Raw genomic sequence first — 55,266 nt, forward strand, 5'->3', positions numbered from 1 at the left:
GGCGTCGAGGCCCGCGAGGCGGCAGCCCGGCGTGGACGCCCGCGAGGCGGCAGCCCGGCGTCGAGGCCCGCGAGGCGGCAGCCCGGCGTGGACGCCCACGAGGCGAGAACCCGGCGTGACGCCCACGAGGCGAGAACCCGGCGTCGACGCCCACGAGGCGAGAACCCGGCGTGGACGCCCACGAGGCGGGGTTTCGGGGGTGGCTGTCGGAGCCGTGTCGGGCCGTTGTGGGGTGGGGGCGGGTGGCTTGTGCGCTGTTGGTGTCGGGGGTCGAACCGCAGGTCGGCGGGGCTGTCGGGCGGGGCCGGTCGCGGTGCGGGCGGCGCCGTTCGGCGGGGGTGGCGGGTCGTGGGTGTGGAAGGGCACAGCCGAGGGGGTGGAGGCAGGCGCATACTGGGGGCAATGACAAAGCCTGCTGCACCGAAGCGTCACCTGCCCACCAGTCCCTTCAAGGCCCCGGTAGCGCCCGCTCCCAAGCATTTCGCCGTGGGCGACCAGGTCACCCACGACATGTACGGCCTCGGCCGGGTCATCGGCATCGAGGAAGGAATCGCGGCACTCGTGGATTTCGGCTCGGCGCAGATGCGGATCCTGAGCCCGTACGCCAAGATGACCAAGCTGTAGGACCGCCGTGCCCGCTCACGGCACGCCAGGCCCCGTCCGGGGCCTGTCACACAAGGAGACCTCTCATCGATTCGACGTCGCTGTTCTCCGCCCTGGAAGGGCAACCCCGCCGTAGCGCCGCGGCATCGCCGCCTCCGGCGACCAACCCCTTCCAGGCCCCGGACTTCGGGCAGGACGAGCCCTTCCCGCAGGAGCCCTTCCCGCAGGAACTCTTCCCCCACGAGCCCTTCCCGCACGAGGAGGTACCGGGACCCGTCCGGGGTGTGCGTGCTCCGCGCCGCCCCAAGGCGGCCTAGCACCCCCGAGCTCCAGGAAAACCGCTCCGTGCCGCCGAGCCACCGCTGCTAGCATCGCCCCGCCTCATGTCATGACCGGCTCAAGGGGAGGGCTTTCATGGTGCAGGTCGGGAAGAGACCCTGGGGATTCGGACTGCTCGCGGCGGCCGTCGGAGGGCTGCTGATCGGCGCGCTCGCGGCCGGTCCCGCACAGGCCGGGGAGGCGGCGCGGGAGGCCGGGCCGGGCGTGACGGCCCTCGCCGTCGAGCAGAGCGCGGTGGACGCCACCTCCGGCGATGCCACGGTCACGATCGACTGGACCGTCACGGACCCGGACCCGGCGGCCACCGACCTGTTCGGCGCCCTCACCGTTCAGCAGGTGGGCGCCGGCGGACGCCTCGTCGGGGCGCCGCAGACCCTGACGTTCTCGTTCCAGCCGCAATGGCCCTACCAGGCGAGCGCGGTCGGCGGCACGATGGCGTCCGCGGACTACAGCTACGCCTTCCCCGTACCGCGGTACGCGGCTCGGGCCACGGCACGCTGGGCCGTGGTGAAGGTCACGGCCAGGGACGACCGGGGCGCCACGTTCACCGCGGGGCGGCACCGGCTGGCCCGGTTCGACACGGCGTTCACCGCCACCCATCTCATCGACGCGACGGGACCGGCGTACGACGATCTCGGGACGGTGCTCGACCAGCCGGAGTATCTCTACAACGCCGACGCCTCCGTCACCGCGAAGTACCGGCTGCACATCACCGACGCCGAGTCCGGCTTCTTCCGGGGCGCGCTCGTGCTCGGCGGCCCGGGGGGCGCGACGGCGAGCGGGGCGATCCGGCTGACCCGGGACACCGACGGCACGCTGTGGTGCGGGGACTATCCCGGGTACGACAGCCACGACGTCTTCTGCACGGCGGAGGTGACCCTGCCGGCCGGCGCCCCCGCCGGGACGTGGTCCCTCTCGCGCGTCCGGCTGACGGACGCGTCGGGGAACGTCGCCGTGACCGACGGGCTGTCGCAGGACCCGGTGCACGTCACGCAGAACGCCACGGTGCAGGCGTCGGACTTCGCCGTCACCCCCGCCCAGTACAACAACTGGAACGGCACGGCGCCGCTGACGATCACGATGAGACCGTCCGGCTTCCGCGACGGCATCGCCTCCGTGACGGTGCTGCTGGACGGCTGCAGCGGATCGGTCACGGAGAACCCGGAGATCGCGGCCGACGGCACGATCTCGGTGCGGGCCACCGTGCCGCCGGTCTACACGAGGCGGTGCAGCGTCACGGGAATCGGCCTCACGGACGGCGCCGGCCGGTCGGCCGCGTACGGCGCGGCCTTCCACGGGCCCGCCCTGGACCTCGTGGCCACGCAGATCCCCGACACGACCGCCCCGGTGGCGAACTCGGCCTCGCTGGACCTCACGTCCGTGCCCGCGAGCACGTTGCCGCGCAACGCCGTTCTCACCCTCGATGTGACGTCGTTCGTGGGCGTCGACGGTTTCAGCCTCACGGTGTACGACGCGAGCGGCGCCCCTGTCGGCGGCAGTTCCGGTGGCGTCAGCAGTGTGACGAGCGGCCCGCTCAGGCTGCTCGTCCCCCTGCGCCAGGGCTTCGCCCCGGGCACGTACACGGTCGGCTTCACCCTCACGGACGTGGGCGGCCTGCACACCCAGTACGGCTACCCCAACGGCCACGGGCTGCCCGTACCCGGCGGGCCGCTCCTGATCACGGTCACCGACGGCTGACGGGCGTACGGCCCGGCCGCCCTCGGGCGGTCGGGCCGCGGTCCCTCGTCGGGCGGGGCGTCAGCGCAGGCGCAGGGCCTCACGGATGGTGGTGAAGAGGTCGGTCTGGTCGGTGACGCCGAGGACGCGGTAGGCCTGGGGGCCCTGGGCGGCGATACGGACCTGGGTGCCGGTGTGCTCCTGGGACCGGCCCGGGGTGTCGGTCGAGTAGTTGACCTTCAGCTGCCGGCCCTCGTCGGTGATCAGGGTCGAGGACAGGCCGGGCGGGGTGGCCTCCAGCGGGACGATCTGGCTGGTGTGGCCGTGGTCGGCGGTGGTGACGACCAGGGTGTCGGGGTGCTTCGCGGCGTAGGCGCGGGCGACCTCGACGGCCTTGTCGAAGGCGGCGGTCTCACCGATCTGGCCGCACGGGTCGGCCGCGTGGTCCTGCTTGTCGATCGACGCGCCCTCGATCTGGAGGAAGAAGCCCTTGCCGGAGTGCTTCTGCCCGGCCTCCAGGAGCTGGATCGCCTTCGTGGCCGAGTCCGCGAGGCTCGGGGTCGAGGCTGGGCGGTTGGGGTTCGACGTGACGCAGCGCTGGGGGTCCGTGCCGCCCACCGCGGCCGCCCTGCCGGTCCACTCGACCGGGACGTTGCCGTCGGCGAACAGGCCCAGCACCGGCTTGCCGGCCTTCGCGCTCTTCAGGCCCGCGCTGTCGGTGACGACCTGGTAGCCCAGCTTCCGGGCCTGCTGGGTGACGGTCAGGCCCTGGTACTTGCCGTCGGTGACCGTCTGGTCGAAGCGCTGCTTGCCGCCGCCGATGAGGACGTCGACCTTGTGGTCGACGGACTGCTCGGCGATCGAGCCGGGTCCGCCGGCCGCGATGGTGTCGGTGGGGCACTTGGCCATGTCGGCCGGGCCCTGGCAGGAGCGGTCGGTGACGTGGGAGGCGAGCGCGGCCGGGGTGGCGTCGGTGAGCTCGGAGGTCGTGACGCTGCCGGTGGCGTAGCCGTTCTTCTGCGCCAGCTCCAGGATGGTGCGCACGGCCTTGTCGGTGCCGGGGGTCTTGGAGATACGGCCGTTGACCGTCTTCACGCCCGTCGCCCAGCCGGTGGCGCTGGCCGCGGAGTCGGTGACGTAGTCCGGGGTGCCGTCGGCGTGCACCGCGTACGTGGTGTAGGCGCCGGTCAGCGGGAGCTTGTCCATGTTCAGGCGGCCGTTCGCACCGACCGCGTAGTCACGGGCGAGGGTGATCTCGGAGTCGCCCATGCCGTCGCCGATGAGCAGGATGACGTTCTTCGCCTTGCCGCCCTGGATCGCGTTCCCGGCCTGCTGGGCGGTGTCGAAGGCGCCGGCCGCGGTGGTGACCGCCGCGACCGCCGTGGTCGCGGCGACCAGGGCGGTCGCGAGGGTGAGGTGACGGCGGGTGGGTCTGGGCACGGGTACGACTCCTCGAGGCGTCCGGCGTCCCGCCGGTGGTGCGGGGCGCAGCGGGGCAAGACCACCGGGCGCGGGCAAAGGGCGGGGAGACGGATGGTCTTGGCGGTGTATCCGGAACGTTACGCACGGTGGCGGCCCCAGCCCTGGACGCGCCGGTCCGGGCATCACGGACGTGTCGGGGAACTCGCGCCGTTCGTAGCCGAGGCGGGGCCGTGAGTCGGCCCGGTCGGGGGACGGCCTACCGCAGCGCGGCTGCGGCGGCGTGGAGTTCGTCGAGGGTGTGGCGGGCGAGTTCGGTGAGTGTGCGGTGGTCGGCCGGGTCTGCCTGGCCGGCCGGGTCGGCCCAGCGGTCGAAGGCGTCATAGAAGGCGCGGACGCCGAGTTCGGCGGCGAGGCTCGCGGTCGGTTCCGTCACGCCGCGGTGGTGGAGGGCGTCCGACATCGCCCGGGCGAGTCCGGCGCGCTTGAGGGCGGCGCGCTCCTGCAGCTCGCTGTGGCCGGCGGTGACCGAGCGGACCCTGGCGCTGAACTCACGGCGGTCGTCCGTGAAGGTGGCGGTGATCGCGTCGAGGGCCGCGCCGACCGCCTGCAGGGGCGTGGCCGGGCCGGGGGCCTCGGTGATCGCGTCGGCGAGGAGCCGGGCGTGGGTGTCCTGGCCGGCGAAGAGCACCTCCCGTTTGTCGGGGAAGTGCCGGAAGAACGTGGTCTTGGTCAGACCGGCCCGATCGGCGATGCCGGTCACGGTGGTGGCGTCGTAGCCCTGTTCGGTGAACAGGTCGAGTGCGGCGCGCACCAGCCGTTCCCGCGCGTTCGGTTCCCATCGAGCCATGGGGACAGCCTAAGTGATGTGACTTGGTACCGTCACTCGGGGTAGGGTGACGGTACCAAGTCACATCACTTCGCTCCGGCAGCGGAGCGCCACGACTCAGGAGAAACGCTCATGCGGGTATGCGTCACCGGCGCCGGCGGGCACATCGGATCGGCCGTGGTCCCCGAACTGATCCGGGCCGGACACGAGGTCGTAGGACTGGCACGCTCCGACGCCTCGGCCGTCGCCGTCGGAGCCATGGGCGCCGAGGTGCGCCGCGGGGACATCACCGACCCGGCCGTGCTGCGCCCGGCCGTGGCCGACGCGGACGCGGTCATCCACCTCGCGTTCGACCACGCCTCCCTGTCCCCCCCGGGAGTTCGCCGCCGCGGCGGCCGCCGACCTGGCCGTGGTGCGCACCCTCGGTGACGCGCTGACCGGCACGGGCAGGACCCTGATAGGCGTCGGCCTCACCCCCACGGGCGACGCGCGGCGCGACGCGGCGATCGCCGCCAACCCCCGCTCGGCCGCCGCGCGCGCGATCGCCGGGTTCACCGAGCAGGACGTACGGGCCATGCTGGTCGCGGTCCCGCCGGTCACCCACAGCGCACGGGACCGCGGCGGCTTCCTCCCCCGGCTGATCGGGATCGCCCGCGCCTCGGGCGTGTCCGCCTACGTCGGCGACGGCGCGGGCCGCTGGGCCGCCGGCCACACCCTGGACGTGGCCCGCGTCTTCCGGCTGGCGCTGGAGAAGGCCCCCGCCGGGGCCCAGTTGTACGCCGCGGCCGAGGAGGGCGTCACCGTGCGCGAGATCGCCGAGACGATCGGCCGCCGACTGGACGTCCCCGCCGTGAGCATCCCCGCCGAGCAGGCCGCGGACCACTTCAAGGGCTTTCCGTTCGTCACGCTCGACCTCACGATGTCCGGCAAGGAGACCGGTCGGCTGCTGGGCTGGGAGCCGGTCCACCCCGGTCTGATCGCCGACCTGGAGGACGGCCACTACTTCACCGGCCGCTGACGCTCGTTCTCCTCCGTGCCCTCCCCCGCACTGTTCCGCGGGCTCAGCGGGCCGCCGCGTCGGGCTCGTCCGCCGCCGAGGGGTGGATGTACCGGCCGCGGTTGAACGGGGTGAACCAGGCTTCGAAGGGCACGGGGGCGACACCGAGCGGGGCGTCGGGGGCGGCCCGTTCGTCGTGGTCGTCGTGGTCGTCGCCGTAGAGGTACTCGTGGTCCATGTCCTCGTAGAGGTGGTCGGTGAGCGCGTCGAGGGCGGCCGACACGTCATCGTCGAGGAGGTCGTGCAGCTCCAGGACCATGGTCGTCTGGCTCAGGAGGAGTCTCAGGGCGAGCTCCTCGGCGACACAGCCGAGGCGCTGGAAGCTGCCGTCGGTGAAGCGGGTGGTCAGGGCGATGACCGTGACCAGGAAGCGGCGGGCGAAGTGGGCGTCGTACTGGAGGGCGTAGCGGTCGGGGAGGCGTTCGAGGTGCCACAGGGGGCCCTCGCACTCCGCGACGGTGGCGTCCTCCTGGGTCAGGACCTGGACGTCCTCGAAGAGTTCGTCCACCAGGACGTCGGTGGCGTGGACCAGGGCGCCGGCGGCGAGCCGGGCGGCCTCCGGCGGGACGGCGAGCCCGTCCTCGTCCTCCAGTACGCCGAATCTGGCCGGGGGCAGGGAGCGCAGTTCGTCGGCCAGCTCCAGCATCCGGGACCGTACGGTCGCGGATCTCCGCTCGGCGTCGGGGCCCGCGCCGGTGCCGTCGGCCGTCGGGGCCTCGGTGTGGCGGGCCTTGCGGGCGACGGGGTCGTCCGGGGGTGCGTCGGGGCCGTGGGCGGCCTCGAGGCTGGCCATGGCGAGGTCCTGGTGGAGTTCGACCTCGCAGCGCTCGATCTCCCAGTCGGCCAGCAGCTCGGTGCGCTCCAGGAGTTCGTCGACGAGGACCCGTACCGAGTCCTCGGCGAACTCCAGGGCCGGCGCGTCCACGACGACCTTCAGCAGGGCGCCGCCGGGGTGGACGGCCACGATGGTGTCGAGGATGTCCACCTCCAGTCCGTCGGGCCCTTCGACGGCCCGTACGGAACCGAATCCGTCCTCGATGAGCGCCACCGCGCCGGCGCGCTGAAGCGGGTCCATCTCCGGAGTGCCCTCCGGGATGCAGGTCTCCACGGTCACTACGTACGTCACACGTCCGAGCCTTACAGCAGGAACGGCGCTGCGCGAGAGTGCGGACGCATCCGCACAGTGAATTCGATCCGTCCGTGCTGTTGAACGCAAAACCGGCAGCTTGGCTACCCTGGACCTCATGCACCCATTACGGGCAATACATGCGATTTCGGGCACCGTCGTGCGGCGAGGCCGGGGCGGGGGCCGATGGGGCGGGTCGGCCTGGCCGTGACCGTCGCCGCCGCCCTGACCCTCGTCGGGGCGTGCGGCGGCGGAGGAAGCGGGGGCGGCGGGAACGGCAAGGACGGCGACCCCACCATCGGGCTGCTGCTCCCGGGCGGCGGGGCCTCCCGCTTCGGACAGTTCGACCGGCCCCTGATCGAGAAGAAGGCCAAGGAGCTGTGTCCGTCCTGCCCCGCGGTCCAGGTCGCCGCCACACCCGATCCGGCGGTCCAGCGGCAACAGCTCGAAGCCATGATCACCCGGGGGGTGGACGTGCTGATCGTGGCCGCCGTCGACCCCGAGCTGCTGCGGCCGTCGGTCGTGGCCGCGGAGCGGGCCGGCATCCCGGTGGTCGCCTACGACCGGCTGGCACAGGGTCCGATCTCCGGTTACGTCACCTTCGACGGCGCCGAGGTCGGCCGGCTCCAGGGCGAGGGACTGCTGAAGGCGATGGGCGCGACGGCGGACGGCGGGCAGATCGTCATGATGAACGGCGCCACGATCGACCCGAACGCCGAATGGTTCAAGCAGGGCGCCCTCTCCGTCCTCAAGGGCAAGGTGAAGATCGGAAAGTCGTACGACACCGTCGGCTGGCGCCCGGAGAACGCGTTCGTCAACATGCGCGGCGCCATCGCCGCCCTGGGCGCGGACCGGATCGACGGCGTCCTGGCCGCCAACGACAGTCTCGCCGGCGCCGTGATCTCCGCGCTCAACGCCACCGAGGTCAGGCCGCTGCCCCCGGTCACCGGGCAGGACGCCGATCTCGCGGCCGTACGGCGCATCGTCAAGGGCGACCAGTACATGACCGTGTACAAGCCGTACAAGTCCGCGGCCGACGCCGCCGTGGAGATGGCCGTGGCGCTGGGGCGCGACGAGCCGGTCGAGTCCATCGCCACCGCCACCGTGGACAACGCCGGCAGGAAGGACATCCCGGCGGTCCTGCTGCCGTCCGTGTCGGTGACCGTCGGCACCATCAAGGACACTCTGATAAAGGATGGTTTGTACACCATCGATCAGATCTGTACCCCCGAGCTCCGGGCCGCCTGCGCCAAGGCGGGTCTCACCGGATGAGCCCGGGGAGGCCCGGGTGAGGAGGTGAGCGGTGCCGGTTCAGCCCCTGCTGGCGTTGCGCGGCGTCTCCAAGCGGTTCGCGGCCGTCCAGGCGCTGGTGGACGTCGAGCTGGAGATCGGGGTCGGGGAGGTGGTCGCCCTGATGGGCGACAACGCCGCCGGGAAGTCCACCCTGGTCAAGGTGATCTCGGGGGCCGGTCCCGCCGACCGGGGCGTCATCGAGTGGCTGGGCAGCGCGACCGCGATCAGACGTCCCCAGGACGCCCGGCTCCTGGGGATCGCGACCGTCTACCAGGACCTCGCGATGTGCGACAACCTGGACGTCGTCGGCAATCTCTTCCTCGGCCGTGAGATCCACCGGCTCGGCATCCTCGACGAGGTGGAGATGGAGCGCCGCACGCGCGAGCTGCTGCACACCCTGTCCATCCGCATCCCCGACGTGCGGATTCCGGTCGCCGCGCTGTCGGGCGGCCAGCGGCAGGTCGTCGCGATCACCCGTTCGCTCCTCGGCGCGCCCAGGCTGCTCCTGCTCGACGAGCCCACCGCCTCCCTGGGCGTCGAGCAGACCGGCCAGCTCCTCGACCTCATAGAGGAACTGCGCGACCGGGGCCTCGGGGTCCTGCTGATCAGCCACAACATGGGGGACATCAAGGCCGTCGCCGACCGGGTCGCCGTCCTGCGCCTCGGCCGCAACAACGGCTTCTTCGATGTGGACACCGCCTCCCAGGAGCAGATCATCGCCTCCATCACCGGCGCGGCCGACAACGCCTCCGCCCACCGCCCGACCCGCCCCGAGGAGGCCTGGCCGTGAGGGAGCCCACCCCAGGAGGCGACGGCCCCCCGTCGCACGGCACCCCGCCGCACCCCGGCGGCGGCGCGCGCGGCCCGGCCCGGCGGTCCGGCCGGTACGCCGCCCACCTCACGGCGTACGCCCACTCGGTACGCCACCGGCTGCGCGAACGCGATCTCGGCCCCGCGCCCGTCCTGCTCGCCCTCGCGCTGACCTGGATCGTGTTCCAGGCGCTCAACCACAACTTCCTCTCGCCGCGCAATCTGTCCATCCTCAGCGTGGACATCGTCGGGACCGGCATGGTCGCCGTCGGTATCGTCTTCGTGCTGCTGATCGGCGAGATCGATCTGTCGGTGGGCTCACTCGCGGGCCTGGCCGGGGCCGTGTTCGCGGCGCTGAACGTGAACCTCGGGATGCCGGAGTGGCTCGCCGTGCTCGTCGCGCTGGCCTGCGGCGCCGCGGCCGGGGGGATCCAGGGGTTCTCCTTCGCCAGGATCGGCGTACCGGCGTTCGTCGTCACCCTCGCGGGCCTGCTGGCCTGGAACGGTCTGATGCTCTACCTGCTGGGCACGGAGACCTCCATCAGCTTCAGCGAAGAAGGGCTGGTCGCCCAGCTGACCAGCCGCTACTTCAGCGCCGCCGTCGTCGGCTACGGCCTGGCGGCGCTCGCCACGGCCGCGTACCTCGCCTTCTGCCTGCGCGACCGCCGACGCCGGGGCGCGGCCGGGATGCCGTACCGCCCGGTGGCCGACATCTGGATCCGTACGGCCCTGCTCGCGGCGGCCGCCTTCACCTCCGTCTCCGTGCTGAACCAGTTCGAGGGCGTGCCGCTGGCGCTGCTGGTCTTCCTCGCGGTGGTCGTCGTCTCGGACCTGTTCCTGCGCCGCACCCCGTACGGCCGGCAGATCCTCGCGCTCGGCGGCGGGGTGGAGGCGGCACGGCGGGCCGGGGTCGACGTGTCGCGGGTACGGATCGCGGTGTTCATGGTGTCGGGGACCCTGGCGGCGGTCGGCGGTCTGTTCGTCGCCTCGCGGCTGACCTCGGCGAGCCAGGTGCCGGGCTCCGGGATGCTGCTGATCAACGCCATCGCCGCCGCCGTGATCGGGGGCACCAGCCTGTTCGGCGGGCGGGGATCGACCTGGTCCGCGCTGCTGGGGGTGCTGATCATCCAGTCGATCGCCTCGGGCATGGCGCTGCTGGGGGTCGGCTCGCCGGTCCAGTTCATGATCACCGGTGGGGTGCTGTACACGGCGGTGGTGCTCGACTCGCTGACCCGCCGCTCGGCGGAGACCCATGGGAGAGCGTGAGGCCCACGGGAGCGCCCCCATGGATCTACACTTCTGTAGAAACACTGCACGCACGTGAAGGAGTGAACGCCACGATGGTGTTCAAACGACTGCTCGGCTCGCTCGGTGTGGGTGGACCCACGGTCGACACGGTCCTCGATCCCGCTCCGGTCCGGCCCGGCGGGACGCTCACCGGCCAGGTCCATCTCCAGGGCGGCACCGCCGACCACGACATCGAGCACCTCACCCTGGAGCTGGTGGCCCGGGTGGAGGCCGAGCACGGCGACGGCGAGAGCGAGGGGACCGTCGTCTTCGAGCGGGTCACGATCGGCGGCGGCTTCCGGCTCGGCGAGGGCGAGCACCGCAGCGTGCCGTTCGGGCTGACCCTGCCCTGGGAGACGCCCATCACCGAGCTGTACGGGCAGGCGCTCGGCATCGTCCTCGGGGTGCGCACCGAGCTGTCGGTGGCCGGCGCCCGGGACAAGGGCGACCTCGACCAGCTCACCGTCGCTCCCCTGGCGGCCCAGGAGCACATCCTGGAGGCGCTCGGCCAGCTCGGCTTCGGCTTCCGGTCGGCGGACCTGGAGTACGGCCGGATCGGCGGCACCGGTCAGCAGCTCCCCTTCTACCAGGAGATCGAGCTGACCCCGGCCCCGCAGTACGCCCATCGGATCAACGAGATCGAGCTGACCTTCCTCGCGCACCCCGGCGGCCTGGAGGTCGTCCTGGAGGCCGACAAGCGGGGCGGGTTCCTCGGCGAGGGCCAGGACGTGCTCACCCGCTTCTCCGTCGGGCATCACGACCTGCGGGACTGGAACACGGAAGTCGACGGCTGGATCCGGCAGTTGGCCGAGCACCGGGAGTCGTACCCCTCGTACGACTCCCACGACCCGCACGTCCACGGCGGGCACGACGGCCACGGCGAGGGGCACCGCCCCTCCGGTCCCGGCATCGGGACCGCCGTCGCGGCGGGCGCGGCCGGGCTCGCCGTCGGTGTGGTCGGCGGCCTGGTGGCGGCCGAGGTCATCGACGAGGTGGGCGACTTCTTCGAGGGGGACGAAGAGGGGGACGAGGAAGAGGACTGACCCGCTACAGGGTCTCGCGGTGGGCGAGCGCCGCCTCCAGCCGGTCGTTGCAGCGGGCGGCGGAGGCGGCGAGGGCGTCCGGCTGATCCTGGTGGGCCCGCAGAGCTGCGCTCATCAGGGTCATCAGCAGGCTCACGTCCGACTCGCACTCGAGCCGGACGGTCACCCAGTGCGAGCCGGGCACCAGCCGGATCGCGGTCGAACGCCGCAGGTCACGCTCGTAGTGGCGGATCGCCCGGCTCGTGAGGAGCAGGTCGACGCTGCGGTCGGAGTGGAAGTGGGCGATCTCTCCGCGGGCCGAGCCGAGCGCCCGGCCGGTACCGCAACTGGACCGGATCTCCGTGAGATCCGGCCAACTCACCAGCTGTGCCAGGGCATGCCAGGCCGTCGTCATACGCCCATCATGGGGCGATCACCGCGCGGACACCAGAGTTTGAGGGAGACGTAACCGGGGCGTAGCGCGGGTCGCGCCCCCGGTGTCAGCCCGGTCCGCGCCCCCGGTGTCAGCTCGGTCCGCGCCTCACCTGCCAGGCGCACAGGGCCGCCAGGGCGAGGGCGAGCCCCAGGTACAGGCCCGTCTCGGCCCACTGGAGGGGCCAGAAGTGGCCCGCGGGCTGGTAGGTGATGCGCTGGTCGTAGTGGAGGCGGGCCAGCGTGCCCAGGCAGTCCTCGGCGGGGGTCGGCGGTCCGCACGAGGTGACGGACGAGGGCAGGGCGGCCACCGGGTGCCCGGACGCGTCCAGGGTCTGCTGGGCGGTGATCCACGCGCCCGGCTTGTCGAGGGCGAGGCTCAGCCCGTCCTCGCCGAGGGTCACCAGGTCCCCGCCGTCGATCGGCACGGTCACCTGCTCGGGGGCGGCCAGGTGCGGGCGGATCCAGAAGGGCACGGCGAGTTGGACGCCGGCGTACACCCCGAGGGTCGCCGCCATGGCCGGCAGGGTGCGGCGGAGCAGCACGCCGAGGGTCGCGCCGAGGACGAACGCGAAGGCGGCGGAGCCGACCGGGACGATCCCGCGGGCGGCGAAGACGAGGGGGTACAGCCGGGGGAAGAACGGATCGACGCCCTCGCTGCCGCCCGTCGCCGCGGCCCGGTCGATCGGACCGGACCACCAGGTCACCGCCAGGGAGCCGAGCCCGGCGACGGCCACGGCGGCCAGGGCGGTGAGGGAGAGCCGGGTGAGCAGCCAGCGGGTGCGGGTGACGGACTGGTTCCAGGCCAGGCGGTGGGTGCCGGTCTCCAGTTCGCGGGCGATCAGCGGGGCGCCCCAGAACATGCCGATCAGGGCGGGCAGGACGAGGACGAGGACCAGTCCGCCGTAGTACAGCCCCTGCTCGGTGGTGGACGTCCGGGCGGCGAGGCCCGCCGGGTCCCCGAGACCGGCCAGCCGGGGGCCGGTGGCCGCGAGGACGGCGGCCAGTACGGCGAGACAGGCGCCCCAGGCCGTGGCCTGCGCCCTCAGTTGACGCCAGGTCAGCCAGGTCATCGCAGCACCTCCAGGGCGGGGCGGGCGTCCCGGACCCGTTCGGCGGGCCGGGCCATGTGGGCGAGGACGATGTCCTCCAGGCCGAGCGGGGCGGCCGTCCAGCCGGGGTCGTGGATCGCGCCGTCGGTGCGGACGACGAGGGTGGTCTGGCGTTCGGTGTGGCTGGCGGAGACCACCTGGACGTGCGCGGGGAGCGTGTCCGGGTCGCGGCGCGGGCCGGTGAGCCGGCGGTGCGCGGCGAGCAGTTCGTCGAGGTCACCGGCCACCTGCACCCGGGAGTCGACCAGGACGATGACGTGGTCGCAGCAGCGCTCCACGTCCTGGACCAGGTGGGAGGAGAGCAGGACGGTCATCTCCTGCTCGGCGACCGCCTCCATCAGGTCCTGCATGAACTCCCGTCTGGCCAGGGGGTCCAGGGCGGCGACCGGCTCGTCGAGGACGAGGAGTTCGGGCCGTTTGGCGATGCCGAGGGTGAGCGCGAGCTGGGCGCGCTGGCCGCCGGAGAGCCGGCCCGCCCTCTGACCGGGGTCGAGACCGAGACGCCGTATGCGCTCCTGGGCGAGCCGGTCGTCCCAGCCGGGGTTGAGCCGGGCGCCGAGCCGCAGATGGTCGGCGACGGTCAGGCCCGCGTACACCGGGGCGTCCTGGGCGACGAAACCGACCTTGGCGAGCTGTGCGGGGTTCTCGGCGGGCCGGCCGCCGCACACCTCCACGGTGCCCTCGGTCGGCGCGAGCATGCCGGTGGCCAGGTTCAACAGGGTGGACTTGCCCGCCCCGTTGGGGCCGACCAGTCCGACGACGCGGCCCGCGGGCACGTCCAGGTCGCAGTCGCGCAGCGCCCAGCGGCGGCGGTATCTGCGGCCGAGTCCCCGGGCCCGTAAGACGGATACGGCGGTCATGCGACGTCCTCCCCCGCTGCGTTGCGGAACGTGCTCATGAACAGGGCCTCGATGGACTCCTCGTCGAGTCCGGCCAGGCGGGCCTTGGTCAGCCAGCGGCGCAAGTCCTGGCGGAGCGGGCCGTGCGCGGCGAGCGAGGCGCCGGCCAGGGTGCGGGTGACGAACGTGCCCACGCCCGGCCGGGCGGCCACCAGCCCCTCGTGCTCCAGCTCCCGGTACGCCTTCAGCACGGTGTTGGGGTTCACCGCCATCTGCCGGGCCACTTCCTTGACCGTCGGCAGCCGGTCGCCCTCCGTCAGCAGGCCCAGCCGCAGGGCGTGCCGCACCTGCTGGACGAGCTGCTGGTAGGGCGAGAGACCGGACTGGCCGTCGAGGTGGAACTCGATCATTCAGTTCCTCCATTTATCTAGTTGGCTAGTACTTTAGCCTCCTGGTGTGGTCCGCGGTCAACTGAACGCCCGAAGACCGGCCTTCGTACCTCTGGGGGACCGGTCCGATCCCCCAGTCGCGTACGGAGTCCCGATGCACCGTCCCGTCCGTCGTCTCCTCGGAGTTCCGGTGTGCGCGCTCACCGCGGCGCTGCTGCTGGCCGGATGCGGCGGCGGATCCGGGGACGGGGACGAGGAGCGCACGGCCGCCTCGAAGAGCGCGGCGCCGAGCGCCCGCCCGATGACGCTGGAGGCGCTCGGCAAGGCCGTCGGCTGCACGACGGCGCCGAAGGAGGCCGGGAAGACCCTCGACTTCCGGCAGGGCGTCTGCAAGTCGGCGGATGCCGAGTTCGTGCTGCTGACCTTCGACACCGCCGAGGGCCAGCGCGGCTGGCTCGACACGGCGATGATCTACGGCGGGGTCTATCTCGTCGGCAACCGCTGGGTGCTCTCGGCCGATCCGCGCTCGGAGATGGAGAAGCTCCGCGGGGAACTCGGCGGCAAGATCGAGGAGTCGCCGTACGGCGCGAGCCCTTCGGCCTCCTGAAGCCGCCCGCTCGGTCAACTCTGTCATCGGCGTCCCTCGAGATGCCCGAATGAATCAGTTTGAGTGAATAACTGGCAAATGCCGTAGGCCGGTTGCGCCCGCCCCTACTGTCCATCCAGTCGCCGCCATCACCGAACAGAGGAGGCCGACTGTGGTGCAAGTACGGGTCAACGAAGGTGTGCTGTGGGTGGAGGGAGAGGCCTATCCGCTGCGCAACATCTCCCATGTCGGCCAGCGGGTGCTGGAGGTCGACCGCCGCGCCGCCTGGAAGCGGTTCATCCAGCGCTCCGTCATCTGCTTCTTCGTCGGCGGAATCATCGGGGCCGGTGCGGGCACCCCCGGTCTGATCATCTGGCTCGCCGTGCAGGCCCTCCTGGTCTGGCAGCTCGTCAAGGTCCTCAACAGGCCCACCCTGTACGGCCTCGTCCTCAACACCTCCGGCACCCAGCGCGACGCCGTGTGGTCCACGGACCGGAGCGAGATCACGCACCTGGTCGGCGAGATCACCAAGGCGATCGGCCACCCGGACGTCGCGCAGATCACCTACAACGTGCAGCACGCCGTGCACGGTGACGTCATCAACCAGTACGGCGACCACAACGTCGGCAAGAACCAGCACAGCGGTTCCGGGAACATCGTGGGGTCGCGATGAGCGGCGACCACATCCAGCAGTGGGGCTCCGGCAACCTCGGCAAGGCCGTCCACAGCGGCTCGGGCGACATCGTGACCGGCAGCACGTACACGACCGCCGGCCCGGACGCCCACGCGGCCGCCCTCGACACCCTCCTCACCGAACTCCGGGCCCTGCGCCACCATCTGGACGCCGGCCGCCGCGCGGAGGTCGACGCGGCCGTCCGGGAGATCGGCGCCAACCCTTCCGGCGAGGGCCTGCGCGGGGTCCTGGAGAGGATCGCCGGCATCGCCGCCGTCCTCGGCGCCGTGGGCACCCCGGTCGTCACCGCCGTCATGGCCCTGATGGGCAGCTCGTGAGGCGACCGGTCAGTTGTTGTACGACTCGTCGTACGGGTCCCGGGGCTCCGGAGTCGGCTCGGCCGTCGTGATCTTCAAATAGGGGATGGGGCCGTTGTTGACGGGGTCCCGGGACTGGCGGGGGATGTAGGTGCCGGTGACGGTGAGCCAGGTGTCGGGCTGGAGGACCGGGGGGATCGCGCCGGTCAGGGCGACCTTGACGGGCTGGGCGTCCGCGGCGCAGCAGTTGAGGGCCATACGGACCAGGTAGGGGGTGCCGTCGTGGTCCAGGGCGATGAATCCGGTGAGCTCGACGCGACGGCCTTCGAGGGTGCGGCCGTGGTCGTAGACCGCGCGGCCCGCGTAGTCGACGAGACCGAGGGGCAGCGGGTCGGTGGCCGGGAGGGCCGGGTAGGCGAGGGGTTCCTGCAGGGCCGTACCGGCGCGGGTCGCGCTGTAGGAGCCCAGGGCCGGCGGGGCGACCAGGATCAGGGCGAGGAGGGGGAGGATCAGCAGCCAGGAGATACGGGGTTCGGGGTGGCCGTGCCCGCGGTCGTGGTCCTGTTCCTGCTTCCCCCTGCGCCACTCGTACCACGCCGTGGCCAGCGCCGCGACGATCAGGACCGCGCCGGACGCCAGCAGCAGCGGCTGCAACCCCGCCTTGACGTAGCGGAGGTAGAGGTCGGTGGTGCCGGCGTGCAGGAGGGCCGCGCCGAGGAGGAACAGGACGGCGGCCTGGGACTGTCGGTTCACAGCAGGACCGCTCCCGTCAGTACGGCCGAGGCGATGGCCAGGACGAAGGTCATGGGGGCGAAGCGGAGGGCGAAACCTCGGCCGAAGGTGCCCGCCTGCATCGCGAACAGCTTGAGGTCGATCATCGGGCCGACGACCAGGAACGCGAGCCGGGCCGTCAGGGAGAACTGGGTGAGGGACGCGGCCACGAAGGCGTCCGCCTCCGAGCAGATGGACAGGATCACCGCGAGCAGCGCGAGGGCCAGGACCGCGACGACCGGGTTGCCGGCCGCCGTACGCAGCCAGCTCTCCGGCGCGACCGCCTTCAGCGTCGCCGCCGCCATCGCGCCCACCACCAGGAAGCCGCCCGCGTGCATCACGTCGTGCCGCACCGAGTCCCAGAACGCGGCGCCCTTCGTCTGCCCCTCGTGATGCGCGTGCGCCGGGGGCCGCATCCAGTCCGTACGGCCCACCCGCTGCCACAGCCAGCCCATCGCACACGCCACCAGCAGACTCGCGGCGAACCGGGCCAGGACCATCTCGGGGTTCCGGGGAAAGGCCACGGCCGTGGCCGTGAGCACGATCGGGTTGATGGCGGGTGCGGAGAGCAGGAAGGCGAGGGCCGCCGCCGGGGTCACGCCCCGGCGCACCAGCGCCCCCGCGACCGGCACCGAGGCGCACTCGCAGCCCGGCAGCACCGCCCCCGCCATCCCGGCGACCGGCACGGCCAGCGCGGGACGGGAGGGCAGCGCGCGGGCGAAGAAGGACGGCGGGACGTACACCGCGATCGCCGCCGACAGCAGCACGCCCAGCACCAGGAACGGCAGCGCCTGGATCACCACCGCCACGAACACCGTCGTCCAGCTCTGCATCACCGGCGCGGACAGGGCCCGCCGGATCGGACTCTGCAGCAGCACGAGGAGCAGCAGGAGCAGGGTGAGGGCGAGGGAGGAGGTCAGCCGCCGGGGCTCCTCGGCCGGCGCGGCGGACGGCTCCGGGCGCGTGTCCTCCTCGCGCGGGGCCGCTTTGGTGATGGCCACGGGTCGGGCACCTCCGGGTTCCGGTTCCGGCTTATCCCTTGTCCCCCCATTCATACGGCAGGTGCGCACCGCCCGTTCACCGGCCCCGTGGAACCTCCCGTCCCGGTACGGCAGTCTTCTCCCCCGTGGGCAGTCATGCGGGGAGCGTCCCGAATCAGGGCAGGGCGACCGGTGACACCGGCGCGCACATGGTGGTGTGCGGCGACGACGGGCTCGCGCACCGGCTCGCCGCCGAACTGCGGGGTGTCTACGAGGAGCAGGTCACGCTCGTCGTGCCGCCCGCCGAACGCTCGGTGCGGCCGCCGGTCGTCGGACGCGCCCGCGCGGTGTCCGCGGCGCTGCTCGACCGGGTGGTGAGCGCGGCCGTCAGCCGGGCCGCGGGCAACGGCACCACCCCCGCCACCGGCGAACCCTCGAACGGACAGCGCACGTTGGAGGCCGTCGAGCCCACCGAGGCCGTACTCGCCGAGGCGGGCGTGGAACGGGCCGCCGCGCTGGCGCTCGTGTACGAGGACGACGAGACCAACATCCGCGCCGCCCTCACCGCCCGCCGCCTCCACCCCCACCTGCGGCTGGTCCTGCGCCTGTACAACCGCCGGCTGGGCCTGCACATCGAGGAACTCCTCGACCAGGCCGCCGCGCTGGCCGCCGGTGACGGTCCGGCGGCCGGGAGCGACGCCTCGACCACCGTGCTGTCCGACGCCGACACCGCCGCGCCCGCGCTGGCCGCGTCCGCCGTCGCCGGCACCACCAAGGTCGTCCAGACGGACAAGCTGATGCTGCGCGCCGTCGAGCGCCTGCCGGGTGAGCCCGCCGGCGGCCGTCCCACCCTCGCGCTGCTGTCCGCGAACGCCTCCGATCCCGCCTTCGCGGACGGTTCGGAGAGCAGCGGGGAGCAGGGGCCGCTGCTGCTGCCGGACGCGCAGGCCGTGCGGGAGGCGGCCGGTCGGCGCGGCTCGGTGGAGCTGGAACAGGTGGCGTACTCGACCCGCCCCGCCCCCCAGACGAGCCGGGGTCTCGGGGCGATGGCCCCGATCGCCGTCCTCTTCTCCCGACGGCTGCGGCTGTCGCTGGCCGGCCTGGTGGGGTGTGTGTTCGCGCTGGCGGTGGCGTTGTGGGTGGTGACCGGGATCCATCCGCTGGGCGCGCTGTATCTGACCCTGCTGGACCTGTTCGCGATCAACGACCCGGCGATCGGGGCGAGTACGGCCCGTCAGGTGCTGCAACTGCTGTCCGGGCTGATGGGGTTGCTGCTGCTGCCGGTGCTGCTGGCGGCGGTGCTGGAGGCACTCGGGACGTTCCGCGGGGCGGGGTCGCTGCGCCGGCCGCCGCGCGGGATGGGCGGCCATGTCGTGCTGCTCGGGCTGGGCAAGATCGGCACCCGGGTGCTGGTCCGGCTGCGGGAGCTGAACATCCCCGTGGTGTGCGTGGAGGCGGGGCCCGAGGCCCGCGGGCTCGCGGTGGCGCGGCGGCTCCGGGTGCCGGTGGTGCTGGGGGACGTCACCCAGGAGGGGGTGCTGGAGGCGGCGAAGATCCACCGGGCGCACGCACTGCTCGCGGTGACCAGCTCCGACACGACGAACCTGGAGGCCTCGCTGTACGCCCGGACGCTCCGGCCCGATCTGCGCGTGGTGCTGCGGCTGTACGACGACGACTTCGCGACCGCCGTGTACCGCACCCTGCGGGCCGCGCATCCGCAGGCGCTGACCCGGAGCCGGAGCGTGTCGCATCTGTCGGCGCCGTCGTTCGCCGGGGCGATGCTGGGGCGGCAGATCCTGGGGGCGATCCCGGTGGAACGGCGGGTGCTGCTGTTCGCCACGCTGGAGGTCGGGGAGTGCGCGCAGTTGACGGGGCGGACGGTGGGGGAGGCCTTCCGGGCGGGGATGTGGCGGGTGCTGGCGCTGGACACGGGGCGAGGTGAGGACGGCTTGGTGTGGGACCTCCCCGACACGTATGTCCTGCGGGACTCGGACAGGGTGGTGCTGGCGGCGACGCGTCGGGGGCTGGCGGAGTTGCTGAGGAGGCGGGGGCGGGCTGCGTGACCGGGCCCAGGCCCTTAAGACACCCCACGCACCCGGCGACGCACCCGCACCCGCCCCCGCCAACGCACCCCCTACTTCAAATGCCTCGCCGCGAACTCCAGTTCCAGCCGCACCTGCTTGATCCGCTCATCGACCACCAGCGACCCGTGCCCGGCGTCATACCGGTACACCTCGTGCACCGCGCCCCTCGCCTCCAGCCGCTTCACATAGTTGTCGATCTGGCGGATGGGACAGCGCGGGTCGTTGACGCCCGCCGAGATGTACACCGGCGCCTTGACGTCGTCGACGTACGTCAGGGGCGAGGACGCATCGAAGCGGTCCGGCACCTCCTCCGGCGTGCCCCCGAGCAGCGTCCGGTCCATCGCCTTCAGCGCTTCCATCTCGTCGTGGTACGCCGTGACGTAGTCCGCGACCGGCACCGCCGCGATCCCGAGGGTCCACGCCTCCGGCTGGGTGCCGAGGCCGAGGAGGGTGAGGTAGCCGCCCCAGGAGCCGCCGGTGAGAATCAGCCGGGCGGGGTCGGCGAGACCCGACGACACGGCCCATTCCCGCACCGCCTCGACGTCCTCCAGCTCGATCAGCCCGACCCGCACCTTCAGCGCGTCCGTCCAGGCCCGCCCGTACCCCGTGGAGCCGCGGTAGTTGACGCGGATCACCGCGTACCCGTGGTCCACCCAGGCCGCCGGGGCCGCCGCGAAGGCGTCGCTGTCGTGCCAGGTCGGACCGCCGTGGATGTCGAAGACGGTCGGCAGCGGACCGCTCGCCCCCGCCGGCTTCTGGACCAGCGCGTGGATCCGGCCGCCGGGGCCCTCCACCCACACGTCCTCCACGGCGACCGAGCCCGGGGACTTCATCCCGGGCGGGTCGAGGACGACCTGCCCGGTCGTCGAGCGGACCACCGGCGGCTCGGCGGCCGAGGACCACAGGTACTCCACGCTGCCGTCCGGCCGGGCCGTCGCCCCGGAGACCGTGCCGCGCGGGGTCGGCACCCGCTCGAGACCGCCGCCTGCCAGGTCGTACCGGAAGAGTTCGCTGCGCGCCTCGAAGCTGTGCGCGATCAGCAGCCCGGAGCCGTCCGGGTACCACTCGGCGCTGACGTCACCCGGCAGGTCCAGCGCCAGGTCGGTCTCCTCGCCCGTGGCCACGTCCCACACCAGCGGCTCCCAGCGGCCACGCCGCTGGTGCCCGATCAGCAGCCGGGTGTCGCCGTCCACCGGGGCGAAGCCCAGGACCTCCAGGCCCAGCTCCTCCTTGCCGCCGTCGGTGTCGTCCAGTTCGGCGACCCTCGTGCCGTCCGGGCGCACCACCCGCAGCGCGGAGTGCATGGCGTCGCCGTGCTCGGTGTGCTCGATCGCGATCAGCGTGCCGTCGTGGGAGAGGTCCCCGACGCCCGCCGACTCCCGGTGGCGGTACAGCTCGAAGGGCGCCTCGCCGACCCGTGCCACATGGATCGTCGTGCCCTCCTCGTCGGTCGAACGGCCCACCACCGCCGTCCGCCCGTCGCGGCCGAGCGCGAGGCCCGCCGGGTACGACGGGTCGAGGCCCGGTGTCGCCAGCTCGTCCTCGCCGCCCTCGAACGGCTGCCGACGCCAGACGCCGAACTCGTCGCCGTCCTTGTCGTCGAACCACCAGATCCATGCGCCGTCCGGGGAGAGCACGCCGTCCGTCGTGCCGTTCGCCCGTTTCGTCACCTGCCGCTGCTCACCGGTGGCCCGGTCCCAGGCGTACAGCTCATACGTACCCGTCGCATTGGAGACGAACAGGGAACGGTCAGGCGTGTCCTCCGCCCAGTCCGGCAATGACACCCTGGGCGCCCTGAAGCGCTTCTCCCAGTTCGGCATCTCCTCGTACCGCCCCGGCGCGGCGGACCCGTAGCTCTCAGTCATGGACCCATACTGCCCGCCCTCGGCGACAAACGACCTCCGCTGAGCGCGGCCTGTGGATAACCTTTACATCCACGCAGGTCAGGCGAGTGTCGGTGGTGACTGCAACGACTGCTCACCGAGGGGTGCCGACCCCGCGCCCGAGTGCGGGCGCCGTGCCACGTACCGTGGTGGCGTGTACCGGTTTCTGCTGACGCCCCGCTGGTGGGGGATCAACGTCTTCGTGCTGCTGGCCATCCCCTTCTGTGTGTTCATGGGGTCGTGGCAGCTGAGCCGGTTCGAGGCGCGGGTCGACGACCACCGGACGGCGAAGGCGCAGGCCGAGACCGACCGCGAGGAGGCGGCCCGGCCGCTCGCCGAGCTGCTGCCCGTGGACAAGGCGACCGTCGGCAAGCAGGTCACCGCCACCGGCCGGTACGGCAGGCAGCTGCTGGTGCCCGGCCGGGAGCTGGACGGGAAGAGCGGCTACTACGTGCTGACCCTGCTGCGCACGGACGGCGGCAGGGCCCTGCCCGTCGTCCGCGGCTGGCTGCCCGGCACGGCGAATGCCGCGAAGGCCCCCGCGCCGCCCTCCGGCGAGGTCACCGTGACCGGCGCGCTCCAGGCCTCCGAGCAGCCGGGCGACAACGGGGTGAGCGCCCGGGGCGGCCTGCCGTCCGGGCAGACCGCCGCGATCAGCGCCGCGTCCCTGATCAACCTGGTGCCGTACGACGTCTACGACGCCTGGGTCACCCTCGACACCGCCGACGCCGGGATGACGACGGTGCCGGTGAGCTCGGCCCCGGACACGGGGCTGGACCTGAAGGCGTTCCAGAACCTGGGCTACACCGGCGAGTGGTTCGTCTTCGCCGGGTTCGTGGTGTTCATGTGGTTCCGGCTGCTGCGCCGCGAGGTGGAGTTCGTGCGGGACGCGGCCCTCGGGATCGCTCCCGAGGAGGCCGCGCCCTCCGGCGCTCGGGCCTCCGCTCAGGAGGACGCCAGCACGCCCGTCCGGTAGACCGTCCCCGCGCAGGCGTTCGGCACGGTCGCCGAGACCGTCGTGGAGCCGTCGTCCGCGGTGTAGGTCACGAGCACGCTGCCGTCGGCGGTGCCGTCCTCGGTGAGCAGCTGGGTGGTGGTGCCCGTGGTGGTGTCCCCCGTACTGCTGGACTGCTCGGTCGGCGTCGGGGAGGGCGAGGACTCGCCTCCGGTGCTGCCGCCGCTGGTGCTCGTGGTGGGACAGGTCTCGGTCGGCTGCCAGGCGAACCTCACCTCGTACGCGGACCCCGGCGCGAGGGCGTACTGGGTGACGTAGAGGGAGGGGTCGGGCAGCGCGGCCGCCGCGTCGCCGGAGGCGTGCTGCACCACGGTGATCTTCGTGGCGTCGGCCGCGCCCTGGGCGGTCGGGGTGACGGTGACGGCGCCGGCGACGGTACAGGCCGTACCGGAGACGTTGGCGACGCGGAAGGTGCCGTAGACGATCCCGGCGGAGTCGGCGCCCGCGACAGCGGCCGAGGTCGAGCCGAGCTGGGACGCGGAGCAGACGGGGGCGGCCTGGGCGGTGGTGGAGGAGGACTCACTGCCGCTGGAGGCGCCGGTGCTGCCGGTGCCCTTGCTCGTACCGGATTCGGTGGTGCCGCTCTTGCCCTGCTCGTCGGTCTTTCCGGCGGAGTCGCCGACCCTGCCGCCGGTGGCCCCGTCGGGCCCCTTGCCCTGGCTGGTGCCGCCCTGGGCCTGGGAGGCCTGGCCGGCGATGGCGGGGTTGGCGTCGGAGCCGCCCGCGGCGGAGACGTGCAGGACGGCGGGGACCGCGGTGCCGACGAAGAGCGCGGCGGCGGCCATGCCCACGGCGGCCTGCCGCTTGCGGGCGCGGCGGGCGGGGACGGCGCGGCGCAGATGGTCCAGGCTCCCGTCGCGCGGTTCCATCTCCTGGACCGCCTGGTGCAGCATCCGGCGCAGTGCCAGCTCGTCCGAGTCGAGCCCGCCCCGGCCCTGGTCGTCGAGGTGGTGGTTCACGGTTTCGTTCCCAGCGTGCGAGTGCTTCGGATCATCTGTCTCCGGCCGCATCGGCTCATGCCACGCGTACGGCTCGTGGCGCTCGTGCGCGTCGCGGCCCTCGGGCTCGTCGTTCACGCCGCCGCCTCCATCGCGATGCGCAGGGCGGCTATGCCGCGGGAGCCGTACGCCTTGACCGACCCGAGGGAGATGCCGAGGGTCTCGGCGACCTGGGCCTCGGTCATGTCGGCGAAGTAGCGCAGGACGAGGACCTCGCGCTGGCGGCGCTGGAGGCCCTTCATGGCCTTGATGAGGGAGTCGCGCTCGAGCTGGTCGTACGCGCCCTCCTCCGCGCTGGCCATGTCGGGCATCGGCTTGGACAGCAGCTTCAGTCCGAGGATGCGGCGGCGCAGGGCGGAGCGGGAGAGGTTGACGACGGTCTGGCGGAGGTAGGCGAGGGTCTTCTCCGGGTCGCGGACGCGTTTGCGCGCCGAGTGGACACGGATGAAGGCCTCCTGGACGACGTCCTCGCAGGAGGCGGTGTCGTCGAGGAGGAGAGCGGCGAGACCGAGCAGGGAGCGGTAGTGGGCCCGGTAGGTCTCGGTGAGGTGGTCGACGGTGGTACCGGCGGCCACGGCGTTCTCGGCGGAGGCGGGCTGCTCGGCGCCGTCACGCTGGCTGGGGATGCGGGTGGGCCGCGCTGCGGGCATGGGCGCGATCACCGGCATGCCGCCGGGCACCCCGGCGAGGCGGGGTCGGAGGACGGCACGTGCCCTGGGAAGTTCGAGTACCTCTGCCACGCCAGTTGGACACACGTCCCCCCGTGGAGGTTGTACGTGCCGGGCGTCACTTTTCCGTCGGACGAGGCCACGCCTACCCGTCTCATGTGTCCCGCTCTTCCCTTGTATCCCATATGAACGGGCGTCCCCACGCCCGGATCACGGCGTCCCCACGCCGGGACCGCAAAGACGCTCCCCGCCCTGCGCGCGGTTGCACAGAACGGGGAGGAAGTCTTCGGCAATCTTCAGACGACAACGCTGTCCGAGACAAGTGGCCTGAACCATCGACCGGCTCACACTTTGCCACGGCCCCTGGCCAGGGCATTTGCCGATCGTTCCTGACCCGCGGGTCAGTTCCGCTCGGCCGCCACCAGCTCGGCGATCTGCGCGGTGTTCAAGGCGGCCCCTTTGCGCAGATTGTCCCCGCAGACGAAGAGTTCCAGGGCGGTCGGGTCGTCCAGGGACCGCCGGACCCGGCCCACCCAGGTCGGGTCGGTGCCGACGACGTCGGCCGGCGTGGGGAACTCCCCCGCCTCCGGGTTGTCGAACAGGACGACCCCCGGCGCGGTGGCGATGATCTCGCGGGCGCCGTCCACGGTGACCGTGTCCTGGAAGCGGGCGTGCACGGTCAGGGAGTGCGTGGTGACGACCGGCACCCGGACACAGGTCACGGCCACCGGCAGCTTCGGCAGTCCGAGGATCTTGCGGGACTCGTCCCGCACCTTCATCTCCTCCGACGACCAGCCGTCCTCCCGCGGCGTCCCGGCCCACGGTACGACGTTCAGCGCGACCGGCTCCGGGAACGGCCCGGTGTTCTCGCCGACGGCCCGCCGTACGTCACCGGGGCAGGTCCCGAGCTCGGTCCCGGCGACCAGCGCGATCTGCTGCCGGAGCGTCTCCACCCCGGCCCGCCCGGCCCCGCTGACCGCCTGGTACGAGGACACCACCAGCTCGCGCAGCCCGTACGCGGCGTGCAGCGCGCCCAGGGCGACGATCATCGACAGGGTGGTGCAGTTGGGGTTGGCGACGATCCCGCGCGGCCGGATGTGCACGGCGTGCGGATTGACCTCGGGGACGACGAGCGGCACGTCCGGGTCCATCCGGAAGGCCCCCGAGTTGTCCACGACGACCACGCCCTTGGCGGCGGCGATCGGCGCCCACCGCGCGGCGACCTCGTCCGGTACGTCGAACAGGGCGATGTCGACCCCGTCGAAGGCCTCCTCCGACAGGGCCACGACCTCGGTCTCCTCGCCGCGCACGGCCAGCTTGCGGCCGGCGGAGCGCGGTGAGGCGACGAGACGGATCTCGCCCCAGATGTCCGCCCGCTGGGACAGGATCTGGAGCATGACGGTGCCGACGGCCCCGGTCGCCCCCACGACCGCGAGCGTCGGCCGGCTGCTGTGGGGCATCAGCGCCCGGTGCCTCCGTAGACGACGGCCTCGTCGCTGTCGGAGTCCAGCCCGAAGGCCGTGTGCACGGCGCGGACGGCCTCGTTGACGTCGTCGGCGCGGGTGACGACCGAGATGCGGATCTCGGAGGTCGAGATGAGCTCGATGTTCACCCCCGCGTCGGACAGGGCGGTGAAGAAGTCCGCGGTGACGCCGGGGTTGGTCTTCATGCCCGCGCCGACCAGCGAGATCTTGCCGATCTGGTCGTCGTAGCGCAGCGAGTCGAAGCCGATGCCCTCCTTGTTCCTCTCCAGCGCGTCGATGGCCTTGCGGCCCTCCGCCTTGGGAAGCGTGAAGGAGATGTCGGTCAGCCCGGTGGAGGCGGCGGACACGTTCTGCACGATCATGTCGATGTTGATCTCGGCGTTCGAGATCGTCCGGAAGATCGCGGCGGCCTCGCCCGGCTTGTCCGGCACACCGACGACCGTGATCTTGGCCTCGGAGGTGTCGTGCGCGACACCGGAGATGATGGCCTGCTCCACCTTGCGGTCCCCAATCGGCTCACTGCTGACCCAGGTGCCCTGCAGCCCGCTGAAGCTGGACCGGACATGGATCGGGATGTTGTAACGGCGGGCGTACTCCACACAGCGGTGGAGCAGCACCTTGGAGCCGGAGGCCGCGAGCTCCAGCATGTCCTCGAAGGCGATCCAGTCGATCTTCCGGGCCTTCTTCACCACCCGCGGGTCGGCGGTGAACACACCGTCGACGTCGGTGTAGATCTCGCAGACCTCGGCGTCGAGCGCGGCGGCGAGGGCGACGGCGGTGGTGTCCGAGCCACCGCGGCCCAGGGTCGTGATGTCCTTCTTGTCCTGGCTGACACCCTGGAACCCGGCGACGATGGCGATGTTGCCCTTGTCGAGGGACTCCCGGATGCGGCCCGGCGTGACATCGATGATCCGGGCTTTGTTGTGGACCGAGTCGGTGATGACGCCTGCCTGGCTGCCGGTGAAGCTCTGGGCCTCGTGGCCCAGGTTTTTGATCGCCATCGCCAGCAGGGCCATGGAGATCCGCTCTCCGGCGGTCAGCAGCATGTCGAACTCACGCCCGGCAGGCATCGGTGACACCTGCTCGGCGAGATCGATCAGCTCGTCCGTCGTGTCGCCCATCGCGGAAACGACGACGACCACCTGGTGGCCGTTCTTCTTCGCTTCCACGATCCGCTTGGCGACGCGCTTGATGCCCTCGGCATCGGCTACGGAGGAGCCTCCGTACTTCTGCACGACAAGGCCCACGTGCGCTCCTCGCTCAGTTTGTCTTCTTTCCGCACATACGCCCTCGTACTGCGGTCGGCTCAGTCTAACGAGCGCCCGAAATTCACCCCCCGAGTACCGCATCGTGAGATGTGATCGCGAGGTTCCGGACGCCCGTTCGCAGACTTCCCTTCCCACTGAAACGGAAGTGATAGCTGTGAATTAAGTTTCAAGCAGTTCCTACGCACTATCGTGCGGCTGTGCACGTACTCCTGGTGGAAGACGACGAACCGGTCGCCGAGTCCCTGCGGCGCGGACTGAAGCGCTACGGCTTCGAGGTCGACTGGGTCACCACGGGCGCCGCCGCCCTCGCCCACACCGACCCCCACGACGTCGTCCTCCTGGACCTGGGCCTGCCCGACACCGACGGCCTCGACGTCTGCAAGGCGCTGCGCGAGCGCGGAAACGTGCCGATCATCGTGATCAGCGCGCGCAGCGACGAGACGGACCGGGTGGTGGGCCTGGAGCTCGGCGCGGACGACTACGTCTCGAAACCCTTCGGGGTCCGGGAGGTCATCGCGCGGATACGGGCCGTGATGCGGCGCGCGCAGCCCCGTACGGCGGAGGGGGCCGCGGCCGGTCCCGACCGGTACGGGGCCCGGCTGACGATCGACCGCAAGGCGGCCCGGGTGCACGTGGACGGCGCGGAGGTCGCCCTCGCGCCCAAGGAGTACGACCTGCTGGCCTTCCTCACCGAGGAGCCGGGCGCGCTGATGTCCCGCGAGCAGATCATGGAAGCGGTCTGGGACGCGAACTGGTTCGGCCCGACCAAGACGCTGGACGTGCATGTGGCGGCGCTGCGGCGAAAGCTCACGGGGGTCGTCACCATCGAGGCGGTGCGCGGGGTGGGCTTCCGCCTGGAGATCGCGAGATGAACCGCCAGCTCATCCGCAGCTACATCCTGCTCGTCGCGGTCGCCATCCTGCTCTTCACGGTGCCGGTCGCCTTCACGCTCACCAAGCAGCTGCGCGACGACACCGAGCTGTCCGTCCAGCGCGAGGCCAACACGATGGCCCTGCTGCTGGGCAACGGCGACAGCATCTCCTGCGAGGCACTGACCGCGGCGGCCGACGCGTACGGGGAGGAGACCCCCGGCCTTGTCCAGGTCACCCCCACCCGCACCTGCACCCCGGACCTGCCGCGACCCGCCGAGGACGCGGCCCTGAGCCGGGCCGTGCACGCGAACGAGCCGACGACCGACTGGGGTTCCGCCTTCATCTGGGGCCGGAACCTGACGGTCACCGTCCCCGCGAAGGGCGACACCTCCGTACGGATCGTCTACTCGACCTCCGACATGACCCGGCGCCTGTGGTCGATCTGGGGCTTCCGGGCCGGGCTCGCCGTGTTCGTCCTGGCGGCGGCCGCCGCGATCGGCGCCTACGCCGCCCGCCGGATCACCGCGCCCCTGCGCGAACTCAACTCCATGGCGAGCAAGTTCAGCGACGGCGATCTGACCGCGCGCTCCCCGGTGACGGGCCCGCCGGAGACCCAGACCCTCGCCCGCACCCTGAACCAGGGCGCGGAACGCCTCGACACCCTGGTCGCCTCGCAGCGCATCTTCGTCGCGGACGCCTCCCACCAACTCCGCACCCCGCTCACGGCGTTGCGGCTGTCGCTGGACAACATCGCGGACGGCGTGGACGACGAGTTCGTACGGGAGGACGTGGAGCAGGCGACGGCCGAGGTGGTCCGGATGAGCCGGCTGGTGAACGGCCTGCTGGTGCTGGCGCGGGCCGAGGCGAAGGTGACGGCCGCCGAGCCGCTGCCCCTCGGGGACATCGTGGCCGAACGCCTGACGGTGTGGAGACCGGCCGCCGACGAGCGCGGAGTCACCATCGCGCTCAGGGGGAGTAGTGTCGGCGACCGGCCGTCTGTGCTGGCCAGCCCCGGTCACCTGGACCAGGTGCTGGACAACGTGCTCTCGAACGCGCTGGAGGTCTCACCGGACGGCGGGACGATCACCGTACGGCTGGAGCCGGGGTCCGGTGCGCGGGAGGTGGTCCTCTCCGTCGCGGACGGCGGACCGGGTATGTCGGACGCGGAGAAGTCCCGCGCCTTCGACCGCTTCTGGCGCGGTCAGGGCCTGACCGGACGCTCCGGTTCCGGCCTCGGCCTCGCGGTCGTCAAACAGCTGGTGACGGACGACGGCGGGACGGTGGCCCTGACGGACGCGCCGGGCGGGGGCCTGTGCGTGAGGATCACGCTACGGGCCGCACCGCGCTCGGGCTCCTAGTGCCGCGGCAGGCAACGTTTGCCCGTCAAGGAGCGGCGTCCGGTGCGTGCTCTGGGGGTCCCCCCTCTGGGGGAGTGCCGGCCGGAAGCCCTCGTACTGGATGTACTTGGGCTTTCGGCCGGTGCGGCGAGAGGGCGTGCCGGGCGTCGCGACGGGGCAAACGTTGCCTGCCGGGGCACTAGCGCTCCCGGGGCTCAGCCTGCGGGCTCAGCTCTCGGGCATCGCGGACGAGTGGTGGTTCACGATGAGCCACTTGCCGCCGCGCTTCTCGTACTCGTAGGTGTAACGGGCCTCCACCGCGCGCTTCTTGCCGGTGGCGGGGTCGGTGAGCGTGAACTCGTAGATGCCGGCGTCGAGGGCGGAGTTGCTGTCGAGGACGTTGATGTGCGTCTCGATCTTCTTGCCGACCGGCTTGTTCTCGAGGAAGTGCTCCATGTAGTCGACGATGCCGGCGCGGTCCGTGCGGACCTTGTTGGAGAGGGTGGGCAGCAGGACCGCGTCCTTGGCGTAGCGGTCCGCGACCTTCTCCGGGTCGCCGGTCTGCAACGCGGCGTTCCAGCCGTCGAAGAGGGCGGCGATCTGCTTCTTGCTGGGCTTGTGGGCCTGGTGGGCCTTCTCGGGCCCGGCCGCACTGACTCCCGCCGTCACCGTGGCGGCGGTGACGAGGGCGGTGGCGGTGACGAGGGCGGCGCGTATGCGGGTCTTGCGGGTCATCGCAACTCCTGTGCGGATGGTGCCTGTTGGGATGACTCAAGACTCGCGTCCGGCCGGTTAGCGCCCGTGCAGCGGTCGTACAGCGGACGTCCAGGAGGCGTCCAATTCTCAGCCGGCGGCCCGCCGCCCCCGCACCAGGCCGACCCCGGCCCCGAGCGACACGACGCCCATCCCCACCGCGGTCATCACACCCTGCGATCCGTCCACCACGAAGGGCGCGGCCGCGGCGACGGCGAGGTTGAACAGGAAGAGGAACCACAGGACGGGACGGGAGGAGAGGAGCGACTTCATGGCGGGAGTCCTTGGGGATTCGGTGACCGGTGACTTCTGCTTGCAAGAACAACGATCCCGTCCCCGACCTGCGGAAAGGAGAGAGCGCACTCCCGGACCGATGGTGTAGTCAGGTACACCATGGAACTACTCTTGCCGGCGATCGTCCTGCTGGGCTCGTGCGTGCAGTGGTTGACCGGCATGGGCTTCGCCCTGGTGGCCGTCCCCGCCCTGATCCTGCTCCTGGGCCCCGCCGAGGGTGTCGTCCTGGCGAACTGCGCGGCGGGGGTGATCAGTGCGGCGGGCCTGGTGGCGGGCCGGCGCCGGGTGCGTCCCTCCGCGATGATCCCCCTCTGCCTGGCCGCGGCGTGCACGGTCCCGGCAGGCGCCTGGCTGACCCGCCGGCTCCCGGAGTCCACGCTCCTCTTGCTGATGGGGGGTTTGGTGACGGCCGCGACCCTGCTGGTCCTGCGCGGCGCGCGCGTCCCCGCCCTGCGCGGTCTGAGGGGCGCGATCGCGGCGGGGGCGGTGGGCGGCTTCATGAACGCGGCGGCGGGCGTCGGCGGCCCGCCCGTCTCCCTCTACGCCGTCAACGCGGGCTGGACGGTACGGGAGTTCGTCCCCAACGCCATGTTCTACGGCGTCCTCGTCAACGCCGTCTCGGTGGCGGCGAACGGCGTGCCGTCCCTGACCGGCGGCCAGTGGGCGTCGGTCACCGTCGCGATGCTCCTGGGCGCGCTGACCGGCCGCGGCCTCGCCGGACGCCTGCCGGAGCCCCGGGCCCGCCTGCTGGTCCTGGGCCTGGCGCTGGCGGGCGGGGTGACGGCGGTGGTGAAGGGGCTGTGGGGGCTGTGATCAGTCCGCGAACTCCTTGAGCGGCTCGGTGTCAAGGGTGATGTTCACGGGCTGCGGGAGCTTGACGGTGGCGCCGAAGGGCAGTTTCTCCTCGTGCCGGTATCGGCCGTCTTCCGGCTGATTGAAAACGATCAGTGAGCAGTCGTCGCGGTCGATGAGGAGGTAGACGGGGATACCGGCGGCCGCGTATCCGTCGGGCTTCTCGACTCGGTCACGCTGGTGTGTGTCGGAGTCGTACGACGTGACCTCAACAGCCATCAGAGCGCCGTCGGCCTCCGACCACTCGCCCTGCCCTTTCAGCGCACCCACGGGAACGAGAACGCCGTCCGCACGGGCGCGTCCCTTGCGATAGCGCTCCGTCTTCAGACCGCTCTCCGAATGCAGCCATAGATCAGGGCGATACTGCATGCACACCCGTTGCAGCCACGCGATCATCTCGCAGTGGTTGCCGTCCGCCATGGGCTTGACCACGACCTTCCCATTGATGAACTCCAGCCACACGGTCTCCGGGGCATGGCGTTCCAGCTCCTCGAACTCCTCGACGGACATCTGGGGCCGGTCTTCGATCCTGGGGGTCATGGCGTCGCCTCCTCGACTCCATGGTGCCCTGACCGGGACGTCCTGCACGCTCATACGAGCCCCGCCGCGCGCCGCAGGATGTCGACGCGTTCGGTGACGCCGATGACCTCGTCGGCACCGACCAGCCCGCCGCCTTCCTCCCGGCGCGGCCCTGGCAGGAAGGTGTCCGGGACGGCGCCGCACACCGGCCCCTCGGCCTCGATCAGCGCGATGCACTCGTCGCACAGGCCTCCGCGGACTTCCACGGTGCGCTCGTCGGCGTCGCACAGCCCACAAGCCATCAGCACGCGGGTCACCTGGGCACGGCGGGCGGCCTTCTGCGGTGCTTTCGCCTTCTTCGGGGGCGGCTGCGGGGGCATCTTCGTCTCCAGTCGCTTGCGGGCGAGTCCGCCCGGGTTGGTGACGGCGGGCGGGAGCCCGTCGGTCAGGGCCTTGGTGATGTCGTGCGGTGTCGCGCCACGGGCCAGCCACTCGGCGGCGAGGGATTCGAGGGAGTGACAATCGCGGTCGGACAGCGGCATGCGGGCGTCTGCCTCACGGAGTCCGGCGAGGGTCTCGTAGGCGGTGCCGGGCTGCTCGGCGGTGTCCTCCGTCGGCGGCTCGGCCTCGTCCACGGCCGCGGCTTCCTCCCGGGGCTCCTCCCGCTCGGCGTGCGCCAGCCCGGCCAAGTAGTCCTCGGTGACGTCCTTGCCTTTCAGCTTGTGCGCGAAGTCCGCCCACCACTCCTCCGACCTGCGGGTACGCGACCAGTACGTCCGCGTCACCCACCTCATCGAGTCGTCCTCGAGTGTGATGTGCTCCTTGATCCAGCGCAGCTGGCCGGCGAGGGTGAGGCGCCCCATGGAGGTGCGGACGGCCTGCTGGCCGTAGCGGGGATGGTGGGCGGCGATGGCCTTGTAGCCCATCGCGTGGCCCACGTCGAGGTGGTCCACGAAGACGGCGATCTCGCGGTCACGGGGGCTCAGATGTGCGAAGTCGGCGTCTGCGTGCGGGTCTTCGTCAGCGGCGAGGCGTTTCCCGTACCCCGTTTTGGCCATCGGATGCGTCGGGGACGGCAGGGCAGGACTAGGCTGGGCGTAAGCCACCATCGAAGCCTCGATTCGATCGGTCGGTCAGGCCCCGGAGCCGGTGTTAGTGACACCGACCGGGGCCGATCTGGTTGCCGCGAACCTAGATGCCCCTCACGTTCCGCCGCAAGCCGATCACGGAACGTCACCCTTTCGGCGTAGACCGCCTCAACTCACGTTCAGGCAAGGTTGGTTGGGATGGATTTCTCCAACCCAGAACCCAAGGGGAGAGCTCGAAGCCCGAGGCGCGAGCTTCGGGTCGACCTGCGCGGATGCCGGTGGACGACGGACTTCACCGCTTCCCCCGCACGGCCCGCACCACCTCGGCCACGGCGATCAGAATCCGTGCCCGGTCCTTCGACTCAGCTCCGTCGAGAGCGGACCGGACGACCAGGACGGCCGCGGCAGCGACGATCAGCAGGGTGAGGACCATGGCCGCGGCAGCGGCGACGAGGGGGTCCAAGGCGACTCCTTCGGGGCGTCGTACGACGTGCTGGATGACGTGGTCGACGGTGCCGGGGCGAAGCGTTTCGCGGCGTCGGGCAATCTTCCGGATCGGGGGTTGATGCCCAGGTCAGAACGGTAGCTTGGGACCTCGCGAGTCGGCCGAGTCGCCCGACTCGGTGGACGGACGGGGACGGGAACCATGACCGAGCCGGTGGGCTACTGGAAGGCGCTGCAGAGACTCGTGGAGCTGGCGGGCAGGCCCAGGGCGGCTGCCGTGCACGCGGCGATGGCCAACGAACGGCCCCGCCAGGCAAAGGTCCCGGCGGAGAGCACCGTCGCCGACTGGACTGCGTTGCGCCGGGTCCCTCGCGACGACGACGAGCTGAAGCTCTTCCTCACGGCGCTTCATCACCTGGCGCGGTCCCGGGCGCGGCATCCGGCCCCCGCCTTCCACACAGAGGTCCAGTGGCGACGGATGGCGGAGAAGGCCCGGGCCGAGCGGCGCGGGAGGTCCAGGGCGAACGACTCGTCGCCGCCCCAGGTCCGCCCCGGTGCCCGCCCGGACTGGCAGGCGGACGTCACCGACTCCCTGGTATGGCAGTCTGTCCAGCCGGACAACCGCGAACAGACGGAGGTCCTGCGTCAGCAGGCGCGAGAACTCGTCGGCCGACTCGGCGAGTTGTACGACGACGTGCGCCCTGCGCTGACCGACGACCCCTGGCATGACGAAGAGCTGGCACGGCGGACGTCCCGCAGGATCAACCAGCTCGTCCACTCACACTGGCGGGGCACGGAGGGCTTCCTCTCCCCCGCCGAGGCCGCGCTCATCGCCCTGCTGCCCTACCTGCACCACGTGCACCGATCGCGCACCGCGGCCGATCTTGCCCGCGTCGACCCCACGGACCTCGGACAGCGGGAAACTCCGGACGAGGAGCGGCGGGCGTACGAGGTCGTGCTGCGGGCGCACGAACGGCTCGTCCGACGCGCTGAGGCACAGGTCCCGGACGGACGGCCCGACGGACGGCCGACGATCGGCTGGTGGCTGTTCCACCAGTGGGCGAAACAGCAGCCGGGCCGGCTTCACATCCTGATGACGGACCTGGACGCCGAGAAATCCGGCCTCGACACCGTGGCCGTCCTGCTGGAACCGGAGCTCCTGTCCCGCCTGCTGTCCTGCGCGTCCGCGGGGCACAAAGAGCTGTTCCACCCCACCCGGACCGAGCACCTGCGGGACGACCCCTTCCAATTCGGCTTCCATGGCCGCGACTTCCAGACGGTACGGGAGCGCCTGATCGGTCCGCTGTTCGCCGTCGCCCACGCCATGGCCGTCGAGGTCACCGACCTGTCCTCGGTGATCGTCCGGCACGTGGGCATCCCGGAGGCGCTGGATCCCGCCAAGCTCCTGACAACGGTCGAGAAGGCGACCTGGCAGTCGCGGCGGGACGGTTTCGGTCTCAGGGCCAGGTGCGATCACCCCGCTGTCGTGGCCGCCCTCACCGAGCACACGGAGCGGCTGGAGTCACTGCTGCGGGCCGTACGACACGGGGGCACACCCGAACTCGGTGCCCTTCCTCTGTACACCCGGGCCGACGAAGTGCGCGAGGTCGACGACACGGGCGCGCCCGTACTGGTCGACGCGCTCGTCCGCTTCCGGCTCGACGAGGAGCGGGTACAGGAACTCCTCATGGGCGAGAACCTCTACCGGGACCGCTCCCTCGCCATCCGCGAGCTCTACCAGAACGCCCTGGACGCATGCCGCTATCGCCGGGCACGGTCCCTCGCCGCCGACGAGTTCAGTGGATACGTGGGAAGGATCGAATTCGAGCAGGGCTTCGACGACGCCGAAGGGCGGTTCTACCTCCAGTGCCGGGACAACGGCGTCGGCATGGACGAGCTGACCCTCTCCGAGGTGTTCGCCCAGGCGGGGGTGCGCTTCACCGACCTTCCCCGATACCAGGAGGAACGGCAGGAGTGGCAGCGCCGCGGAGTCACCATGCACCCGAACAGCCGTTTCGGGATCGGGGTGTTGAGCTACTTCATGCTGGCCGACGAGGTGCGGGTGACGACCTGCCACATGGACCGGCTGGAGGGCCGTTTGCGCGAGCTGACGGTTCTCATCACCGGCCCCGGCCACTACTTCCGTGTGCGGCCCACCGGCGAGTCCGGAACGATCGGGACGACGGTACGGCTGTATCTGCGGGAGGGTGACAAGGCCCCTTCCTGTGTTCGGGAGTTGCGCAGGCTGTTGGGCATCGCCGAGTTCGGTACGACGGCGCGGCACGGCTCGCAGACGGTGAAGTGGCAGCCCGGTGTGCTACAGCCGCGAGAGGACCTGACCATCCGCCGTGACGGCTTCGAGGCACACGGTCGTACGGCGTCGTGGTCCACCGGTCCGCAGGGGGCGAACGGGCAGGTCGTCTGGTGCGAGCACGGCGGGGGACTCCTGGTCGATGGAATCCACACCACGCCGCGTGTCCGCAAGGGAATCCTGAGCGATCCGAACGGCACCGGCCGACTGCGGGGCGCGGTGGTCAACCTGGCCGGCACGACGCGCCCACGTCGCCTGTCCGTGGACCGGACCGAAATCCTGGACGACGCCGGCCTGGATGTGGAGGGGCTGATCAGGGCGGCGCTGCCGACACTACTGGCCTCGCAACCGGCGCTGCTCACTCACGAGTGGCTGTCCTCTGTTGCAGTCCGCAGTCCCCGCCTCGCCGACATCGTGACAGAGGCTGGTGGGGCGGAGGGCCACCTCCTGGGCCTGGACGGGCTTCCGTCGGACATGGCTGTCGCCGGATACCTTCAGGATGATGTCGCCATTCTGCACGGTCGGGATCTCCCTGGCTCATCCACCTTTCACCCCGAGGAACGCGCAGACGACGTCAATCGGCTCTGGAGGCTGCTCGCCCACCGGCCGCATGTCATGCTGACCGCACTGGCCGAGCTCGTGCCGGAACTGAACCAGGTCGAGCGCGTTCTCCCTGCTCGCCCCTCCGATGCCTTCGTCTGGGACATCACCGGCCCGGAAACCGCGCTCGCCACCGCTGTCGCGTGCGGCGGCTCGTACCGGTCGGTGCTGGCCCGCATGTCGGAGCTGTGCCTGCCCACTCCTGCACTGCCGGAGCGCGAACCCGCCGTCGACGACATCAACCTCGCGCTGCTTTCCGAGACGTACGGCACATCTCCGGGACGTCTGCTCTGGGCCCATGTCGAGTTCGGCATCAGCGTCAGTGAAGCCGTCGAGCGTCTCGAGGCCTTCGGCCTCGTCTTTCCGGACGTGCACCCGCGCACGGAGGACGCGGACGAGCAGGTCCTGCGTCTGCTCAGTGCCACTCTGAACGGCACCGCCCCATGGCTCGCTCCCGGGAAACCCGTGCCCCCAGGACATCTGATCAAGGCGCATCTCGAACTCGGCATGGACATCGACACGGCCGCGCTGTGGCTGAGAAGGTTCGGCCTCACCGTCCTGGAGACGAAGGCGACGGACACTCCCCTCGCTCAAACGCTGCGCCTGCTCAGTCATGACGCGGACGGCGACCGATTGCTGGACCCCGCCGACGCCGTCCCGGTACAGCATGTCTTCACCGTCGCCGCCGAATTGGATCGGTCTCTGCCAGACGTCGCCCAGGAGCTCCGTGCTCATGGCTTCGACATCGCGTCCCGCCCGGTTCTCGATCGGCTGACGGATGACATGCTCAGGGAGAGTGCGGATTGGGGCTGGACACGGGACGACTGGGTCAGGCTGTGCGGCGACGAGATCGTGCCACCGGGACTGCTCGTGCGTGCCGCCCGTCGACGGGGCGGCTCCCTCACGGAGACAGCGCTCATCATCCGCGCTCTGGGCCTCACCCCACCCGCCACGCTGCCCGAGCGCGCGGATGACGAGGACGAGATCATCTTCAGGGGCTCGCTCGGGGAACCAGCCCGCTGGCTGACGGCGGGCAGCCACGTCTCCGCTTATCACCTGGCACGCGCGAGCCTGGCCACCGGGCTGTCACCGGCGACGGTGGCGTCCCGGCTGCGCGCCTACGGTGTGCTGACCCCCGACGCGCCTTTTCCACCCGCTGCCGTCCCGGACGACGAGCAACTGCTCCTCCCCAAACACATGCTGTCCAACAACCGCCGGATCGCTGCTCTCAGCCGTGCGATCCGCCTGGCCGATCAGCTCAGTCTGCCGAGGCACTCAATGGTTCAGCGCATGGGGCAGTACGGAATCGCCGTCCAGGGCTCCGCATCGGCGGAAGCACTGGGTGCCCTCAACTCCGAGCTGCTGAACCGGTGTCACAGGCGGGAGGGTTCGCGACGGGTGCTGGTGGAGCCCCTTCCTCTGCATCACCTCGTGGGCGCCGCGACCCATCTGGGCATGGCCTGGGATGAGGCTGTGCGCCAGATGAGTTCCCTCGATCTCCGGATCCGCGGTGACGTCACGGCCGAACTGGACGGATTCGACCGGCGACTCTGCACGCGGGGATCGCGGCCGACCGGAAACGACCGGCTCCACCTGGACGAGCCGATCCCGGACTATCTCAGCATCGTGAAGAGCAGCAAACTGCCCGCTCCCGACCTCGTCGCCCGCCTCGAACGCCTGGGCGTGGATCTGGACCGTGTCCGAGCTGCCGTCCGAACCGCGCTCCCCAAAGTCCCTGGGCTCGTCATGCGGTCCGAGGCGGAGGAGGCGCACCCCCCCGAGTGAGGGTTACTTCGTGCGGCCCAGGCCCAGTTGGTCGGCGATCTCGACCTCCATCACCTTGCCCGCCTCGAACTCCAGGGTGTCGTCGCCCACGCCCTGGTCGGTGTCCAGGCCGTCGAGTTCCTCGAGCGGCTGGTCCAGGCGGATGTGGGCGAGGACGGAGTGCAGGGCGCGCAGGGTCGCGGAGGCGGTGGAGCCCCAGTTGGAGAAATAGGAGAACTGCCACCACCACAGGGCCTCCGTGGTGCGGCCGGCGCGGTAGTGGGCCATGCCGTGGCGGAGGTCGGTGATGACGTCGGCGAGGTCGTCGGAGATCCGGGCCGGGACGGGGGCCTTGCGGGGCTCGTAGGGGTCGAAGACCTCGGAGTAGACGTCGACCGGTTCGAGGAGGCGGCCGAGGTTCTCACGGAGTTCGTCGACGTCCGCGTCCGGGCCCGTGTCGGGCTCGTACCGCTCGTCCGGGAGGATGTCCTCGTGTGCGCCGAGGCGGCCGCCCGCGAGGAGGAGCTGGGAGACCTCCAGGAGGAGGAAGGGGACGGCTGAGCCCGGTTCGTCGCCCTTGGCCACCTCCGTGACGGCCACCAGGAAGCTCTCCACCTGGTCCGCGATCTGGACCGCGAAGTCGTCCGGGTTCTGGTCGGTCGCGTGCAGCGTGGCGTCAGACATCTAGGAGTCGTCTCCCCTCGAAGGCGCGGCCGAGGGTGACCTCGTCCGCGTATTCCAGGTCGCCACCCACCGGGAGGCCGCTGGCCAGGCGGGTGACCTTCAGGCCCATGGGCTTGATCATGCGGGCGAGGTACGTGGCCGTCGCCTCGCCCTCCAGGTTGGGGTCGGTGGCGAGGATCAGCTCCGTGACCGCGCCGTCCGCGAGGCGGGCCAGCAGTTCCCTGATCCGCAGGTCGTCGGGGCCGACGCCCTCGATCGGACTGATCGCGCCGCCCAGGACGTGGTAGCGGCCGCGGAACTCACGGGTCCGCTCGATCGCCACGACGTCCTTGGGTTCCTCCACGACACAGATGACGGACAGGTCGCGGCGGGCGTCGCGGCAGATGCCGCACAGCTCCTCCTGCGCCACGTTCCCGCAGGTCGCGCAGAAGCGGACCCTCGCCTTGACCTCCATGAGGGCCTGCGCGAGCCGCCGTACGTCCGTCGGTTCCGCCTGGAGGATGTGGAAGGCGATCCGCTGCGCGCTCTTGGGACCGACGCCGGGCAGCCGCCCCAGCTCGTCGATGAGGTCCTGGACCACGCCTTCGTACAACGGACTGCCGTCCTTCCTGGGGTTCCTTGCAGTACGTACGGTAGTTGGCCGGGGCCCTTCTGAGAAAGGTCGGAAGGGAAGGCCACAGGGACAGAAGGGGCAGGAGGGTCAGAAGGGCAGGCCGGGAATGCCCGAGCCGCCGCCGAGGCCCTGGGCCAGCGGGCCGAGCTTCTGCTGCTGGAGCGTCTGCGCGTTCTGGTTGGCCGCCTGGACGGCCGCCACGATCAGGTCGGCGAGGGTCTCCGTGTCCTCCGGGTCCACCGCCTTCGGGTCGATCTTCAGGGCGCGCAGCTCGCCGGAGCCCGTCACCGTCGCCCTCACCAGACCGCCGCCCGCCTGCCCGTCGACCTCCGTGTTCGCGAGCTCCTCCTGGGCACGGGCCAGGTCCTGCTGCATCTTCTGGGCCTGCTGGAGCAGCTGCTGCATATTGGGCTGGCCACCACCGGGAATCACGATCAGCTCCTGTCTGCGTTTTTCCTGTCTGGCACGAGCCTACGTGCTCGATGAGCGCATCGCCCCGCCACTCTTTCGAGTGAGTCTTTCCGGCGGCGTATACCTGATCAAGGCCCACTTCCGGGCGGAAAAGCGACGAAAGCTTCCCCTTCGCCACCCATAGGGAGGTAGGAAGGGGCCGGCACATCAGCATCAGACGTTACGCGGAGTCACTGAGTCATAAGGGAGTGCCGTGGGTCAGCCGGAGATGCAGCCCGAGGGTCCGCCTCAGGACGGGTGGGGCGAGGGTGCGGCCGGGCTGCGGCCGGGCGATCTGACCGGGCGGGCGTTTCCGCTCGGGGACTGGGGCGAGCCGGCGGAGCGGCTGGAGGAGCTGTACCGGTGGGTGGAGCGGGGGGCGCTGCAGACGGCGGCCTGGTATCTCGCGGACCGGGTGTGGAAGCGGCGGGGGGCGCGGGTGCTGCGCGGCGGGGCGGCGGCGGGGGCGGTCGCCGGGGCGGGGCTGCCGCTGCTCGATCTCACCGGGGTGATCGGCGGGGTGGCGCCGTGGGGCTATCTGGCCCTACTGCTCGCGGTGTCGTGTGTGGCGGTGGACCGGTTCTTCGGGGTGACGTCCGGGTGGATAAGGGATGTGGCGACGGCGCAGGCGGTGCAGCGGCGGCTTCAGGTGCTGCAGTTCGACTGGGCGAGCGAGAGTGTCCGGGAGGTGCTGGGGCCGGCGGAGGGGACGGCGAGTGAGGCCGCGGAGCGGTGTCTGGCGGTGCTGCGGCGGTTCTCGGAGGATGTGATGGAGCTGGTGCGGGCGGAGACGGCGGACTGGATGGTGGAGTTCCGGACGGGGGCGGCGCCGCTGGGGATCCAGTCGGCGGTGGTGTCCGGGGGGCGGCAGGAATCGGGGGTTCAGGGCCGGTTTCCGATGCCTCCCGGTACCAATTCCCGACCGAACATGCCACGTCAGCGGCCGCCGGAGCCCCGGTGAGCGTTCGTCGGTGCACGACTGCCCGCAGCTACCCCTGGTCGGCGCACAGCTTCAGGCCCTCCGGGGACCAGCACGGGAGGTGGCCGTGGGTGCGGATGACGTCCTGGCCGTTGCCCCTCGTCAGGTAGGTGAGGAAGCTGGAGGCGAGGGAGTCGGCCGGGGGGCGGCCGTAGGTGTAGGCGTATTCGATCTCGCGGTACGGGTAGTCGCTGGTGCCGTGTTCGATCGCGTCGACGGAGAGCGGTTCGCCGTCGAGGTCGAGCGGGTGCAGCCCCTTCGCACGGTCGGCGAGGTTGAGCTCGCTGTAGCCGATGGCGCCCGGGGTGGCGGCGACCGTGCTCAGCACCTGCTGCGTGGAGTCCAGTTCGCAGCGCACGACCGGTGAGGACGGATAGTCCTTGTGCGCGCAGTCGGCGGAGGAGTTCTCGATCTCGCCCCGGCCCAGCACCCGCCGCTGGAACACCTGCCGGGTCCCGGAGTTGGCGTCCCGGCTGACGAGGACGACCGGGAGGTCGGGGCCGCCGAGCCGGCTCCAGTTGGTGATCTCGCCCCGGTAGAGGCGGCGTACGGCGGTCGTGGAGAGGTTCTTGAGGTGGATGTCGTCGTTGACGACGAGGGCGAACACCGACACGGCGACCCGGTTCTCGCGCAGTTCCTCCAGGCCGGCCGGTTTGGGGCCGTCGGAGAGGGCGATCAGCGGCGGCGAGCCCTTCTCGGCCTCGGCGCCTTCGGCCGTCAGCTCGCGGATGCCCGCCGTGGAGCCGTGCGCGTCGACGGTGATGCCCGCCCCCTCGCAGTCCTCCCCGTAGGCGCGGGCGACCTCGCGGACCACGGGGGCGAACGCGGTCGAGCCGGTCACGGTGAGCGTGCCGCGCTCGCAGCCGATCGGGGGCGGGGTGTCGTCGCGGACGACGACGATCGTCGCGAGGGTCACCACGCTGAGCGTGAGCATGATGGAGATCAGCCGGGCGGCCCGGCTGAACAGGGGCGGTGTGTCGTCGGGGGCCGCGCTGCGGTTGGGATGCACCTCGCCGTCGCGCAGCCCGCCGTAGAGCCGGATGCCGCGGCCGATGTCACCGCCGGAGAGCAGGACGAGCAGCTTGAAGTGGTCGCCGCGGTTGAGCGGGACGCGCGGGATGCGCAGGGTGTTGCCGTCGTAGCCGAAGCCCCGGTCCGCGCTGAAGTGGTCCATGAGGTGGTCGGTGTCGGTGGGCTGGGTGACCGAGACCCCGCGGATGGTGCGGTCGGTGAAGACGGCGGTCAGGCCGTGGCGTTCGGGCCCGGTGTAGTCGTCCCGGGCGATGCCCTGCGAGCCGTCGTTCTCGATGCGGAGCAGGACCAGGGTGGCGTCGACCATGTTCGGGGTCTCGTCGAAGAGGCCGAGGCGGCGGTTGGCGCGCCCGGATCTGACGTCGTCGCCGATGGGGTTGTCCATCTGCACCCGGTAGCCGATGCGTTTGCGGCGCGGCACCCGGCGCTCGTACCAGACCATGACACCGGACGCGACGATGCCGAGCACCGCCGTCCCGACGGCGACGACGTTCTCCGCGTTCAGCCAGTCCACTGTGGGTGCCCCCGCAACTCCCGACAGTCGCTCGTGAGTTCACCGTACGACTGTCCGAGCGCGGATTCCGGTCAGGTCGGCGGACGTTCGCCGGACGTTCACCGGCGGCTGTACGTCAGCTTCTCCCCCGTGTCGGCGTTGACGCGCTGCAGCTTGCCGTCGGCCAGCAGGGTGACCTCGGTGGCGGCGCCCGCGGTGCAGGAGGAACGGGGCTTCCCCGAGGTGACGGTGGACGGGCCGATCTGCAACGGGCCTTTCCCGTCGGGGCGTTCGGTGAGCTCGGCGGTGAACTCGCAGTGGTAGGCGTCCCCGTCGGCGACGAGCGAGAGCACGGCGTCCCCGACCTTGCCCTGCTTGATGGTCAGCAGCCGGGTGTTCTCGCCGGTCTCGTTGTCGATCGTGGTGGTCCAGGTGCCGAGGTAGCCGGCGGGGACCGCCCCGCCGCCCGTCTCGGAGGCGGACGGCGAGGGGGAGGAGGACGCCGAGGACTCGCCGCCGGAGGGGGTGGGGTCGGAGGACCGGGCGCCCGTCGTACGGCTCGGCGACGGGCCCGCCTTGTCGTCCGCGGAGCCGTCGCCGCTCAGCAGCCCGTACAGCGACCCGCCCGCCGCGAGCGCGACGACCAGCGCGATCGCCGTCAGCAGCACGGTCGTACGGCGGCTGCGGCCCGACGGCTCGGGCTCGTCGTCGTAGGAGTCGTGAGAGGGCTGCGCGTGGTGAGGAGCGTGTGGGGTGTGAGGGGCGCGTGGGGCGTACGGCGGGGGCGCCCCCACCGAAGAGTCGGCGCCGTACGGCGAGGGACTGTGCGGCGGTGACCCCTGGGTGCCGCCGAAGTCGCCCGTGTAGGGGTTGTAGGGCGCCGACTGGCCGTAGCCGGCCTGCGGGTGCTGCTGGGTGTGGCCGTACGCCGGGTGCGGTACGGCGGCCGGGGCGGGGGGCGCCGGGGTGCCGGGGCCCGCGATCCGCGTCCGCGGTACGGCCCCGGGTGCTCCGTCGGGGTGGCCCGGCCGGCCGCCGTGCTCCGGGGTGCTCTCCGGGTCCTCCGTCTCCAGCAGGCGTACGGCGTGCTGCCCGAGCTGGGCGACCAGCGCGCTCGGCAGCCAGGGTTCGCGGGAGTGGCCGTCGACGAGGGTGTTCCCGGTGCCGGTGCGCTCCAGGATCCAGGCCAACGAGGGGCGGGCGGCGGGGTCCTTGCGCAGACAGGCGCGGACCAGGTCGGCGATGCCCTCGGGGACGCCGGAGAGGTCGGGTTCCTCCTCGACGATGCGGAACATCAGGGCGTGCTCCCCGCCCTCGCCGCCGCCGAAGGGGAGGGTGCCGGTGGCCGCGTAGGCGAGGACGGAGCCGAGGCAGAAGACGTCGCTGGCGGGGGTGATCGGTTCGCCGCGCACCTGCTCGGGGGCCATGAAGCCGGGTGAGCCGACGACCGCTCCGGTCCGGGTGAGGCCGCTGTCGCTCACCGACTCCAGGGCCCGCGCGACACCGAAGTCGATCACCCGGGGGCCCTCGATGGTGACCATGACGTTGGACGGCTTGAGGTCGCGGTGGACGATCCCTGCGGCGTGGATGTTGGTGAGCGCGTGGGCGAGGCCGGCGGCGAGGATGCGCACCGAGCGCTCGGGGAGCGGGCCGTGGTCGTGGCCGACGACCTGCTGGAGGCTGGGGCCCGCGACATAGCCGGTGGCGACCCAGGGCACGGCGGCCTCGGTGTCGGCGTCGAGGACGGGCGCGGTCCAGAAGCCGCCGACCCGCTGCGCGTTGCGCACCTCCTGCCGGAACCGGGCCCGGAACTCCTCGCGCGCGGCCAGCTCCGGCTTGACCAGCTTGACCGCGACGGTCCGCCCCCGGTCCGAACGGGCCAGGTAGACCCGCCCCATGCCGCCGGCGCCCAGCCGTGCGAGCAGCCGGTAGGCCCCGATGCGCTGTGGATCCTCCGGACCCAGCTTCTCCATGGTCGCCTCACCTTCCCCCCACACTTGCGATCGAGCCGAGGATAAACCGGCCGTTCGGGGAGTCGTGTGGCGCGATGTCTACGGTTCCGTAACGGGGGGTTCCAGTCCGTCCAGCACCTCGGCCAGCCGCTCCAGCACCCGGACGGCCTCGGCGAGCTCCGCCTCCCCGTAGGCCGCCGCCAGACGGTCGGCGAAGGCCGCGTGCCCGGGGTCGATGCGGGCGACGGCCGCCCGGCCCTCCGGGGTGGGGGCGAGCAGCTTGGCGCGGCGGTGGGCCGGGTTGGGCCGGTATTCGGCCAGGCCCTTGCCGACGAGCAGATCGGCGATGCGCTGCACGCTCTGCCGGGTGATGCCCATGACCCGGGCGATCCCCGACACCGGCAGCGGCTCCGCCAGGACCGCCCCCAGCACCTGCCACCAGGCGGCGCTGATCCCGGCGGGCCGGGCGAGCTCCTCGGCGACCGCGAGGAACTGCCCGTTCAGCCGGAACACGCCGAGGGCGCTGCGGCTGAGCAGTTCCTGGCGCGGGCGGCTCACCGGTCGGCCGTCGCCTTCTCCAGCACGGCGTAGGCGGCCGGGTCGGAGTCGTGGAACAGCCGGTACCAGGCGTCCAGTACCTCGCCCTCGTGCACCCCGAGGAGCCCGAGGACCTCCCGGGCGAAGGCGACGGGCTCGGTCGGCCCGGCGGTGATCAGTCCGCCGTCGGTCACGGCGTCCGCGTCGACGTACCGCTCCCCGCCGCCGTAGCCCGTCGCGGCCAGATAGAAGGAGACGGCGCTGGTGTGGTCGCGGTCGTCGAGCAGGCCCTCGCGGGCGAGTCCGGCGGTGGCGCCGCAGATCGCGGCGACGGGGGTGCCGGCGGCGAGGAACTCCCGCGCCTTGCGGGCGAAGGGCGCGAGGTCGTCGGTGGCGTCCCAGAGGTCGGCGCCCGGCAGGATCAGCAGGCTGCTGTCCTCGGGCCGTACGGCGTCCAGGGCCAGGTCGGGCAGGACGCGCAGTCCGCCGATGCTCACGACCGGTTCCCCGGTGGGGCCGACCGTGCGGATCTCGAACCCGGCGCGGGCGAGATGGGCGGTCGTGTGCCCCGTCTCCCAGTCGGCGAGCGTGTCGTAGACGGCGAGATGCACGGGTTTGCGATTCATGCCACCAGTAGTCATGACAACAGGCTGTCACTTGGACAGTAAGCTGTCAATCCGCCATGCCGCCCAGCCGTCCAACCGCCCCGACACCTCCCCCACTCCCGACAACCTGTCGTGGAATCCCCCCGCCCACGGAACAAAACGCCGATACCGCCGCCCCCCACCCCGCTCCTACGCTCCCGGCCATGACCCCTCAGACCGACTCCCGGGCCGGCGCCGCCGTGAAGGCCGCGGACCGTGCGCACGTCTTCCACTCCTGGTCCGCCCAGGAGCTCATCGACCCGCTCGCCGTGGCCGGCGCGGAGGGGTCGTACTTCTGGGACTACGACGGCAAGCGGTACCTCGACCTCACCAGCGGGCTCGTCTACGCCAACATCGGCTACCAGCACCCGAAGGTCGTCGCCGCGATCCAGGAGCAGGCCGCGCGGATGACCACCTTCGCGCCCGCCTTCGCCGTCGAGGCCCGTTCCGAGGCCGCCCGGCTGATCGCCGAGCGCGCCCCCGGCGATCTGGACAAGATCTTCTTCACCAACGGCGGCGCGGACGCCGTCGAGCACGCCCTGCGCATGGCCCGGCTGCACACGGGCCGCCCGAAGGTCCTCTCCGCCTACCGCTCCTACCACGGCGGCACCCAGCAGGCGATCAACGTCACCGGCGACCCGCGCCGCTGGGCCTCCGACAGCGCCTCCGCCGGGGTGGTGCACTTCTGGGCGCCCTTCCTGTACCGCTCCCGCTTCTACTCCGAGACCGAGGAGCAGGAGTGCGCGCGGGCGCTGGAGCACCTGGAGACGACGATCGCCTTCGAGGGGCCCGCGACCATCGCCGCGATCATCCTGGAGACCGTCCCCGGCACGGCCGGGATCATGATCCCGCCGCCCGGCTATCTCGCCGGCGTCCGCGAGATCTGCGACAAGTACGGGATCGTCTTCGTCCTGGACGAGGTGATGGCCGGGTTCGGGCGCACCGGTGAGTGGTTCGCCGCCGACCTGTTCGGGGTCGTACCGGACCTGATGACCTTCGCCAAGGGCGTGAACAGCGGCTATGTGCCGCTCGGCGGGGTCGCGATCTCCGGCGCGATCGCGGAGACCTTCGGCAGGCGGCCCTACCCGGGCGGGCTGACGTACTCCGGGCATCCGCTGGCCTGTGCCGCCGCCGTCGCCACGATCGAGGTGATGGCCGAGGAGGGGATCGTCGAGCAAGCGCGGAACCTGGGCGCGTCCGTCGTCGAGCCGGGGCTGCGGGCGCTGGCCGAGCGGCACCCGAGCGTCGGCGACGTGCGGGGCGTGGGCATGTTCTGGGCGCTCGAGCTGGTGAAGGACCGCGAGACCCGTGAACCGCTCGTCCCCTACAACGCGGCCGGCGAGGCGAACGCGGCGATGGCGGCCTTCGGCGCGGCGGCGAAGCAGGCCGGGGTGTGGCCGTTCCTGCACATGAACCGCACGCATTTCGTGCCCCCGCTGAACGTCTCGGAATCCGAGGTGAAAGAGGGCCTCGCGGCCCTTGACCAGGCCCTTTCGGTCGCCGACGAGTACACCGGGTAGGCACAGGGCGGGGACAGCGGACGCACGCTACGCGTGTAGGGGCTTGAAATCTCCGAACGCGTAAGGTGGCGTGCTCGTACATAACGACGAGCACGCCACTTTCCGTCCGTACGCCCGTAGGGAGACGCCCCGAAGATGCCCGGCAGCAGCGGCACCGGCGCCGTGACGCGCAGCACCCTGCGGCAGCAGATCGCCGACGCGCTCCGCGACGAGGTGCTGGCCGGGCGGCTGCAACCCGGGCAGGAGTTCACGGTCAAGGAGATCGCCGAGCAGTACGGCGTCTCGGCGACCCCGGTCCGCGAGGCGCTGGTGGATCTGTCGGCGCAGGGGCTGCTGGAGGCCGACCAGCACCGGGGGTTCCGGGTCCACGAGTACTCCGTGGAGGACTACCGGGGCATGATCGAGGCGCGCTCGCTGATCATCGAGGGCATGTTCCTGCGGCTGGAGGAGGGCCGGGAGTCCGTCCGGGAGTCCGGCTCCCCGGAGCGGGTCGCCGCCGCCATCAACGGGGTGCGCCGGCGCGGCGAGGAGGCCCAGCGGGCGGCCGCCGCCGGTGACCTCACCGTCCTCATCGGCTACGACCTGCGCTTCTGGCGTGAGCTCAGCGACTTCTTCGGCAACCCCTATCTCGCCGACTTCCTGCACCGGCTGCGGGTGCAGAGCTGGGTGTGCGCGGTCCAGCATCTGCGCCGTATGACCGATCTGCGCGGGCATCTGTGGTCCGGCCATACAGATCTCGTCGACGCCCTGTACCGGCGCGACACCGCCACGGCCCGCAGGATGCTCGCCGCGTACAACGCCGACTCCGTCGCCCTGGTCGAGCGGCTGGCCAAGGGATGACCGCGACGGCCACCGACCGGGAGACCGAGACCGACACCGAGACCGTCGAACTGTCCGTGGTCGTCCCGGCCCGGGACGAGGAACGGCGGCTGGGACCCACCCTCGACGCCCTGGTGGACCATCTCGAACAGAACCATCACGCCGGGACCGGGGCCGGGACCGGGACCGGGACCGGGACCGGGACCGGGACCGGGACCGGCTGGGAGATCGTCGTCGTCGACGACGGGTCCACGGACGCCACCGCCGACCTGGTCGCCGCCCGCCGGGATCCGCGCATCCGGGCCGTCACCGGCGAGGGCCGGGGCAAGGGCCACGCGCTGCGGCTCGGCGTCGCCGCCACCCGGGGCCGCCGGGTCCTCGTCACCGACGCCGACCTCGCCACCCCCGTGACCGACCTGGCACGGCTGGAACAGGCGCTCGCCGAGGGCCATGCGGCGGCCGTCGGCTCCCGTGCCGTCCCCGGCGCCACGCTGGGCGACCGCCAGCACCGCGCCCGCGAGCTCCTCGGCAAGGCCGGCAACCTGCTGATACGGGCCACCGCCGTGCGCGGGATCCGGGACACCCAGTGCGGCTTCAAGCTGTTCGACGGCGACAGGGCGCGCACCGCGTTCGCCGCCTCGCGGGTCGACGGCTGGGCGATCGACGTGGAGGTGCTGCGCCACTTCCAGCGGGCGGACTGGCCGGTCGCCGAGGTCCCGGTGCACTGGTCGCACCGCCCCGGCTCGAAGGTCCGCCCGCCGGACTACCTCCGCTTCCTGCGCGACCTGGCCCGGCTGCGCCGCACCGACCTCCTGGCGGCCCTCCTCTTCCTGGCCTTCTCGGCCGCCCTCTACTCGGGCCGCGTCCTGGACCCGGCGCACCGCTATCTCACCGACTCCCTCCAGGACCAGAACCAGTGGGAGTGGTTCTTCGCGGTCACCGCGGACAACGTGGCCCACCTGCGCAACCCGCTCTTCAGCGACCTCCAGGGCTTCCCCGACGGCGTGAACCTGATGGCCAACACGGTCATGCTGGGCCTCTCCGTGCCGCTGACCCCGGTGACCCTGCTGTGCGGCCCGGCCGTCACGCTCAGCCTGGTGATGACGCTGGGCCTGGCCGCGACCGCCGCCGCCTGGTACTGGCTGATCACGAAACGCCTGACCCCGCACCGGGCCGCGGCCTTCGCCGGAGCCACCCTGGCCGCGTTCGCGCCGCCCTTCGTCAGCCACGCCAACGCGCACCCCAACTTCGTCGTCCTCTTCATGATCCCGCTGATCGTCGACCGCGCCCTGCGCCTGTGCACGGGCACGCGGACGGGCCGGGACGCGGTGGTGCTGGGCCTGATGGCGGCGTACCAGTTCTTCCTGGGCGAGGAGCCGCTGCTGCTCGCGGCGATCGGCATGCTCCTGTTCGCGCTCTCCTACTCGGCCGTACGCCCGAAGGAGGCGGCGGCGGCCGTACGCCCCCTGCTGCGCGGCCTGGCGATCGCCGCCGCCGTCTCCCTCCCCCTCCTCGTCTACCCCCTGGCCTGGCAGTTCTCCGGCCCGCAGTCCTACGACGGCATCGACCACGGCACGGCCCCCGGCACCGCCAACTCCCTGCGCGCGCTGCTGACCTTCGCCGAGCGCTCATGGCCGGCGGGCGACGCCGAGGCCACGAAGGCGTTGTCCCTGAACCCCACCGAGCAGAACGCCTTCTACGGCTGGCCGCTCGCCCTGCTGGCCCTCGCGATCACCGTGCTGCTGTGGCGGCGGCGCCCGGTCGTCCGGGCCCTGGCGGCGACGGTCCTGGTGGCGGCCGTCCTGTCGATGGGCCCCCGCATCGGCGGCGCCCCCGGCCCCTGGGCGCTCCTCGACGGGCTCCCGCTCTTCGAGTCGGTGATCGAGAGCCGGGTGGCGATGATCTGCGGCCCGGTGCTGGGGATGCTGGTGGCGCTGGCGGTGGCGGAGCTGAGGGGGCTGCGGCGGGGGCTGCGGTACGCGGGACTGGCCGCCGTGGCCCTGGCCCTGCTCCCCCTTCTCCCCGCCCCCCTGCGGTCGGAGCCCCGCGCCGAGGTACCGGCCTTCTTCACGGACGGGACCTGGAGGTCGTACGTCCGCGACGGCGAGACACTGGTCCCCGTGCCGCTCGCCGAGCCCGGCGCCGCCGAGGCCCTGCACTGGCAGACGGCCGCCGGCCTCGGCTTCCGGATGCCGGGCGGCTACTTCAACGGGCCGTACGGCGACGGCGACCGCACCGGCGTGTACGGGGTGCCGCTGCGCTTCACGGCGAGTCTGCTCCAGGACACGCAGTTCACGGGCGTGGTCCCGGTGATCGACACGGCCGCCCGGGAGGCGACGGCGGAGGACCTGGCGTACTGGCGGGCGGGGGCACTGGTTCTGGCCCCGCAGCCACACGCGGACGTCCTGCGTGAGACTGTGGACAAACTGGTGGGCCGACCCGGTAGGCGGGTGGACGGTGTGTGGGTATGGGACCTGCACGACTAACGACCGGAGGAGCTCTCTTTGGCCTGTGACCTGTGGCTGGTACCGCTCGTCGACGTGTTGTGCCACACCCCCGACAATCCGTTCGCCGACGAACTCGCGCAGTACAACACGGTGCTGGCGGAGGCGGGGCTGCCGCCGGTGCCGGTGTACCAGTACATGCCGGGTCTGTTCGGGGAGGTCGCCCCGGTGGCCGGCTTCGACTACGACGCGCTGCATTTCCTGCGCCGCGCCTATCTGCTCCAGGTGTGCGGACTGCCGGTGACCCCGGTGGGCGAACTGGGCGGCGACTACGAACAGCTCCTGGAGATGTTCGAGTCCACCGCGCAGCAGTCGCACCTGGTCTGGCACTACGACCACGCGGGGGCGTATGTCCCGGTCGACTTCCCGCACCCCCTGTCCAACGACGACCTCCTCGCCGGAGGCGGCCCGCTGGGCTCCTCCCACTCCCTGCTCCGGGAGCTGGAGTTCGTCGCCCCGTCGATCGGCATCGACCCGGCGAACCCGCCCGCCCCGCCCCAGGCCCCCACCGCGCCCACGGAGTTGGAGGAACCGGCGGTGCCCGCGCCGTACGATCCCAGCCCCTTCTCCCGCGAGCGGCACGTGTGGCTCGGCCTGCACGCGGCGGCGACGCGGAGCCTGGCGCAGGGGTCGATGATCGTGTTCAGCTGACGCCGGAGGTCAACGGCCGAGCCGGGAGAGCCCCTTCTGGACGTCCTCCCTGTTCATCACCGGCGTGTAGGTGATGTCGGCACCCAGCTCCAGGAAGAACGGCTCGCTGATCACCGGCATGTCGGAGGGGTCCGCCATGTCGAAGAACAGGTAGGCGGTCCGCCGGCCGCCGTCCGCGGTGAAGTAGGCCGCCTCGGGCTTGATCTGCTCCAGCGACTCCTGGATCAGCTTCCCGAGGGTCCCGTTCCGGATGAGCTCGTTGGCCCTCTCCGTGTCCATGGACGCCTTCATCATCATGCGCATCGCGGTCACCTTCTTCTGGGTCGTTGGTCGACGCGCGCGGGTGGCGTTTTCAGGATATGCCCGGCCCGAGGGGGGCGCCCCCTGCCGAGGGCGCCCCTGGTTCACCGCTGGTGCGGCAGCCGGATCGTCCGCACGAGGGGCATGTCCGCGTACGCGTCGGGGTCGACGGTCACGACGTGCCGTCCGTCCGGCCAGTCGACCGTCGGGCGGGACAGGTGAATCGCGTGGCCCAGCCGCCATTCCACTCCGTTGCGCAACAACGCACCGACCGTGGAAGCACCGGCGAAGTCCAACTCGACGATCTCGACGGCGGGCAGGGCGCCGATGTGTTCGGCGAGCCCCTTGCGCATGCCGTCGGCGGCGGCCAGGCAGAGTGCCGGTACGTAGACGTGCCGGGTGGGCCCGTGCTCGGTGTTCGCCACGAACTGCGAGGCCAGCGAGTTCCCCGAGCCGAGTGCCAGCAGGGCGGACTCGTCGAGGACGACGCCGGTCGACCCGGCCCTCGCCCCGCTCACAGACTGTCCACCGGCCGACCGGCCTCCAGGTCCTGCCAGACCTTCTCGGCCCGGTCGTGGTCCTCGTCCGTGAGCGTCACACCGAAGTGCGTCTCGCAGTAGGCCTTGGTCTCCTCGTACCGCTTGCGCAGTTCCTCCTGCGTGGGGGTGGCCCCGGCCAACTCGGCGATCAGGTCTCGCATGGTCATCCCACGCTCGCGGGCGAGCACCATGAGACGGTCACGGACAGCGGGGTCGACCTTGACGGTGGTGTCAGCCATGACGCAAGTATACCGACGGTATACCACCTTGAGGCACTCTGCGACACCCGAACTCAGTTCGGAACAGAGTTGGGAACGCGGCCGGGATAGGCGGTACAGTCCATCCATGCCCCGCCGACCCGCCATCCCCGAAGAGGACAAGCTCCTCAAGCGCATCAGCGCCACACGGCGACAGCTCGACAGGCTCAGTGCACGCCTGGCCGAGGAGATCAGCGACGCCGGGCGCCTCACCACCCGCCGTGGCTGGCCCGCCGAGGTCGCCCGAGCCGCCGGATACACCGACACCTACGTCCGCAGGCTCTTCGCGCAGGACCGGGTCCGCATCGACGACGGCACCGGCGACACGAAGGGAACCGCAGCATGAGCGCGCAGCATGCCGAACTCGACGACGCCCCCGTGATCCCCCGTCCGGATCGCACCCCGGCGGCCCTGCGCGCGGCCTGCGCCATCATCGCCCCGCATCTCCTGACCGCTTACGACCAGGCCAGGGACCAGGCCCTCGCCGAGGCACTGCAGCACAACTCGGTCAAGCCCGTCCATGCCTACCTCGCTCACTGGGCAGCGTTGATGGAAATCGAACGGCACCCCGAGACGGCGAAGGTCTACCACCGCGCCGAGTACCTGGCCAGGCTCGCAGGCGCTCCGCGTGAGGCGCGCGTCCACCTGGCCACCGCGAGCGGCATCTACCGCGAGGCGGCCAAGGCGGTGCGCGACGCGTGAACTGGACCTGGGAGTACGTCCCGGACGAGGAGACAGTGGCAGCCGGAGCGCCGCCCGCCTTCTACAGCGACGGCGGGGGCGGCAACTGCGTAGAAATCGCCCCCTCCCCCGCCCTCACCCACATCCGCGACTCCAAAACCCAAGGCGGCCCGATCCTCCGCGACTCCACGGAGTCCTGGGCCGCCTTCGTACAGCAGGTGCGCGCTCAGTAAGTCAGATAGCAGCTCTTCAGGACGCCGTAGAGCGGGTCGACGCCGAAGACCGCCGCCTTGCAGGTGGTGCCGCCGTTGAGGGTCTTGTACACGAAGCGGCCCTTCGCGCCGTACGCGACGGTCCGCTTGCCGGTGAAGGCGCAGGCGCCGCCCTGGGAGGCGCACGCGGTCGCCTTGTAGCCCGCCGGGGCCGCGGGGCCGGTGTAGCAGGACTTGGTCTCGTTGCCGATCGGGTCGCCGCCGAAGGCCGCGCTGGTGCAGGCGGTGTTGCCGGCGGCGACGGCGGTGTTGAAGGAGCCGTACGCGCCGTACATCACGGGCTGTCCGGCGACGGCCGCGCAGGTGCCGCCCTCGGCGGAGCACTTGGTCCAGCCGGCCGGGGCGCCGTTGGGGGCGATGTAGCAGGACTTGACGACGTTGGCCGCCGGGTCGCCGCCGAACTTGGCGCTGGTGCAGGCGACGCTGCCCTTGGTCACGAGGTGCTTGAAGTTGCCGTTGGTGCCGAAGACGACGTCACGGTTGTTGCCGGGGACCGAGCAGGTGCCGCCCTCGCTCGCGCACTTGGTGTAGCCGTAGGGGCCGCCCGCGCTCGCGATGTAGCAGGTCTTGATGGTGTCGGCGGCCGGGTCGCCGCCGAAGGAGGCGCTGGTGCAGGGGATGCTGCCGGTCGCCGTCCTGTACGCGTACGCCCCGGAGCCGAAGGCCACCACGCGGGTGCCGCTGAAGGTGCAGGTGGCGCCCTCGCTCGCGCACCGGGTGTAGCCCGCGGGGAGGGGGCTGCTGGTGCCGATCATGTACTTCACCAGGGAGGCCACGGCCTTCATCCCGGCCTCGTTGGGGTGGTAGGTGGCCCGGCCGGAGGCGGGCTTGTACGTCTCCACCCAGGGAGTGGACGCACACGCGTCGTGGCCGTGGCTCGCGGCGGCGACGTTGACCAGGGTCGCCCCGGTGACGGTCGCCGCGGCGGCGGTCGCGTCGGCCAGCCGGGAGGCGACGGTCCGCTCGTACGCCAGCTGGCTCGCGGTGAGCGGCACCCCGGTGCAGGTACCCGAGTCGGGCAGGACGGTCATGTAGTTCACCAGGAGGACCCTGGCCTGCGGGGAGATCTTGTGGACGGCCTTCACGACGTTCTGGATCCGCCCGCTGACCGCGCCCAGCGCCGTGTCGATCGCGGACGTGCTCACGGTCCCGCAGTTGGCCTCGCCCTTGTTCTGGCAGGAGTACGAGACGACGCTGCCCAGGTAGTTGACGTCGTTGCCGCCGATGGTGACCGTGACCAGCCGGGTGGTGCTCTTCACGGCGTTGATCTGCGCCGACTGGCCGCCCTGGCTCGCGGTGAGGATGTTCGCCGTCGTGGCGCCGCTGCATGTGACGTCCGTCAGCTTCGCCCCGGTGTCACGGGCCACGATGCCGGCGTAGTTGTTGTTCGACCGCATGCACGCCGCGGCCACGCTCCCCTCCTTCACCGGAGGGATGCTCGGGCCCGCGGCGAACGAACTGCCCATCGCGACGTACTCCGTCCCGGCCGCCGAGGCGGTGGTGATGGAGGAGGAGGCGGCGGCGGCGGACGACGCTGCGGAGAGGGACTCCTTGGCCCCCGCGTCCACGGGCGAGGGGTCCGCCCCGGGGCCCCCGCCGAGGTTCGCGCAGCCGGTCGCGAACCCGAGGGACAGGACCAGCCCGAGCATTCCCGTCCGCCAGCGGTGCCGCTGCTTCATGTTCGCCATGCGCGCTTCCTCCGTGGTGCAGTGTCGACACTTCATCCCGTCGACCATCCCTCAACATGAGGGACTGCCCTATTACACGGAGGAGTTGGCGGATCGGTTGCGGCGAAGATCGACAATCTGTCGACAACAATGGGACAACGCCTGGGTATGCCCGGATCAGAGATGAGTAGCGCTACTCAGGCGGCCGTCGACCACCGAACGTCATCGTGGAGATCACACGGAAGCACGCACCCGCTCCTCAGGAGGCACCCCATGAACGGCTACCGCTCGCTCGTCTCGGCCCTGCGCACCCCCGCCGCCCTCGGCTATCTGCTCCTGGTGGGCGCGCTCACGGCGTGGGTCGCGGTGGACACGCTGTTCATCTCGCACGCGGACGCGTCCTTGGCCGGGATGTGGCTGTTCTTCGCCACCGCCCCGACCTCGCTGCTGTTCCTGGTGGTGCCCGGCCAGTTCGCGCTAATCGGCGTGCCGGTCGGGGCGGTGGTCCAGGCGGCCCTGCTCGGCGCCGCCTACCAGGGACTCACCCGGACCCGCCCCGTGACCGCCGGCTAGAACACGGCCGTGCCGGCCTGCGTCAGCTTCCAGTTGGTGACGGCGAAGTCCGCCGGGTTCAGGGTGCCCTTGGCCGTCACGTAGTCGATCATCAGCTGGCGGATCTCGTTGGTCGAGCTGTAGGCGATGGCGGCGGAGGCGATGTGCGGGTAGCCGGAGCCGCCGTTGGCCCGGTAGTTGTTGACGGCGACGACGAAGACCTGGTCGTCGGTGACCGCGGTCCCGTCGTAGCTGAGGTTCTTGATCCGGGAGCCCTCGGCCGCGGCGATGTCGATGTCGTAGGCGACGCCCGCCGCCGTGTCGT

Annotated in this window: 57 protein-coding genes (1 of these 57 cut by a window edge); 26 read left to right on the forward strand and 31 right to left on the reverse strand. The window is 71.6% G+C overall.

Translation table 11 applies throughout. The features are described 5' to 3' along the window. Window positions 1-402: 402 nt before the first annotated feature. Window positions 403-624, forward strand: a complete 222-nt coding sequence (locus ABZ464_RS27080; protein WP_359280535.1) for a hypothetical protein — start codon at window positions 403-405, stop codon at window positions 622-624. A gap of 393 nt (window positions 625-1,017) precedes the next feature. After that, entirely contained in the window at window positions 1,018-2,640 is a 1,623-nt protein-coding gene (locus ABZ464_RS27085; protein ID WP_359280536.1) for a hypothetical protein, read from the forward strand. A 60-nt stretch (window positions 2,641-2,700) separates the two neighbouring features. Here ABZ464_RS27085 and ABZ464_RS27090 read toward each other — a convergent pair whose 3' ends face one another. Both ABZ464_RS27090 and ABZ464_RS27095 read right to left on the reverse strand, forming a co-directional pair. Continuing rightward, window positions 2,701-4,059, reverse strand: a complete 1,359-nt coding sequence (locus tag ABZ464_RS27090) for an alkaline phosphatase (protein ID WP_359280538.1) — start codon at window positions 4,057-4,059, stop codon at window positions 2,701-2,703. Between the two features lie 238 nt (window positions 4,060-4,297). Beyond that, a complete protein-coding gene (locus ABZ464_RS27095; RefSeq protein ID WP_359280539.1) occupies window positions 4,298-4,888 on the reverse strand; it encodes a helix-turn-helix domain-containing protein in 591 nt (196 codons plus the stop codon). A 111-nt stretch (window positions 4,889-4,999) separates the two neighbouring features. On the opposite strand from ABZ464_RS27095, the gene ABZ464_RS27100 reads away from it, so the two are divergent. Both ABZ464_RS27100 and ABZ464_RS27105 read left to right on the forward strand, forming a co-directional pair. After that, window positions 5,000-5,296 (forward strand): NAD-dependent epimerase/dehydratase family protein, encoded by a 297-nt coding sequence (locus tag ABZ464_RS27100; protein ID WP_359280540.1) that lies wholly within the window; start codon window positions 5,000-5,002, stop codon window positions 5,294-5,296. After that, on the forward strand, window positions 5,280-5,885 hold the full coding sequence (locus ABZ464_RS27105) for a hypothetical protein (RefSeq protein WP_359280541.1): 606 nt from the start codon (window positions 5,280-5,282) through the stop codon (window positions 5,883-5,885). Before ABZ464_RS27100 ends, ABZ464_RS27105 begins: the two co-directional genes overlap by 17 nt. Window positions 5,886-5,928: 43 nt before the next feature. Here ABZ464_RS27105 and ABZ464_RS27110 read toward each other — a convergent pair whose 3' ends face one another. Continuing rightward, window positions 5,929-7,050 carry a hypothetical protein gene (locus tag ABZ464_RS27110; RefSeq protein WP_359280543.1) on the reverse strand — a complete coding sequence of 374 codons (1,122 nt, stop codon included), beginning with the start codon at window positions 7,048-7,050 and terminating at the stop codon, window positions 5,929-5,931. A 186-nt stretch (window positions 7,051-7,236) separates the two neighbouring features. Between ABZ464_RS27110 and ABZ464_RS27115 the strand changes: the two genes are divergently transcribed. The 4 genes from ABZ464_RS27115 to ABZ464_RS27130 all read left to right on the forward strand — a co-directional run bounded on the left by ABZ464_RS27115 (window position 7,237) and on the right by ABZ464_RS27130 (window position 11,483). Beyond that, window positions 7,237-8,322 (forward strand): substrate-binding domain-containing protein, encoded by a 1,086-nt coding sequence (locus tag ABZ464_RS27115; protein WP_359280545.1) that lies wholly within the window; start codon window positions 7,237-7,239, stop codon window positions 8,320-8,322. A 31-nt stretch (window positions 8,323-8,353) separates the two neighbouring features. Beyond that, a complete protein-coding gene (locus ABZ464_RS27120; RefSeq protein WP_359280547.1) occupies window positions 8,354-9,133 on the forward strand; it encodes an ATP-binding cassette domain-containing protein in 780 nt (259 codons plus the stop codon). A 140-nt stretch (window positions 9,134-9,273) separates the two neighbouring features. Further along, the gene (locus ABZ464_RS27125) at window positions 9,274-10,419 is read left to right on the forward strand and encodes a sugar ABC transporter permease (RefSeq protein ID WP_359280767.1); all 1,146 of its coding nucleotides are present in this window, start codon (window positions 9,274-9,276) and stop codon (window positions 10,417-10,419) included. A 74-nt stretch (window positions 10,420-10,493) separates the two neighbouring features. After that, on the forward strand, window positions 10,494-11,483 hold the full coding sequence (locus tag ABZ464_RS27130) for a sporulation protein (protein WP_359280549.1): 990 nt from the start codon (window positions 10,494-10,496) through the stop codon (window positions 11,481-11,483). A 4-nt stretch (window positions 11,484-11,487) separates the two neighbouring features. Here the strand turns inward: ABZ464_RS27130 and ABZ464_RS27135 are convergent, their stop codons facing one another. From ABZ464_RS27135 to ABZ464_RS27150, 4 genes are all read right to left on the reverse strand, one after another. Next, window positions 11,488-11,877: a luciferase family protein gene (locus tag ABZ464_RS27135; RefSeq protein ID WP_359280550.1), complete on the reverse strand. Its 390-nt coding sequence runs from the start codon at window positions 11,875-11,877 to the stop codon at window positions 11,488-11,490. Between the two features lie 109 nt (window positions 11,878-11,986). Next, window positions 11,987-12,967, reverse strand: a complete 981-nt coding sequence (locus ABZ464_RS27140; RefSeq protein WP_359280552.1) for a transporter — start codon at window positions 12,965-12,967, stop codon at window positions 11,987-11,989. Continuing rightward, window positions 12,964-13,866, reverse strand: a complete 903-nt coding sequence (locus tag ABZ464_RS27145; RefSeq protein WP_359280554.1) for an ABC transporter ATP-binding protein — start codon at window positions 13,864-13,866, stop codon at window positions 12,964-12,966. The genes ABZ464_RS27140 and ABZ464_RS27145 overlap by 4 nt, the downstream gene beginning before the upstream one ends. Beyond that, on the reverse strand, window positions 13,863-14,255 hold the full coding sequence (locus tag ABZ464_RS27150) for a GntR family transcriptional regulator (protein WP_359280556.1): 393 nt from the start codon (window positions 14,253-14,255) through the stop codon (window positions 13,863-13,865). The genes ABZ464_RS27145 and ABZ464_RS27150 overlap by 4 nt, the downstream gene beginning before the upstream one ends. A gap of 133 nt (window positions 14,256-14,388) precedes the next feature. On the opposite strand from ABZ464_RS27150, the gene ABZ464_RS27155 reads away from it, so the two are divergent. From ABZ464_RS27155 to ABZ464_RS27165, 3 genes are all read left to right on the forward strand, one after another. Beyond that, entirely contained in the window at window positions 14,389-14,841 is a 453-nt protein-coding gene (locus tag ABZ464_RS27155; RefSeq protein WP_359280558.1) for a hypothetical protein, read from the forward strand. A 151-nt stretch (window positions 14,842-14,992) separates the two neighbouring features. After that, on the forward strand, window positions 14,993-15,493 hold the full coding sequence (locus ABZ464_RS27160) for a DUF6232 family protein (RefSeq protein ID WP_359280560.1): 501 nt from the start codon (window positions 14,993-14,995) through the stop codon (window positions 15,491-15,493). Next, a complete protein-coding gene (locus ABZ464_RS27165; protein WP_359280562.1) occupies window positions 15,490-15,831 on the forward strand; it encodes a hypothetical protein in 342 nt (113 codons plus the stop codon). Before ABZ464_RS27160 ends, ABZ464_RS27165 begins: the two co-directional genes overlap by 4 nt. Before the next feature lie 9 nt (window positions 15,832-15,840). On the opposite strand, the gene ABZ464_RS27170 is transcribed toward ABZ464_RS27165, so the two are convergent. Continuing rightward, window positions 15,841-16,563, reverse strand: a complete 723-nt coding sequence (locus ABZ464_RS27170; protein WP_359280564.1) for a TIGR03943 family protein — start codon at window positions 16,561-16,563, stop codon at window positions 15,841-15,843. Beyond that, the gene (locus ABZ464_RS27175; RefSeq protein WP_359280565.1) at window positions 16,560-17,582 is read right to left on the reverse strand and encodes a permease; all 1,023 of its coding nucleotides are present in this window, start codon (window positions 17,580-17,582) and stop codon (window positions 16,560-16,562) included. Before ABZ464_RS27175 ends, ABZ464_RS27170 begins: the two co-directional genes overlap by 4 nt. A 188-nt stretch (window positions 17,583-17,770) precedes the next feature. On the opposite strand from ABZ464_RS27175, the gene ABZ464_RS27180 reads away from it, so the two are divergent. Continuing rightward, window positions 17,771-19,624: an NAD-binding protein gene (locus ABZ464_RS27180; RefSeq protein ID WP_359280769.1), complete on the forward strand. Its 1,854-nt coding sequence runs from the start codon at window positions 17,771-17,773 to the stop codon at window positions 19,622-19,624. 71 nt (window positions 19,625-19,695) lie between these two features. On the opposite strand, the gene ABZ464_RS27185 is transcribed toward ABZ464_RS27180, so the two are convergent. Continuing rightward, window positions 19,696-21,510: a prolyl oligopeptidase family serine peptidase gene (locus ABZ464_RS27185; RefSeq protein WP_359280566.1), complete on the reverse strand. Its 1,815-nt coding sequence runs from the start codon at window positions 21,508-21,510 to the stop codon at window positions 19,696-19,698. Between the two features lie 172 nt (window positions 21,511-21,682). Here ABZ464_RS27185 and ABZ464_RS27190 point away from each other — a divergent pair, with 172 nt between their 5' ends. Next, window positions 21,683-22,504, forward strand: coding sequence for an SURF1 family protein (locus tag ABZ464_RS27190; RefSeq protein ID WP_359280567.1), 822 nt, complete (start codon window positions 21,683-21,685; stop codon window positions 22,502-22,504). Here ABZ464_RS27190 and ABZ464_RS27195 read toward each other — a convergent pair. The 4 genes from ABZ464_RS27195 to ABZ464_RS27210 form a co-directional block, all read right to left on the reverse strand. Then, window positions 22,474-23,619, reverse strand: a complete 1,146-nt coding sequence (locus ABZ464_RS27195; RefSeq protein WP_359280568.1) for a hypothetical protein — start codon at window positions 23,617-23,619, stop codon at window positions 22,474-22,476. The genes ABZ464_RS27190 and ABZ464_RS27195 overlap by 31 nt on opposite strands. Next, complete coding sequence (locus ABZ464_RS27200; RefSeq protein WP_055633089.1) at window positions 23,616-24,209, reverse strand: SigE family RNA polymerase sigma factor; 594 nt, start codon at window positions 24,207-24,209, stop codon at window positions 23,616-23,618. Before ABZ464_RS27200 ends, ABZ464_RS27195 begins: the two co-directional genes overlap by 4 nt. A gap of 401 nt (window positions 24,210-24,610) precedes the next feature. Next, window positions 24,611-25,669 carry an aspartate-semialdehyde dehydrogenase gene (locus ABZ464_RS27205; RefSeq protein ID WP_359280569.1) on the reverse strand — a complete coding sequence of 353 codons (1,059 nt, stop codon included), beginning with the start codon at window positions 25,667-25,669 and terminating at the stop codon, window positions 24,611-24,613. Then, the gene (locus ABZ464_RS27210) at window positions 25,669-26,940 is read right to left on the reverse strand and encodes an aspartate kinase (protein ID WP_067256580.1); all 1,272 of its coding nucleotides are present in this window, start codon (window positions 26,938-26,940) and stop codon (window positions 25,669-25,671) included. Before ABZ464_RS27210 ends, ABZ464_RS27205 begins: the two co-directional genes overlap by 1 nt. Window positions 26,941-27,158: 218 nt before the next feature. On the opposite strand from ABZ464_RS27210, the gene ABZ464_RS27215 reads away from it, so the two are divergent. Both ABZ464_RS27215 and ABZ464_RS27220 read left to right on the forward strand, forming a co-directional pair. Next, entirely contained in the window at window positions 27,159-27,833 is a 675-nt protein-coding gene (locus tag ABZ464_RS27215) for a response regulator transcription factor (RefSeq protein WP_359280570.1), read from the forward strand. Continuing rightward, entirely contained in the window at window positions 27,830-29,191 is a 1,362-nt protein-coding gene (locus ABZ464_RS27220; protein WP_359280571.1) for a HAMP domain-containing sensor histidine kinase, read from the forward strand. Before ABZ464_RS27215 ends, ABZ464_RS27220 begins: the two co-directional genes overlap by 4 nt. A 207-nt stretch (window positions 29,192-29,398) precedes the next feature. Here the strand turns inward: ABZ464_RS27220 and ABZ464_RS27225 are convergent, their stop codons facing one another. Beyond that, window positions 29,399-29,905 (reverse strand): SgcJ/EcaC family oxidoreductase, encoded by a 507-nt coding sequence (locus ABZ464_RS27225; RefSeq protein ID WP_359280572.1) that lies wholly within the window; start codon window positions 29,903-29,905, stop codon window positions 29,399-29,401. Window positions 29,906-30,013: 108 nt separating this feature from the next. Continuing rightward, entirely contained in the window at window positions 30,014-30,196 is a 183-nt protein-coding gene (locus ABZ464_RS27230) for a hypothetical protein (protein WP_359280573.1), read from the reverse strand. A 120-nt stretch (window positions 30,197-30,316) separates the two neighbouring features. On the opposite strand from ABZ464_RS27230, the gene ABZ464_RS27235 reads away from it, so the two are divergent. Then, on the forward strand, window positions 30,317-31,030 hold the full coding sequence (locus tag ABZ464_RS27235) for a sulfite exporter TauE/SafE family protein (RefSeq protein ID WP_359280575.1): 714 nt from the start codon (window positions 30,317-30,319) through the stop codon (window positions 31,028-31,030). On the opposite strand, the gene ABZ464_RS27240 is transcribed toward ABZ464_RS27235, so the two are convergent. The 3 genes from ABZ464_RS27240 to ABZ464_RS27250 all read right to left on the reverse strand — a co-directional run bounded on the left by ABZ464_RS27240 (window position 31,031) and on the right by ABZ464_RS27250 (window position 33,139). Further along, window positions 31,031-31,609: a Uma2 family endonuclease gene (locus ABZ464_RS27240; protein WP_359280770.1), complete on the reverse strand. Its 579-nt coding sequence runs from the start codon at window positions 31,607-31,609 to the stop codon at window positions 31,031-31,033. A gap of 50 nt (window positions 31,610-31,659) precedes the next feature. Continuing rightward, a complete protein-coding gene (locus tag ABZ464_RS27245; RefSeq protein WP_359280577.1) occupies window positions 31,660-32,646 on the reverse strand; it encodes a hypothetical protein in 987 nt (328 codons plus the stop codon). Window positions 32,647-32,968: 322 nt separating this feature from the next. Further along, window positions 32,969-33,139 carry a hypothetical protein gene (locus tag ABZ464_RS27250; RefSeq protein ID WP_359280578.1) on the reverse strand — a complete coding sequence of 57 codons (171 nt, stop codon included), beginning with the start codon at window positions 33,137-33,139 and terminating at the stop codon, window positions 32,969-32,971. 183 nt (window positions 33,140-33,322) lie between these two features. Between ABZ464_RS27250 and ABZ464_RS27255 the strand changes: the two genes are divergently transcribed. After that, window positions 33,323-37,816: a hypothetical protein gene (locus ABZ464_RS27255; RefSeq protein ID WP_359280579.1), complete on the forward strand. Its 4,494-nt coding sequence runs from the start codon at window positions 33,323-33,325 to the stop codon at window positions 37,814-37,816. Window positions 37,817-37,819: 3 nt separating this feature from the next. Here the strand turns inward: ABZ464_RS27255 and ABZ464_RS27260 are convergent, their stop codons facing one another. The 3 genes from ABZ464_RS27260 to ABZ464_RS27270 all read right to left on the reverse strand — a co-directional run bounded on the left by ABZ464_RS27260 (window position 37,820) and on the right by ABZ464_RS27270 (window position 39,524). Continuing rightward, window positions 37,820-38,479, reverse strand: a complete 660-nt coding sequence (locus tag ABZ464_RS27260; RefSeq protein ID WP_359280581.1) for a DUF5063 domain-containing protein — start codon at window positions 38,477-38,479, stop codon at window positions 37,820-37,822. Then, window positions 38,472-39,071 carry a recombination mediator RecR gene (recR, locus tag ABZ464_RS27265; RefSeq protein ID WP_359280582.1) on the reverse strand — a complete coding sequence of 200 codons (600 nt, stop codon included), beginning with the start codon at window positions 39,069-39,071 and terminating at the stop codon, window positions 38,472-38,474. The genes ABZ464_RS27260 and recR overlap by 8 nt, the downstream gene beginning before the upstream one ends. Window positions 39,072-39,179: 108 nt before the next feature. Next, window positions 39,180-39,524, reverse strand: a complete 345-nt coding sequence (locus ABZ464_RS27270; RefSeq protein ID WP_359280583.1) for a YbaB/EbfC family nucleoid-associated protein — start codon at window positions 39,522-39,524, stop codon at window positions 39,180-39,182. Between the two features lie 232 nt (window positions 39,525-39,756). Here ABZ464_RS27270 and ABZ464_RS27275 point away from each other — a divergent pair, with 232 nt between their 5' ends. Then, window positions 39,757-40,503: an SLATT domain-containing protein gene (locus tag ABZ464_RS27275; protein ID WP_359280585.1), complete on the forward strand. Its 747-nt coding sequence runs from the start codon at window positions 39,757-39,759 to the stop codon at window positions 40,501-40,503. Between the two features lie 28 nt (window positions 40,504-40,531). On the opposite strand, the gene ABZ464_RS27280 is transcribed toward ABZ464_RS27275, so the two are convergent. The 4 genes from ABZ464_RS27280 to ABZ464_RS27295 all read right to left on the reverse strand — a co-directional run bounded on the left by ABZ464_RS27280 (window position 40,532) and on the right by ABZ464_RS27295 (window position 45,161). Beyond that, window positions 40,532-42,067, reverse strand: coding sequence for a substrate-binding domain-containing protein (locus ABZ464_RS27280; RefSeq protein WP_359280586.1), 1,536 nt, complete (start codon window positions 42,065-42,067; stop codon window positions 40,532-40,534). A 98-nt stretch (window positions 42,068-42,165) separates the two neighbouring features. Next, window positions 42,166-44,019: a serine/threonine-protein kinase gene (locus tag ABZ464_RS27285; protein WP_359280588.1), complete on the reverse strand. Its 1,854-nt coding sequence runs from the start codon at window positions 44,017-44,019 to the stop codon at window positions 42,166-42,168. Window positions 44,020-44,097: 78 nt separating this feature from the next. Continuing rightward, window positions 44,098-44,556 (reverse strand): MarR family transcriptional regulator, encoded by a 459-nt coding sequence (locus ABZ464_RS27290; protein WP_359280589.1) that lies wholly within the window; start codon window positions 44,554-44,556, stop codon window positions 44,098-44,100. Continuing rightward, window positions 44,553-45,161 carry a type 1 glutamine amidotransferase family protein gene (locus tag ABZ464_RS27295; RefSeq protein WP_359280591.1) on the reverse strand — a complete coding sequence of 203 codons (609 nt, stop codon included), beginning with the start codon at window positions 45,159-45,161 and terminating at the stop codon, window positions 44,553-44,555. The genes ABZ464_RS27290 and ABZ464_RS27295 overlap by 4 nt, the downstream gene beginning before the upstream one ends. Before the next feature lie 182 nt (window positions 45,162-45,343). Between ABZ464_RS27295 and ABZ464_RS27300 the strand changes: the two genes are divergently transcribed. The 4 genes from ABZ464_RS27300 (at window position 45,344) to ABZ464_RS27315 (ending at window position 50,673) form a co-directional block, all read left to right on the forward strand. After that, on the forward strand, window positions 45,344-46,699 hold the full coding sequence (locus tag ABZ464_RS27300) for an aspartate aminotransferase family protein (protein WP_359280592.1): 1,356 nt from the start codon (window positions 45,344-45,346) through the stop codon (window positions 46,697-46,699). 135 nt (window positions 46,700-46,834) lie between these two features. After that, window positions 46,835-47,539 (forward strand): GntR family transcriptional regulator, encoded by a 705-nt coding sequence (locus tag ABZ464_RS27305; protein ID WP_359280594.1) that lies wholly within the window; start codon window positions 46,835-46,837, stop codon window positions 47,537-47,539. Then, window positions 47,536-50,004: a glycosyltransferase gene (locus tag ABZ464_RS27310; RefSeq protein WP_359280595.1), complete on the forward strand. Its 2,469-nt coding sequence runs from the start codon at window positions 47,536-47,538 to the stop codon at window positions 50,002-50,004. The genes ABZ464_RS27305 and ABZ464_RS27310 overlap by 4 nt, the downstream gene beginning before the upstream one ends. Before the next feature lie 18 nt (window positions 50,005-50,022). Further along, window positions 50,023-50,673 carry a hypothetical protein gene (locus ABZ464_RS27315; RefSeq protein ID WP_359280597.1) on the forward strand — a complete coding sequence of 217 codons (651 nt, stop codon included), beginning with the start codon at window positions 50,023-50,025 and terminating at the stop codon, window positions 50,671-50,673. Window positions 50,674-50,682: 9 nt separating this feature from the next. On the opposite strand, the gene ABZ464_RS27320 is transcribed toward ABZ464_RS27315, so the two are convergent. From ABZ464_RS27320 to ABZ464_RS27330, 3 genes are all read right to left on the reverse strand, one after another. Further along, a complete protein-coding gene (locus ABZ464_RS27320; protein WP_359280599.1) occupies window positions 50,683-50,976 on the reverse strand; it encodes a hypothetical protein in 294 nt (97 codons plus the stop codon). Between the two features lie 101 nt (window positions 50,977-51,077). Further along, entirely contained in the window at window positions 51,078-51,491 is a 414-nt protein-coding gene (locus tag ABZ464_RS27325; protein WP_359280600.1) for a hypothetical protein, read from the reverse strand. Beyond that, a complete protein-coding gene (locus ABZ464_RS27330; RefSeq protein WP_359280601.1) occupies window positions 51,488-51,751 on the reverse strand; it encodes a hypothetical protein in 264 nt (87 codons plus the stop codon). The genes ABZ464_RS27325 and ABZ464_RS27330 overlap by 4 nt, the downstream gene beginning before the upstream one ends. A gap of 106 nt (window positions 51,752-51,857) precedes the next feature. On the opposite strand from ABZ464_RS27330, the gene ABZ464_RS27335 reads away from it, so the two are divergent. From ABZ464_RS27335 to ABZ464_RS27345, 3 genes are read left to right on the forward strand one after another with little or no spacing between them, the layout of a single operon-like run. Continuing rightward, window positions 51,858-52,115, forward strand: coding sequence for a hypothetical protein (locus tag ABZ464_RS27335; protein WP_359280603.1), 258 nt, complete (start codon window positions 51,858-51,860; stop codon window positions 52,113-52,115). Continuing rightward, a complete protein-coding gene (locus tag ABZ464_RS27340) occupies window positions 52,112-52,471 on the forward strand; it encodes a DUF6247 family protein (RefSeq protein WP_359280605.1) in 360 nt (119 codons plus the stop codon). The genes ABZ464_RS27335 and ABZ464_RS27340 overlap by 4 nt, the downstream gene beginning before the upstream one ends. Next, a complete protein-coding gene (locus tag ABZ464_RS27345) occupies window positions 52,468-52,683 on the forward strand; it encodes a DUF397 domain-containing protein (RefSeq protein WP_359280606.1) in 216 nt (71 codons plus the stop codon). The genes ABZ464_RS27340 and ABZ464_RS27345 overlap by 4 nt, the downstream gene beginning before the upstream one ends. Here the strand turns inward: ABZ464_RS27345 and ABZ464_RS27350 are convergent. Next, a complete protein-coding gene (locus ABZ464_RS27350; protein ID WP_359280608.1) occupies window positions 52,677-54,410 on the reverse strand; it encodes an SGNH/GDSL hydrolase family protein in 1,734 nt (577 codons plus the stop codon). The genes ABZ464_RS27345 and ABZ464_RS27350 overlap by 7 nt on opposite strands. Window positions 54,411-54,662: 252 nt before the next feature. Here ABZ464_RS27350 and ABZ464_RS27355 point away from each other — a divergent pair, with 252 nt between their 5' ends. Further along, window positions 54,663-54,962: a hypothetical protein gene (locus ABZ464_RS27355; RefSeq protein ID WP_359280609.1), complete on the forward strand. Its 300-nt coding sequence runs from the start codon at window positions 54,663-54,665 to the stop codon at window positions 54,960-54,962. Here the strand turns inward: ABZ464_RS27355 and ABZ464_RS27360 are convergent. Then, window positions 54,959-55,266: the 3' portion of a 5'-nucleotidase C-terminal domain-containing protein gene (locus ABZ464_RS27360; protein ID WP_359280611.1), read on the reverse strand. It continues 1,480 nt past the right edge of the window; the window shows 308 of its 1,788 coding nt (coding positions 1,481-1,788); the start codon falls outside the window, past its right edge; the stop codon is at window positions 54,959-54,961. The two genes, ABZ464_RS27355 and ABZ464_RS27360, sit on opposite strands and share 4 nt — an antisense overlap.

This window comes from Streptomyces sp. NPDC005820 (genome assembly GCF_040630255.1).
GTDB lineage: Bacteria > Actinomycetota > Actinomycetes > Streptomycetales > Streptomycetaceae > Streptomyces.

Coding starts and splice junctions, on each gene's coding strand:
- ABZ464_RS27260 (WP_359280581.1), bottom strand. CDS start 38,479: ATGTCTGACGCCACGCTGCACGCGACCGACCAGAACCCGGACGACTTC.
- ABZ464_RS27200 (WP_055633089.1), bottom strand. CDS start 24,209: ATGCCGGTGATCGCGCCCATGCCCGCAGCGCGGCCCACCCGCATCCCC.
- ABZ464_RS27080 (WP_359280535.1), top strand. CDS start 403: ATGACAAAGCCTGCTGCACCGAAGCGTCACCTGCCCACCAGTCCCTTC.
- ABZ464_RS27100 (WP_359280540.1), top strand. CDS start 5,000: ATGCGGGTATGCGTCACCGGCGCCGGCGGGCACATCGGATCGGCCGTG.
- ABZ464_RS27285 (WP_359280588.1), bottom strand. CDS start 44,019: ATGGAGAAGCTGGGTCCGGAGGATCCACAGCGCATCGGGGCCTACCGG.
- ABZ464_RS27320 (WP_359280599.1), bottom strand. CDS start 50,976: ATGCGCATGATGATGAAGGCGTCCATGGACACGGAGAGGGCCAACGAG.
- ABZ464_RS27230 (WP_359280573.1), bottom strand. CDS start 30,196: ATGAAGTCGCTCCTCTCCTCCCGTCCCGTCCTGTGGTTCCTCTTCCTG.
- ABZ464_RS27330 (WP_359280601.1), bottom strand. CDS start 51,751: ATGGCTGACACCACCGTCAAGGTCGACCCCGCTGTCCGTGACCGTCTC.
- ABZ464_RS27355 (WP_359280609.1), top strand. CDS start 54,663: ATGAACGGCTACCGCTCGCTCGTCTCGGCCCTGCGCACCCCCGCCGCC.
- ABZ464_RS27095 (WP_359280539.1), bottom strand. CDS start 4,888: ATGGCTCGATGGGAACCGAACGCGCGGGAACGGCTGGTGCGCGCCGCA.
- ABZ464_RS27165 (WP_359280562.1), top strand. CDS start 15,490: ATGAGCGGCGACCACATCCAGCAGTGGGGCTCCGGCAACCTCGGCAAG.
- ABZ464_RS27115 (WP_359280545.1), top strand. CDS start 7,237: ATGGGGCGGGTCGGCCTGGCCGTGACCGTCGCCGCCGCCCTGACCCTC.
- ABZ464_RS27205 (WP_359280569.1), bottom strand. CDS start 25,669: ATGCCCCACAGCAGCCGGCCGACGCTCGCGGTCGTGGGGGCGACCGGG.
- ABZ464_RS27180 (WP_359280769.1), top strand. CDS start 17,771: ATGGTGGTGTGCGGCGACGACGGGCTCGCGCACCGGCTCGCCGCCGAA.
- ABZ464_RS27235 (WP_359280575.1), top strand. CDS start 30,317: ATGGAACTACTCTTGCCGGCGATCGTCCTGCTGGGCTCGTGCGTGCAG.
- ABZ464_RS27305 (WP_359280594.1), top strand. CDS start 46,835: ATGCCCGGCAGCAGCGGCACCGGCGCCGTGACGCGCAGCACCCTGCGG.
- ABZ464_RS27300 (WP_359280592.1), top strand. CDS start 45,344: ATGACCCCTCAGACCGACTCCCGGGCCGGCGCCGCCGTGAAGGCCGCG.
- ABZ464_RS27155 (WP_359280558.1), top strand. CDS start 14,389: ATGCACCGTCCCGTCCGTCGTCTCCTCGGAGTTCCGGTGTGCGCGCTC.
- ABZ464_RS27185 (WP_359280566.1), bottom strand. CDS start 21,510: ATGACTGAGAGCTACGGGTCCGCCGCGCCGGGGCGGTACGAGGAGATG.
- ABZ464_RS27225 (WP_359280572.1), bottom strand. CDS start 29,905: ATGACCCGCAAGACCCGCATACGCGCCGCCCTCGTCACCGCCACCGCC.
- ABZ464_RS27130 (WP_359280549.1), top strand. CDS start 10,494: ATGGTGTTCAAACGACTGCTCGGCTCGCTCGGTGTGGGTGGACCCACG.
- ABZ464_RS27135 (WP_359280550.1), bottom strand. CDS start 11,877: ATGACGACGGCCTGGCATGCCCTGGCACAGCTGGTGAGTTGGCCGGAT.
- ABZ464_RS27310 (WP_359280595.1), top strand. CDS start 47,536: ATGACCGCGACGGCCACCGACCGGGAGACCGAGACCGACACCGAGACC.
- ABZ464_RS27220 (WP_359280571.1), top strand. CDS start 27,830: ATGAACCGCCAGCTCATCCGCAGCTACATCCTGCTCGTCGCGGTCGCC.
- ABZ464_RS27295 (WP_359280591.1), bottom strand. CDS start 45,161: ATGAATCGCAAACCCGTGCATCTCGCCGTCTACGACACGCTCGCCGAC.
- ABZ464_RS27240 (WP_359280770.1), bottom strand. CDS start 31,609: ATGACCCCCAGGATCGAAGACCGGCCCCAGATGTCCGTCGAGGAGTTC.
- ABZ464_RS27140 (WP_359280552.1), bottom strand. CDS start 12,967: ATGACCTGGCTGACCTGGCGTCAACTGAGGGCGCAGGCCACGGCCTGG.
- ABZ464_RS27145 (WP_359280554.1), bottom strand. CDS start 13,866: ATGACCGCCGTATCCGTCTTACGGGCCCGGGGACTCGGCCGCAGATAC.
- ABZ464_RS27350 (WP_359280608.1), bottom strand. CDS start 54,410: ATGGCGAACATGAAGCAGCGGCACCGCTGGCGGACGGGAATGCTCGGG.
- ABZ464_RS27085 (WP_359280536.1), top strand. CDS start 1,018: ATGGTGCAGGTCGGGAAGAGACCCTGGGGATTCGGACTGCTCGCGGCG.
- ABZ464_RS27245 (WP_359280577.1), bottom strand. CDS start 32,646: ATGGCCAAAACGGGGTACGGGAAACGCCTCGCCGCTGACGAAGACCCG.
- ABZ464_RS27255 (WP_359280579.1), top strand. CDS start 33,323: ATGACCGAGCCGGTGGGCTACTGGAAGGCGCTGCAGAGACTCGTGGAG.
- ABZ464_RS27335 (WP_359280603.1), top strand. CDS start 51,858: ATGCCCCGCCGACCCGCCATCCCCGAAGAGGACAAGCTCCTCAAGCGC.
- ABZ464_RS27340 (WP_359280605.1), top strand. CDS start 52,112: ATGAGCGCGCAGCATGCCGAACTCGACGACGCCCCCGTGATCCCCCGT.
- ABZ464_RS27150 (WP_359280556.1), bottom strand. CDS start 14,255: ATGATCGAGTTCCACCTCGACGGCCAGTCCGGTCTCTCGCCCTACCAG.